Below are 54,495 nucleotides of genomic sequence, written 5' to 3'. Positions count from 1 at the left end.
CGAGGACCGCGCGGCGGCGCTCCAGTTCCGGGGGCGGCTGCGCGAGCGGGTGGCGGGGGCGGCGGCCGCGGCCGGGGTGGACCTGTGGCTGGCGCCCTCGGCGACCGGCGGCGCGCCGGAGGGCCTGCACGGCACCGGGGACGCGGTGATGTCGCTGCCGTGGAGCTACCTCGGCCTGCCCGCGCTGAGCCTGCCGGCCGGCCGGACCGCGGACGGGCTGCCGCTCGGCCTCCAGGTGGTCGGTGCGGCGGGCGGCGATGAGCGGCTGCTCCTCCAAGCCGCCCTGCTGGAGCGGGTGCTGACGGATCGTTAGGCGAGGGCCGGATCCGCCGGGTCGGCGGCCTCGGCGCGCAGCAGGCGCAGCAGGAGGCGGCCGGCCCGCTGGTACGGGGCGTCGTCCTCGTGCAGCACGGCCTGCGAGTTGGCCGTCTCCAGGATCGCGATCAGGGCGAAGGCGAGGTCCCCGGGGTCGGTGTCCGGCCGCAGGGCGCCGGCCGAACGGGCCCCGGTCAGGGCCTCGGTGATCAGGCCGTGCCACTCGTCGGCGCAGTCGGCCAGGGCGTCCCGGATGGCGCCGGGGCGGGCGTCGAACTCGGCGTTGACCTCGTAGAAGAAGCAGCCGCCGGGGAAGACCCGGGCCCGGGAGTAGGCGAGCCAGCTCTCGCAGAGGGCGCGGGCCCGGGCGAGGCCGGGCGGGGCGTCGGCGACCGGGGTGACGACGGCGTCGGCGAAGATCCGGCGGGCGGCGCGGACGGTGGCGAGCTGGAGCTCCTCCTTGGAGCCGAAGCCGGCGAAGACGCCGCTCTTGCTGAGCCCCAGGTCGGTGGCGAGGCGGCCGATGGAGAGCGCGTTCAGGCCCTCGACGGAGGCGATCTCGACGGCGCGGCGCAGTACCGCCCGGCGGGTCTCCTCGCCGCGCAGGACCCGTCCGTCGGTGGTCGATCCGGCCATCGTCCGCCCTCGTTTCGTTCTCTCGGTGGGTGTCACCCAGGGTAGTGCTTGGGCGGTGGCACGTTCCAAAAACTGCACGAACGATCGTGCTAATATCTCGCCCCGAGTCAGGACGCAGAGAGCAGGGAGACCCGATGGACCCGGCCCGGGCACTGATCCGCACCGCCCTCAACCCCGCCGCCCGCATCGCCCCCGGCCTGGCCGGGCGGGCGGCCTTCGAACTGTTCCAGCACCCGCTGCGGCGCAGCAGGGTCCGCCCCGCCGAGCAGGAGGTCCACCGCCGGGCCGTCCTCGAACCGCTGGCCGTGGGCGGCAAGACGGTGGTCGGCTACCGCTGGGGCGGCGGCGAGCGGCCCGTCCTGGTGCTGCACGGCTGGCGCTCCCGGGCCTCCCGCTTCGCCCCGTACGTCCCCCGGCTGCGGGCGCTCGGCCTCAGTGTCCTGTCCTTCGACGCGCCTGGCCACGGTGACTCCGGCGGAAACGCCACCAGCGTGCTGGAGTTCCACGAGCTCGCGCTCCAACTCCAGGACAGGTACGGGCCGTTCGAGGCGGTGATCGCGCACTCGCTGGGCGTCTGCGCCGCCTTCGGCGCACTGGCCGACGGCCTGCGGGCGGACCGGCTGGCGGCCGTCGCCGGAGTGTCCGAGGTCGGCTTCTTCCCGGCCGCCTTCTGCGCCGGGCTCGGCCTGAACCCCGCCGTCGAGCGCGCGCTGCGCGGCCGGATCGAGCGGGGCCTGTTCGCGGGGGACGCCGGGGCCTGGGAACGCTACGACGCCGCCCGGCAGGCCGCGGTGATCGGGCTGCCGGTCCTGGTGCTGCACGACGAGGGCGACGACGTCGTCCCGCTGCGCCAGGCGCACCGGCTCCAACGGGCTTACGGGGAAAGGCTCGACCTGGTGGTCACCCGGGGGCTCGGCCACCGCCGGATCATCGCGGAGCCGACCGTCGTCGACCAGGTGATCGGTTTCATCTCCGCCGGGCAGGAGGTCGCCGCCGGTTCCTAGGACCCGTCGGGCGTCCGGCGCTCGGGGCCGCGCGGCTCGTCGGGGAAGCGCGGCCCGCCGATCAGGTAGAACAGTGCGGCGGTCGGAAAGCCGAGCGCGGCGGCCAGCAACACGATGAACTGCCAGATCATCTTCCGCTCCTCGTCAGTCCCGGGCCGCCCGGAGGTGGTCCCCCACCGGACCGGCCCTGATCGGCCGAGTCGTTCGCTCGCTCTCCGACGGTATGGCCGGACCGCCCCCGCTGCCACCGGACACCCGCCCGGCGCCTCCTCCGGATTCCGTGCGGTGCGGACGCGTGAGGGCCCGGACCGTGTGGTCCGGGCCCTCGGGAGCGGTCGGGTCAGTGGGCGTCGGTGGGGATGGTGCCGAGGCGGCCGGCCTGGAAGTCCTCCATGGCCTGCTGGAGCTCGCGGTGGCTGTTCATGACGAACGGGCCGTACCAGGCGACGGGTTCGCGGATCGGCAGGCCGCCGAGGAGCACGACCTCGAAGTTGTTGTCGCGGGAGTCCTGCTTCTCGTCGGCGCGGATGGTGAGGGAGTCGCCGTCGCCGAAGACGACGGCCTGGCCCCGGTGGAAGGGGCGGTGGTCCTGGCCGGCCGAGCCGTTGCCGGCGAGGCCGTAGGCGAGGGCGTTGAAGTCGGAGCGCCAGGGGAGGGTGATCTGGGCGCCGGGGCTGATCGAGGCGTGGATCATGGTGATCGGGGTGTGGGTGACGCCGGGGCCCTGGTGGCCGTCCAGCTCACCGGCGATGACGCGCAGGAGCGCGCCGCCGTCCTCGGTGCTGAGGAGCTTGACACTGCCGCTGCGGATGTCCTGGTACTTCGGGGCGATCATCTTGTCCGAGGCGGGCAGGTTGACCCAGAGCTGGAGGCCGTGGAAGAGGCCGCCGGACCTCACCAGCGACTCCGGAGGGGTCTCGATGTGCAGCAGGCCGGAGCCGGCCGTCATCCACTGGGTGTCGCCGTCGGTGATGGTGCCGCCGCCGCCGTGCGAGTCCTGGTGGATGAACGTTCCGTCGATGATGTAGGTGACGGTCTCGAAGCCGCGGTGCGGGTGCCAGGGGGTGCCCTTGGGCTCGCCGGCCGCGTAGTCCACCTCACCCATCTGGTCCATCATGATGAACGGGTCGAGGTACTTGGTGTTGATCTTGGCGAAGGCGCGGCGGACGGGGAAGCCCTCGCCTTCGTAGCCCTCGGGGGCGGTGGCCACGGTGAGGACCGGCCGGGCGCTCGCGACGGCCGGGTCCGGCGTGGTGACGCGCGGGAGGGTCAGCGGGTTGTCGACGGTCACGGCGGGCATGTCGGCCTCCTTCGGGGGTTCTTTGGCCTACGTGCACGAGAGTAGTTCAATCCTCAACAACAAGCAAGTTGAAAGTTGAACTATGTAGTGACGGAGGAGCGCGGGGCTCCTCTCCCTCCCAGGATGGGGCGCTCTGGTGCCCCGCGCACCGCGGGGGCGGATGTTCCTGCGGCTGTCAGCCGTACATCCGGTGCATGGTGAAGTCGACCATCTGCTCCACCGCCTTGGCGTCGAACACCATCCGGTGCTCGCCCTCCATGTCCAGCGCGAAGCCGTAGCCGGTGGGCAGCAGGTCCAGCACCTCGGCGCCGGTGACGGTGAAGTGCTTGGAATCCTTGCCGGCGTAGCGGCGCAGCTCCTTGAGCGAGCTGAACATCGGGATCACCGGCGTCGGGGTGTTGTGCAGCGCGAGGAAGCCGGGGCGGTCGCCGCGGGGGCAGTGCACCTTCGAGGTGATGAAGATGGCCTGGAAGTCCTCGACCGCCATCGAGCCGGTGGTGAAGGCCCGGACCGCGTCCGCGAGCGAGGGCGGGGAGGGCTCGGGGTAGAGGGACTGCTGGGGCGCCTGTGCCTGCGCACCGTACGCGTCGGGTCCGGGCATGCCGTTCATGCCCGGCTGCGGACCCGCCTGCTGCTGGTAGGGGTCACCCGGGTATGCGTTCTGGTCATATCCGTACACACGGACAGGCTAGCGGGAGGGCACCCTCCCGCGCTGGCGCCGATCCTGACAAGGAGTGGTCGTCCTCGCTGTGGGACGTGACCACGTTCATACCGGATTCACCGCAGGGGGCTTGCCCAAGTTACCGCTGGGTAGCATCATGATGCCTACTGGTGGGTACGGGGCGCCCGAACGCGGCGGTCTCCCGGAAGCGACGAACCGGAGAAAACGGCCATGGGTCACTACAAGTCCAACCTGCGGGACGTGGAGTTCAACCTCTTCGAGGTGTTCGGTCGCGACCAGGTGTACGGCACCGGACCGTTCGCGGACATGGACGTCGAGACCGCGAAGAACATCCTGAGCGAGATCTCGCGCCTCGCCGAGAACGACCTCGCCGCGTCCTTCGCCGACACCGACCGCAACCCGCCGGTCTTCGACCCGGAGACCAACACCGCGCCGGTCCCGGCCGCCTTCAAGAAGAGCTACCAGACCTTCATGGACGCCGAGTGGTGGCGCCTGGGCATCCCGGAGTCGATCGGCGGCCAGGTCACCCCGAACTCGCTGATCTGGGCCTTCGCCGAGCAGATCCTGGGCTCCAACCCGGCCATCTGGATGTACTCCTCCGGCCCGGCCTTCGCCGGCGTCATCGCCGAGGAGGGCACCGAGGAGCAGCTGGAGGTCGCCAGGCGGATGACCGACCGCCTGTGGGGCTCCACCATGGTCCTCACCGAGCCCGACGCGGGCTCCGACGTGGGCGCCGGCCGCACCAAGGCGATCCAGCAGGAGGACGGCTCCTGGCACATCGAGGGCGTGAAGCGCTTCATCACCTCGGGCGAGCACGACATGTCCGAGAACATCATCCACATGGTGCTGGCCCGCCCCGAGGGCGGCAAGCCGGGCACCAAGGGCCTGGGCCTGTTCATCGTCCCGAAGTTCGACTTCGACTGGGAGACCGGCGAGCTCGGCGAGCGCAACGGCGTCTACGCCACCAACGTCGAGCACAAGATGGGCCTCAAGGCCTCGAACACCTGCGAGATGACCTTCGGCGCCAAGCACCCGGCCAAGGGCTGGCTGCTCGGCGAGAAGGTCGACGGCATCCGCCAGATGTTCAAGATCATCGAGTTCGCCCGCATGATGGTCGGCACGAAGGCCATCGCCACCCTCTCCACCGGCTACCTGAACGCCCTGGAGTACGCCAAGGAGCGCGTGCAGGGCGCCGACATCTCGCAGTTCCTGGACAAGACCGCCCCGCGCGTCACCATCACCCACCACCCGGACGTGCGCCGCTCGCTGCTGACCCAGAAGGCCTACGCCGAGGGCATGCGCGCGCTGGTCCTGTTCACCGCGTCGGTCCAGGACGACATGGCGGCCGCCAAGCTGCGCGGCGAGCACGACGAGGCCGCCGAGCGCCTCAACGACCTGCTCCTGCCGATCGTCAAGGGCTACGGCTCGGAGAAGTCCTACGAGCAGCTCGCCCAGTCCCTCCAGACCTTCGGTGGCTCCGGGTACCTGCAGGAGTACCCGATCGAGCAGTACATCCGGGACGCCAAGATCGACACCCTCTACGAGGGCACCACGGCGATCCAGGGCCAGGACTTCTTCTTCCGCAAGATCGTCAAGGACGGCGGCCAGGCGCTGACCGCGCTGTCCGAGCAGATCCAGAAGTTCCTCGGCGCGGCCGAGGGCGGCGAGGCCCTGGCCACCGAGCGCGAGCTGCTCACCAAGGCCCTCGGCGACCTGGACGCCATCGTCGGCAAGCTGATCGCCGACCTGACGGCCGTCGAGCAGGACGTCAAGAACATGTACAAGGTGGGCCTCAACACCACCCGCCTGCTGATGGTCTCCGGCGACGTCGTGGTCGGCTGGCTGCTGCTCCGTCAGGCCGCGGTCGCCCTGGCCAAGCTGGAGGCCGGCGCCTCGGAGAAGGACGTGCCGTTCTACCAGGGCAAGGTCGCGGCGGCCCGCTTCTTCGCCAAGAACGTCCTCCCGACCGTCGCCCCGCAGCGGGCGATCGCCGAGGGCATCGACAACGAGATCATGGAGCTGGCGGAGGAGGCCTTCTAAGCCTCGCCCACCCGTCACCCGCCGCCACCCTCCTCGGGGCACGCTGCGCGTGGCACCTCCTCCGACCGCCTGACGAAACCCTCACACCGAAGGGCCCGGCTGCCACCGGGCCCTTCGGTGTTTCCGTGCCCCGGTGTCCGGAACCGTCGTGCTCAGGCGCTCCGCAGTGCTCAGGCGCTCCGCAGTGCGGTGAGGGGGTCGGTGCGGGCGGCGCGCAGGGCCGGGTAGAGGCCGGCGAGCAGGCCGACGACCGTGCCGATCAGTGGGGCGGGCAGGGTGGTGGCGGGTTGGAGGACGGCGGTCCAGTCGCGGGCGGCGGCCACTCCGACGACCGTCACCACGCCGAGGCCGGTGCCGATCAGTCCGCCCAGGGTGCCGAGTGCCGTCGACTCGGCCAGGAACTGGGCCGCGATGTGGCCGGTGCGGGCGCCCAGTGAGCGGCGCAGGCCGATCTCCTGGGTCCGTTCCATCACGGCGACCAGCGTGGTGTTGGCGATCCCGACCGCGCCCACGAGCAGGCAGATCCCGGCCAGCGCCAGGAACAGCCCGGTCAGGTCGGAGGTCACCGTGTCCTGGAGGCTGTGCGGGTCCGGCGGTGGGACGACGGTGAACGCGTTCGGGGTGTCCGGCCGCAGGGCGAGCGGGAGTTGGTCGGCCACCACGGTCGCGGCGCCGACCCGGGTGGCGACCAGGCCCTGGACCCCGCGGTCCGCGTCCGGGGCCGGGTTGCCGTACCGCTCCAGTGCCGTACTGGCCGGGATCACCATGCCGAGCAGGGCGGCCGGCTGGCGGCGGACGTCCGAGTAGATCCCGATCACGGTGTACGGGACGTGGTCGATGAAGACGGCCGGCTGGGCGTCCAGCCGGCTCACCCCGAGGCGCTTGGCGGCGGCCTCGCTGAGCAGGACCACCGGCTGCGCGGTCCGTTGCACGAAGTCGTCCATGGTGACCCCGGCGGACAGGGTCGGTTCCATCGCGGCGACCGCGCCCGGGGTGGCCGCGAGCAGGGAGAGCCCGGTGCCCTCGCCGGGGCCGTCCGGGTGGCGGGAGATCACCGGGGAGCCGGGCACCGGCCACCAGACGCCGCCGGCCTGCACGCCGTCGATCGCGGACATCCGGCGGTCGGTGTCGGCGGGGAAGTCGCTCGACGGGTTGGTGCCGGGGGCGAGGCCGTCGGTGCTCGGGCGGTCGGTCACGGTGACGGTGGTGGCCTTGGTCAGGCTGAACCGCTCGCCGATCTGGCCGGTGGCGGTCGCGGTCAGGCCGAGCACGGCGACGAACGCGCCGATGCCCAGGACCGTGCCGAGCATGGTCAGCACCGAGCGGCCGGGGCGTTGGAGGATGCCGGAGAGCGCTTCGGAGAGCAGGTCGCGGAGGCTGAGGCGGGAGGGCGGCTCGGGGAGCACGCTACGGCGGCTCACCGGGCGTCCCCTGCCGGCTGGACGGCTTCGGCCTCGTTGAGCACGCCGTCGCGGATGGTCACCCGGCGTTCGGCGCGGGCGGCCACGGACGGGTCGTGGGTGATCACCACCAGGGTGAAGCCCTGCGCGTGCAGCGCGTCGAACTGCGCCAGTACCGCCTCGGCGTTGGCCGAGTCCAGGTTGCCGGTCGGTTCGTCGCACAGCAGCAGGCTGGGCCGGTTCACCAGCGCCCGGGCGATCGCCACCCGCTGGCGCTCGCCGCCGGACATGGTGCCCGGCAGCGCGTTTGTGCGGTGGCCGAGGCCGGCCAGGTGCAGTGCCTCCAGGGCGGCGGTGTGGCGGGCGCGGCGCGGGGAGCGGTTGTAGACCTGGGCGAGGACGACGTTCTCCTCGGCGGTGCGGTGCGGGAGCAGGTGGAAGGACTGGAAGACGAAGCCGATCCGGCGCCCGCGCAGGGTCGAGCGGTCCCGGTCGCGCAGGCTGCCGGTGTCGATGCCGTCCAGCTCGTAGCGGCCGGTGGTGGGGGTGTCGAGCAGGCCGAGCAGGTGCAGCAGGGTGGACTTGCCGGAGCCGGAGGGGCCGGTGACGGCCAGGTACTCGCCGCGGTGGACGGTCAGGTCGCAGGGGTGCAGCGCGACCACGGGCGGGCGGCCGGGGTGGGTGCGGCCGACGCCGGCCAGGGCGATGACGGGCGGTTCGGCGGCCTCGGCGGCGGGTGCGGTCACTTGCCGACCACCACCTGGTCGCCGACGCGCAGTTCGGCACCGTCCGCCGGGGTGACGGCCACCATGCCGTCCGCGGTGACACCGGTGGTCACCGGGACGGTGGTGCGGTTCCCGGCGGCGTCCACCCTGGTGACGGAGGTCCGGCCGGCCGCGTTGGTGGATATCGCGGCGACCGGGACGGCGGTGACGGGGGCGCCCGCCTTGTCCTTGAGGACGGTCAGACGGACGTTCTTGCCGCTCATCGCCGCGGGCAGCGGGGTGCTCGGGGTGATCGTGAGCGGGATGTAGCTCTGGCCGCCGGGCTGGTTGCCCGGTGCCCCGGCCGCCGGAGCGCCGGGCTGGCCGCCTGGGGCCCCGGCCCCGGAGCCGCCGGAGCCGCCGCCGGACGTACCGCCGAGGGTGATCACCTTGCCGGCCGGGGGAGCGGTGGTCGGGGCGCCGACCTCGGCGATGGTGCCGGGGATGGTGGTGTTGGTGTCCTCGGCGAGGATCTCGACGGCCATGCCCGCTTTGACGCCCGCCGCCTGGGTGGGCGTCAGCTGGCCGGTGACGGCCAGGCCGCCGCTGGTGAGCGACAACAGGGTGCCGGCGGCGGGCGAGCCGACCGCGCCGTTGACGGCGGTGACGGCGGCCGGGAGGGTCGGTACGAACAGGACGTGGGCGGCCGGGACCATCGGGCCGTTCACCGACCGGGCCCTGGCCAGGGCGGCCTGGTCGGCGGTCAACTGCTTCCTGGCGTTGGCGAGTTGCTGGTCGAGGTCGCCGGTCGGGGCGGGGGCCTGGCCCTGCGGCTGCGGCTGCGACTGTGGCTGCCCCTGGCCCTGGACCTGGCCCTGCGCCTGCCCCTGGGTCTGCGGCGGGGCCTGCTGGGGGGCCTGGGGCTGGTTCGCGGCGTTCTTCTTCTGCGCGGTGAGGTTCTCCACCGTCTGCCGGTCGGTGTCCACCGCCTTCTGCGCGGTGTCCACGGCCTGCTGGGTGGTGGCGCCGGTGGTCGGCGCCGGGTAGCCGAGCTTGCGGTAGAACGCCGTCACCGCCTCGGCCGTGCCCGCCCCGTACGAGCCCGTCTCGTCGTCGCCGGTGGAGTAGCCCAACCCGGCCAGTGCGGCCTGGAGTTCGGACACGTCGGGGCCGGTGTTGCCGGGCTTGAGGTCGCGGTAGGCGGGCACCGCGCCGGGCAGGGCGAACAGCGGTTGCCCGGACACCTCGGCGAGCAGTTGCCCGGCCGCGACGGTGTCCCCCGACTTCACCGCCAGCTTGGAGACGAACAGCTGGGTCACCTCGGTCGAGGCCGAGGCCGGGACCACGTCGTACTGCGTCGGCGGGTACACCATCGCGCGGGCGGCGAGGGAGCGGGTCAGCACCTGGCTGACCACCGGTGCGGTGAGCAGGCTGTTCGGCGGGGGCGCGGTCTGCGCGGCCCGCTCGGCCGGAGACTTCACCAGCGTCGCCGCCCCCACCCCGCCCACCGCCACCAGCGCGGCGGCCAGCGCCACCCCCAGCAGGACCCGACGCCGCCGCGCGGCCCGTGAACGGGCGGGCGGCGCGGCGTCCGGTTCGTCCGCCGTGCTCGTCATCGTGGTCGACAAGGCACCCTCCCCGAGGACTTCACTGGGGACAGTGTTCTCACCCGGTCGTCTGGTCGGCGTCAACAGCGTTGTTTCCTTCAGTGGTTGGTGGAGCTTGTGGCGCTCCCGGTGGAGCCGGCGACGCCCCCGGTGGAGCCTCCAGTGGCACCGGAGACGAGCCCGGCGGCCCGGCGGACGAGGTCGTCCAACCGCTGCCGCTGGTCCGCGAGCTGCGCGGCGTGGGCCTCGACGTACCGCTTCCCGTAGGCGGTCTGCACGGCGACGATCGTGCCGACGGTGTTGCCGGCGAGCTTGCACCGCAGGTCGGCGGTGGCGGTGGCGATCTCCTCGGGAGCGGGGCCGGCCGCCGCCCGGGCCTCCGCCGTCGCGGGGTTGTCGGCCGGCGGGTGCCATTTCGGGTCGGAGATCGCGGCGACCGGGTCCGGGTAGTCGTACCCCTCGTCCTTCATGCACCGCGACCAGGCGGCGTAGGCGGCCGTGATCCGGGGATCGTCCGCCGGCACCTTCGGGCCGCCGTCGGGCATCGCGCCCTCGCCGTAGGCGAGCCCGTCGGCGTCGTGGAAGGCGTCCAGGCCCTGCCGCGCGCAGCCGCCCGGTGGCACCGGCCTGCCGTCGAGGGAGGGGACGGCCTGGCGGGTGGCCGGGTCGATGCCGCTCAGGGCGATCTGCTCGGCGGCGGACGCGGGGGGCCGGGTGTCGGCCGGGGCGCTCTGGTTCGCGAACCGCACGTTCAGGTCGTAGCCGCGGGCGCCCGCCCGGTCGGTGTCGAAGTAGCCGTACAGCGTGCCCCGGGTCCGCCGGGCGCGCTCCGCCTCCTCCTCGCCGAGCACGGTGGTCGGACGGCCGGCGAAGCCGAAGCCGCGCATGCACTCGGCGGTGACCGCGTCCCGGGCCTGGACCAGCAGCCTGTTCTGGGCCGGCGTCACCAGGTAGGGGTCGGTCGGCAGGCCGACCTGGCCCGCCTCGGTGATCGTGGGCACCGCCCCGAGGGCGGGCGGTCCGGCCGGGGCCGAACCGTCCCGGGCGGTGCAGCCGCTCATCAGCGCGGCGACGAGCACCCCGGACGCGATGATCCGTAATCGGGCCATCGGGCGTCTCCTCTCCCCACCTTCGTACCGGACGGGCCCGGTGCTTCGCCCGCGCACCGCTCCGATCCTTGCCCACCGGCGGCCGGGAGAACAGGAGGTTCCGGAGGAACTTCCGGCTGGGTTCCGAAGGCTCTGCGAAGGCCGCTCCGAAGGCCACTCCGAAAGCCCTCCCGCCCTCGACGACCGGGCACGACCAGGACGGATTCCCGGGTGTACGACGTCCGTTGTGGCGCCGATCGACGGTTGTGTCCGGGTTGCTCAGCCATTGCGAGCTGTCTGATCGGGTGTCCGGGTACGGGCATATGCTCAAGGTGCGAAGCCGACTCCCCATCCGGCTTCGGCCCTCCCTCAACCCAGGAGCAGTATGTCGACCGCCGCCCGCCGGGCATTCTTCGACCGGACGCACACCGACGATCTGATCGCGTTCCTCGGCACCTCGCCGTCCCCGTACCACGCGGTCGCGAGCGCCGCCGAGCGCCTGGAGAAGGCCGGCTTCCGGCAGGTCGCCGAGACGGACGCCTGGGACGGGGCCGCCGGGGGCCGCTACCTGATCCGCGGCGGCGCGCTGATCGCCTGGTACCTGCCGGAGGGGGCCGGCCCGGAGACGCCGTTCCGCGTGGTGGGCACCCACACCGACTCGCCCAACCTGCGGGTCAAGCCGCTGCCGGACACCGGCTCGGCCGGCTGGCGGCAGGTCGCCGTGGAGATCTACGGCGGGGTCCCGCTGAACACCTGGCTCGACCGCGACCTCGGCCTGTCCGGCCGGCTCGCGCTCAAGGACGGCAGCGCGCGGCTGGTGCAGCTGGACGAGCCGCTGCTGCGCGTTCCGCAGCTCGCCATCCACCTGGACCGCCAGGTCAACGACGGCATGAAGCTCGACCGGCAGCGCCACCTCACCCCGATCTGGGGCCTCGGCCCGGTCGACGAGGGCGCGCTGATCGCCTACGTCGCCGAGCGGGCCGGCGTCTCCGCCGACCAGGTGGCCGGCTGGGACCTCATGACGCACGACGTCCAGCCCGCCTCCTACCTGGGCCGCGACCGCGAACTGCTGGCCGGTCCGCGCCTGGACAACCTGCTCTCGGTGCACGCGGCCACCGCCGCGCTCGCGGCCGTCGCCACCGCCGGGACGGAGCTTCCGTACGTCCCCGTGCTGGCCGCCTTCGACCACGAGGAGACCGGCAGCGAGTCCGACACCGGCGCGCAGAGCCCGCTGCTCGGCACCGTGCTCGACCGGACGATCCACGCGCGCGGCGGCACCACGGAGGACCGCGCCCGGGCGCTGGCCGGCACCGTCTGCCTCTCCTCGGACATGGGCCACGCCGTCCACCCGAACTACACCGAGCGGCACGAGCCGGGCCACCACCCGCTGCCGAACGGCGGGCCGATCCTCAAGGTCAACGTCAACAACCGCTACGCGACGGACGGCACCGGCCGGGCGGTGTTCGCGGCCGCCTGTGAGAAGGCGGGCGTGCCGTGGCAGACCTTCGTGTCCAACAACGCGATGCCCTGCGGTACGACGATCGGCCCGATCACGGCGGCGCGGCTGGGCATCAAGACGGTGGACTGCGGCATCGCGGCGCTGTCCATGCACTCGGCGCGCGAGCTGTGCGGGGCGGAGGACCCGTATCTGCTGGCGAGCGCGATCAAGGCGTTCCTGGAGGGCTGAGGCCCGACTGAGGACCGAGGCCTGACGGAGGCCTGACTGAGGTCCGACGAAGAGGCGGGGCCCGGCGTTTCGGCCGGGCGCCGCCTCTTCGTTCGTCCGGTTACTCCATCCCGGCCAGGACCAGCGGGAGGCGGCGGGCGCCGTCGGCGACCAGCTTCACCGGCACGCCCCAGTCCTGCTGGTGCACGTGGCAGGCCGGGAACTCGATCTCCGGGTCGTCGTCGCAGGAGGCCGCCATCGCCGAGACGTGCAGCACGCCCTCGGCGACCTCGTCGGAGAGCACCAGCTCGCGGGAGAGGTCGGTGTCCGCGCCCGCGCCGGAGACCAGCAGCTCCGGCGGGGTGGAGCTGACCAGCAGCCGGGTGGACGGGCCGTAGCGCTCGTCCAGTTTCTGGCCGCTGGGGGCGGAGAAGACCACGTCCAGCCGGAGCGTGCCCGGCGCGACCTCGGTGGCCGCGCGCTGGGTGCGGTGGGCCACCGACTCCACCCGCACCGCCTCCTCGGGCAGCCGCAGCCGGGTCAGCCGGTGCCGGGCCGACTCGACCACCACGATGTCGCCGTCCACCAGCACCGCCCCGGAGGGCTCGCGCAGGTCGGTCGCCAGCGTGCTGACCTCGCCGCTCGCCGGGTCGTAGCGGCGCAGCGCGTGGTTGTAGGTGTCGCTGACGGCCACCGAGCCGTCCGGCAGCACGGTGACGCCCAGCGGGTGCTGGAACAGCGCCTGGCCGGCGGCGCCGTCACGGTGGCCGAAGTCGAACAGCCCGGTGCCGACGGCGGTCTCGACCGCCTTGGTTTCACGTGAAACCGAACGGAGCGCCGAGGTCTCGGAGTCGGCGACCCAGAGCCGCTCGCCGTCCGCCGAGACCGCCAGCCCGGACGGCTGGGCGAACCAGGCCTCGGCGGCGGGGCCGTCCACCAGGCCCTCGTTGGTGGTGCCGGCCGCGACGCCGACCGTCCCGGTGGCCGGGTCGTACGACCACAGCTGGTGCACACCGGCCATCGCGATCCACACCCGGCCGTCGAACCAGGCGACGTCCCACGGCGAGGAGAGGTCCACCTCCAGGGCAGGACCCTCGCTGGGCGAACCCTGCCACCACTGGCGGCCGGTGCCGGCCAGGGTGGCGACCGCGCCGTCGGCCAGCCGGACACCGCGCAGCGCGTGGTTCACGGTGTCGGCGACGATCACGTCGTACTCGTGGCCCTCCGGCAGCAGCGCGAGGCCCTGCGGCTCGCTGAACCGGGGACTGGTGCCGTCCACCAGACCGCGCTGCCCGTCACCGATCCGGCGCACCACCGTCTCGCCGTCCTCGGCCAGCTCGACCAGCGAGTGGTGCCCGGAGTCGGCGACCAGGAAGTGGCCGTTCGGCAGCCGGACCGCCTTGCCGGGGAACTTCAGGGCCCCGGCGGTCGGCTCGGGCGCCACGTACGGGCCGTCGCCGCGCCGCAGCGTGCCCTTGGCCGCGTGCTCCGCCTCCAGCTCCTCGACCAGCCGGGCGATCGCGTGCGCGTGCCCCTCCCCGGCGTGCTGGGCGACCACGTACCCCTCCGGGTCGATCACCACCAGCGTCGGCCAGGCCCGGACCGCGTACTGCTTCCACGTCGCCAGCGCCGGGTCGTCCAGCACCGGGTGGTGCACCTCGTACCGGGCGACCGCGTCCACCACCGCCTGGTGGTCGGCCTCGTGCACGAACTTCGGCGAGTGCACCCCGACGATCACCACGGTGTCGCGGTGCTTCTCCTCCAGCTCCCGCAGCTCGTCCAGGACGTGCAGACAGTTGATGCAGCAGAAGGTCCAGAAGTCCAGGATCGTGATCTTGCCCCGGAAGTCGGCGAGCGTGAGCTCCTTGCCGCCGGTGTTCAGCCAACCGCCTGCCCCGACCAGCTCGGGGGCGCGTACACGTGCACGAGATGCCATGCCTTCATCCAACCGCATGGCGGGTGCGAGGAATTCCGAGCTCGCCCCCTGCGACCGGAGTCAGCACACGCGGAGGTCGGTGACGGACTGGGCGGCGACCTCGTAGCGGCACAGGCGGCCGTTGACCCACAGGGCGACGTCGAGCTGTTCGCCGGGCCTGCTCAGTTCGGCGAGGAGCCGGTCGGAGAAGGCGTCGAGCTCCTCGGGGGTGACGTGGTGGCCGGTGAACCGGGCCGTGTGCTGGATTGGCAGTTCGCCGGCGCGGTGGGCGATGTCCCACAGGATGGTGTGGGGGGCCTCGTCGCGGACGGGGATGAGGCGGGCGGTCCGGGCGGGGTCGGCCGGGACGGGGTGAAGGTTCGGAGTGAGATCGGCCGGGAGCACGGATGTGGTGGGGGCCTCGGCGGCCCACCAGACGTCCAGCTCGACGGCCGGGGGGAGCTCGGGGCCGAGGGCCGACCGGGTGTCGGTCCAGTAGCTGGTCAGGCTGTCGGCGTCGACGTGGAAGGCGCTCTCCACCAGGCCGGTGCGGCGCTGCCGGGCGATGATCTCCCGGCACTGGGCGCGGAGCACGGCGAAGGTGTCCTCGGGGTAGGGCGCGGACTTGGCGGGGGAGAGGTGCAGCCAGTGGTCGTAGACGTGCCCGCCGGGGGAGCGGGAGGGGTCGACGGCGTCGCGCGGGTCGGTGGAGACGGTGACCCACATCCGGCTGCGGCCGTCGGCCGAGACGACCTTCCCCCAGATGCCCGACCCGCCCCCGGACGCGATGCCGAACTGCTCGGCCAGCTGCTCGGCGGACGGCGCCCGGCCCTCGGGCCAGCGCAGGTACAGGCCGGCGTCCACGGACATGGGGGTGCTCCTCGGGAGTTCCGGACGGCGTCGGGGCTCGGATGCTACGGGTGCGGAAGATCGGCCTGCCAGCGGATTTCGCCGTCCTGGGTGTGCGGGGTGGGGTGCAGGCCGAGGGCGTGGGCGACGCGGGTGGAGGCGTGGTGGTCGGGGTGGATGTGGGCGACGGCGGTGGTGGTGCCGGTGGCGGCGAGGTGGGTGAGGAGGGTGCGGGCGGCTTCGGTGGCGAGGCCGCGGCCCTGCCAGGGGGTGCCGACCACCCAGGCGAGTTCGGTGGCTTCGGGGCGGACGGTGGCCTGGACGTAGCCGGTCAGGGTGCCGTCGGCGCGCAGTCGCAGGACCCAGTTGCCCCAGACCTCGGCGGGGTCGGGGGAGCCGGCGGCGAGCCGGGCGCAGCGGGCGCGCATCTCCTCGGGGGTGGCCGGGCGGCCGCCGGTGAAGGCGTGCAGGCCGGGATCGGCGAGGGCGGCGGCCAGTTCGTCGGCGTGCTCGGGGGCGAGCGGCGGCAGGTCGAGGCGCTCGCTGCGCAGCGGGGCGGTGAGGTCGGTGAGGTCGGGACGCATGGCGGTATTGAACGCCGTTGCGCGGCGGTGCTTCCCGTGGGGGCGGGCGGTCGGGTCGAATGGGGGCCGAGAGTGACGGAGCGGAAGAAGGAGTCTGTGGTGCGGTACCTGGTCAGGGAGAAGCTGTTCGCGGTCGGCGACGACTACTGGATCGAGGACGACCGGGGCCACAAGGCGTACCTGGTGGACGGCAAGGTGCTGCGGCTGCGGCACACCTTCGAGCTGAAGGACTCGCACGGGCGGGTGGTCGCGGTGGTGAAGGAGAAGATGCTCACCGTCCGCGACGCGATGAAGATCGAGAACGCCGACGGCGAGGTGATCGCGACCGTCCGGGAGAAGCTGTTCACCCCGTTCCGCGACAAGTACCTGGTGGAGCTGGCCTCCGGTGGCGAGCTGAAGATCCACGGGAACCTGATCGACAAGGACTACCGGGTCGAGAACCACCACGGCGACGAGCTCGCCCGGGTCTCCCGCAAGTGGTTCCGGATCCGTGACACCTACGGGGTGGAGATCGCCGACGGCGCGGACACCGGTCTGCTGCTGGCCATCGCGGCCTGCGTCGACCACCTGGTGGAGGAGGAGCACTGAGGTGACCGGCCCCCGGCCCACCCGTTGATGGTGTAACGGTCCCATAGGTAAGGGCGATTGACGGACCATCGGACTGTTGCGACGGTTCGCTGCGGCGCCGGGGGCCGGCCGGTAACGTACCGGCATGGATGACCTCGAAGAACGCGCCAATGTCGTCGCGTCCGGTTCACCGCGGGTCGGGGCGGGGGTGGGCGTCCGACGGCGCCGCGCCGACGACCTCGCCGACTGCGTCCGGGTGTTGGCCGACGTCCACGCCGCCGACGGCTACCCCGCCGACTGGCCCGAGCGCCCCGCCGCCTGGCTCACCCCGGAGGGCCTGCTGGCCGCCTGGGTCGCCGAGGCGGACGGCCGGCTCACCGGGCACGTCGGCCTCTCCCGCAGCGGCCCGGGCGGTGTCGCCCCCGGTCTGTGGAGCCTGCGCACCGGCGGGCGCCCGGAACTCACCGCCGTGATCGAGCGCCTCTACGTCGACCCGGGGGCGCGCGGCCGGAACACCGGCGCCCGCCTCCTGGAGCGAGCTGTGGCACACGCGCGGGCGCTCGGCCTGCACCCCGTGCTCGACGTGCTCGCCACCGACACCGCCGCCCTGGCCCTCTACCGCCGCCTCGGCTGGACCCCCCTCGGCCGCGGCGAACAGCGCTGGCCCTCCGGCCGCACGGTCCTCCTCCACTGCTTCGCCGCCCCGAGGGGCCGGGCGGAGGAGCCGTAGGGCGTCCGGCTCCAGGGCGCGGCCGGTGGGCCGGCAGGTGTCCGGTTTGCTGGGGCGGCAACAAAGCTTGCCGGTACCGGAAGGGTGGCCGCAGCCTGGCGGTGGAGGTGAGCGCGATGAACGAGACGATGACGACGGAGCTCCACGACGCGGTGGTGGTCGGCGGTGGAGCGGCGGGCCTGAACGCCGCCCTGGTGCTGGGCCGGGCCCGGCGGCGGGTCGCGGTGGTGGACGCGGGGGAGCCGCGCAACGCCCCGGCCGCCCACATGCAGGGCTTCCTGAGCCGCGACGGCATGCCCCCGGCGGCGCTGCTGGCGGTCGGGCGGGAGGAGGTCGCCCGGTACGGGGTGGACCTGATCGACGGGCGGGTCGAGCACATCGAGCCCGCCGCGTCCGAGGAGACGGGCTACGTGGTCCACCTGGCGGGCGGGCCGGTGCTGCACGCGCGCCGGGTGGTCGTCGCCACCGGGCTGCGCGACGGGCTGCCGGAGCTGCCGGGCCTGGCCGAGCGGTGGGGGCGGGACGTGCTGCACTGCCCGTACTGCCACGCCTGGGAGGTCCGCGACCGGCCGCTCGGCGTGCTCGGCACCGGCCCGGGGGCCGTGAACCAGGCGCTGCTGCTGCGCCAGTGGTCGGCGGACGTGGTGCTGCTCGCGCACACCCTGGAGCTGACCGGCGCCGAGCGGGAGCGGCTCGCCGCCCGGGGCGTACGGGTCGTGGAGGGCCGGATCGTCCGGCTGGTCTCCGACGACGGGCGGCTGCGCGGCGTCGAGCTCGTGAACGGGCAGGTGGTGCCGCGCGAGGCGGTGTTCGTCTTCCCGCAGCCGGTGCCCCGGGACGCGCTGCTGTTCGGCCTGGACTGCGCGCGGGACGACAACGGCTGGGTCACCACCGACCGGACCGGCCGGACCAGCGTGCCCGGCGTCTGGGCGGTCGGCAACGTCGCCGACCCGCGCGCCCAGGTCGTCACCGCCGCCGGGATGGGCGCGGCGGCCGCCTTCGCGCTCGACCACGACCTCGTGGCGGAGGAGATCGACCGGGCGGTGGCCGAGCACCGCGCGTCCGGTGCCGCCCTGCCCGCCTGAGCGGCGCGGCTTCCGTCAACGCACGACAACGCACGACAGGAGAGGTGACGTCATGTCCTCGCACCAGCACAACCAGCAGCACAACCACCAGCACCACCACCACGGCCAGGCGCCCGCCGCCGACCTCGACTGGGACGCCCTCGCGGTGCACCTGGAGCAGGAGGGCGAGCTGCGCGCCGGTGCGATCGCCGAGGCCGGGTGGTGGCTGCAGGACCTGGCCGGGGAGGGCTCCGTCCGGAGGGTGCTGGACGTCGGCAGCGGTCCCGGTGTGATCGCCGGACTTCTCGCCGAGGTCTTCTCGACGGCCGAGGTGGTCGCCGTGGACCAGTCGGCCGCCCTGCTGGAGCGCGCCCGGACCCGCTCGTGCGGTCGGCTGGACATCCAACAGGCCGATCTGCCCGCCGAGTTCGACAAGCTCGGCGAGGCCGACCTGATCTGGTCCGGCAACGCGATCCACCACCTCGGCGACCAGCAGGCCGCGCTCACCTCGCTCGCCGGGGTGCTGCGGCCCGGCGGCCTGCTCGCCGTCGCCGAGCGCGGCCTGCCGCTGCGCTACCTGCCCCGCGACTTCGGCCTCGGCCGGCCCGGCTTCCAGGCCCGGCTGGACGCCGCGCACGAGGACGGCTTCAGCGCCATGCGCGCCGAACTCCCGGACACCACCGAGGAGATCGAGGACTGGCCGGCCATGCTCACCCGGGCCGGTCTCACCCCGACCGGCACCCGGACCTTCCTGGTCGACCATCCCGCCCCGCTCTCCCGCCCGGCCCGCGAGCACCTCCACGTTCAGCTCACCCGGCTCCACGAGCAGCTCGCCGAGACGCTCGACGCGCAGGACCGGGCGACCCTGGAGGCGCTGCTGGCGGAGGACGCGCCCACCGGCATCCTCAACCGGCCGGACGCCTTCTACCTGTCGGCGATGACCGTCCACACCGCCCGCAAGGGCTGACCGCGCCGCCGCCCCGCCGCCCCGCCGCCGCCCCGCCGCCGCCCCGCCGTCGTGTCAGGAGGCGAGGAACTCCGCCACCGCACGGGTGAAGGCGGCGGGGTCGTCGAGCCAGGGGTAGTGGCCGGCGGCGGGCTGGACGGCGGTGCGGGCGCGGCGGAAGAGCGCGGCGGTGGCCCGGACCGCGGCGGGACACGGATCGGGATCGTACTCGCCTGCCAACAGGAGTGCGGGGAAGGGCAGTTCGGCGACGGCGGCGCGGACCGCGGCCGGATCGTAGCCGCCGCCGTGGTAGGCCGCGGCGGCCTCGGGGTGGCTCTGGCCGGCCCGGGTGGCCTCGTGGGCCCGGGCGGCGGCGTTCCAGTCGCCGTGGAAGAGCGGAGCCAGGTCGTCGGGGTCGGCGGCGCCGCCCGCGAAGGCGGTGCGGACGGCGGCGAGGGCGGTCGGGCACCACTCCTCGCCGGTGCCGCCCCGGGCGGCGACCGCCGCCCGGTAGTGCTCCTCGGTGGCGGTGCTGCCGAAGACCCGCAGGCTGGGTGTGATGAGGGCCAGCCGCCCGGTGCGGTCGGGGTGGCGCAGGGCGTACAGGGTCGCGAGCGAGCAGCCGGCGGAGTGGCCGAGGACGTCCGCCCGCTCCAGCCCGAGGTGGGCGCGGAAGGCCTCGACGTCCGCCACCTGCCGGTCGACCCGGTAGCTCGCCGGGTCGGCGGGGCGTTCGGAGCGGCCGGTCCCGCGCAGGTCGAGGACGTGCAGCGCACGGTGCGCGGAGAGGCCGCCGAGGTCGCCGAGGTAGGCGGAGTCGCGCATCGCGCCCCCGGCGAGGGCCAGCAGCGGCTCGCCGTCGCCGAGGATCCGGTAGGCGAGCCGGGTGCCGTCCGGGCCGGTGAAGGTCGTCATCGGGTGATCATGGCAACCGGCCGCTCGGCCCGGCAAGGAACGTGCCCGATCGCGGGCAGGCGGACGGGCACCGGTACGAACGGGCACGGCCACGCGAGGGCACCGGCGGGACGGACACCGCCGCGGGAGGCCCGGGGTACCGTCGGGGCATGACAGCGAACGCGCAGGGCTTCGTCGTGGTGACCACCACCCACGAGAGCGAGGAGCAGGCCCGGTCGCTGGCCTCCGCCGCGGTGCGGGAGCGGCTGGCGGCCTGCGCGCAGGTCTACCCCGTCCGGTCGGTGTACTGGTGGGAGGGCGAGGTGCAGGACGCCGAGGAGTGGCGGATCGACCTCAAGACCCGGGCCGAACTGGCCGACCGCCTCGCCGGGTTCGTCGCCGGGCGGCACTCGTACGAGACGCCCGAGGTGATCGCCGTACCGGTGGTGTCCGGCAGTCCCGACTACCTGGACTGGGTGGCCGAGGAGACCGCTCCCCGGTAGCCGCCCGGGCTCAGGACGTGATCTCCAGGAAGGCCAGCACCGCCAGCACCCGCCGGTGGTCCTCCTCGGAGGGCGGCAGGTCGAGCTTGAGGAAGATGTTGGCGGTGTGCTTCTTCACCGCCCGCTCGGTGATCACCATCCGCTCGGCGATCGCCGCGTTGGAGCGCCCCTCCGCCATCAGTTGCAGCACCTCGCGCTCCCGCGGGGTCAGCCGGTCCAGCGGCTTCTTCCGTTCGGTGTTGCTGACCAGCATGGCGATCACCTGCGGGTCGAGCGCGGTGCCGCCGGCCGCCACTCGGTGGACCGTCTCGACGAACTGGTCGGGGTCGAACACCCGGTCCTTCAGCAGGTAGCCGATCGAGCCGCTGCCGTCGGCGAGCAACTCCTTGGCGTAGAGCTGCTCGACGTACTGGGAGAGCACCAGCACCGGCAGCCCGGGTATCCGCCGCCGTGCCTCCAGTGCCGCCCGGAGGCCCTCGTCGGTGAACGTCGGGGGCAGCCGCACGTCGACCACGGCCACGTCCGGGCGTTCGGTGAGGAGGGCCTCCAGGAGGTCCGGCCCGGTGTCCACCGCGGCCACGACCTCGAAGTCGTAGGCCTGCAGCATCCGGACCAGACCGTCCCTCAGGAGGAAGAGGTCCTCGGCGAGTACAACTCGCACGGCAGCTCCATGGTCAGGGTCGTGGGGCCGCCTTGCGGGCTGCGGACGGCCAGGACTCCGTCGAAGGTAGCAAGCCGACGTTCGATGCCGCGCAGACCGGTGCCGCGCGACGGGTCGGCCCCGCCCGTCCCGTCGTCGGTGACCTGGGCCTTCAACAGGCCGTCCGTGTACCAGAGTTGGACGTCGACGTGGGCGGCCCGGGAGTGCTTGGCGGCGTTGGTGAGCGCCTCGGAGACGGCGAAGTAGAAGGCGGACTCGACCGGCGCCTCGGGGCGGCCCGGAAGGTCGGCGGAGACGGTCACGTCCAGCGGGCTGTCCATGCCCAACGCCCGTACGGCGTCGGCGAGTCCGCGGTCGGCCAGGACCGGCGGGTGGATGCCGCGGACGAGGTCGCGCAGCTCGTTGAGGGCGGTGGCGGAGGCCTGGCGGGTCTCGGCGAGCAGTTGCTTCGCGGCCTCCGGGTCCCGCTCGACCAGCCGCTCGGCGACGCCCAGGTTCATGCCCATGGCCACCAGCCGGGCCTGCGCGCCGTCGTGCAGGTCCCGTTCGATCCGGCGCAGTTCGGCGGCCTGGCTGGTCAGCGCGTCGCGCCGGGTCTCGGTGAGGTGGGCGACCTTGCGCTGGGCGGCCAGCGCCTCGGCGCGGGCGGTCGGGCCCAGCAGCGCCCTGGCGAGCGCGGTGTGGCCGCGCAGCGCGCCGGGGGCGATCGCCAGGCCGAGCGGGATGATCGGCAGCCCGAGCAGCGCGGCGACCCGGGCGCTGCCGGGGTCGGTCACATGGACCCACAGGTACCAGTTGTTGCCGCCGAGGCCGGCGATCGGCTCCCAGAGCCAGGGCGACAGCACGCCGAAGACGCCGTAGGCGAGCACGGCCAGCGGGAACAGCGCCACGGTGAAGCCGATCATCGGGTCGACGAGCAGCCAGAGCAGGTCCCGCCAGGTGGCCGGGTCGGCCAGCAGCGCCTGGCAGCGCAGCCAGGCGCCCCGGAAGCCCGGTTCGACCTCGGGCATCGGCAGGTAGGGGTCGCGGATCCCGGTGTCCGTCCAGCGCCCGGCCAGCGTGCGGCGCAGACCGGCCAGCCGGCGGACCGCCAGGGTCGTCGGCAGCATCAGCAGCACGCCCACGCCGAGGCCCAGCAGGCTGGCGGTGACGGAAGCCGCGGTGAGCAGCGCCAGTTGGGGCAGTACGAACGCGGCCAGTGCCGTGCTGTGCGCCATGGCCCGTACGCTGCGGCGCGGCGGGCCGAGCCGGTTCCACCCGGTGTCCCGCGCCCCGCTCTCCGCTCCGGTTCCGGTCGTGTCGGTCATGACCGTTCCTCCCCCTGTGTGACGGCCTCGCGGCCTGGGACCTACCCCTCGTCCTGCGGCTTCGACCCAAGACTGACGGAGGGCGGTCACCCCGATCACTGGGCCCTGGACCACTCTTGCGGGTACCTGGGTACACCATCCGATCGACGTCCGGAGGCCCTGCTCCGGCCCGCCGCCGACGGAACCGCGGGAAGCGGCGGTTCGGCCTCCGTGCCGGACACGGCCGAGGTCAGGCGGCTGTTCGACCGGGTCGTCCCCGGGCTGCTCGCCGAGCACCGGATCCCCGGGGGCGGTGGCCGTGGTGGTCGGCGGGCGCGCTGGACCTGCTCGGCTGACCGCGATCGGCGGACAGCGGAAACCGGCGTACGGGGGCGGCGACTTCCGCTCCCCGTACGCCGGTTGCCGTGCTCCAGCCGTCGGTATCAGCTCTCGGTGCCGGCCGTCGGTATCAGCCCTCGGTGCCGCCGAAGCGGGCCGTCCAGGCCGCCAGCTCCTCGTCCGTGATCTTGGCGAACAGCACCGGCGGCACCGTGAACGGCGTCCCGGCCGGGACCAGGTCCAGCGCGCGGGCCTCCGCCGCGTCGATCCAGGCGCGGGTGGCCGCCGGCGAGTCCTCGGGCAGGGCGAAGGCCCCGCGCATGGCGGCCGCCGCGGTCGGGATGAACGGCTCGGACACCACCGCGTACAGGTGGATCAGGTTCATCGCGGTCCGCAGGGTCAGCGCGGCCGCCTCCGGGTCGGTCTTCACCTGGCGCCAGGGCGCCTTCTCGTCCAGGTAGGCGTTGCCCGCGCTCCACAGCGCGCGCAGGGCCTGCGCCGCCTTGCGGAAGTTGAGCCCGTCCAGCTGGGCCTCGTACTCGGCGAGCAGGCCGGCGACCTGCTCGCCGAGCCGCTGCTCGGGCTCGCCCGCCGCGTGCCCGCCCGGGACGTCGTCGCCGAAGCGCTTGCGGCTGAAGGAGAGCACCCGGTTGACGAAGTTGCCGAGGGTGTCGGCGAGGTCCTTGTTGACCACCGAGGCGAAGAGGTCCCAGGTGAAGCTGGAGTCGTCCGACTCGGGCGCGTGCGCCATCAGGAAGTAGCGCCAGTAGTCGGCCGGCAGCAGCTCCAGCGCGACGTCGGTGAAGATGCCGCGCTTCTGGCTGGTGGAGAACTTCCCGCCGTAGTACGTCAGCCAGTTGAAGGCCTTGACGTAGTCGACCTTCTTCCACGGGCGGCGCGAGCCGAGGATGGTGGCCGGGAACATCACGGTGTGGAAGGGGACGTTGTCCTTGGCCATGAACTCGGTGTAGCGGACGGTCTCGTCGGCCTCGTACCACCAGGACTTCCAGTCCCGCAGGTGCCCGGCCGGGGCCGCGTCCGACCACTCCTTGGTGGCGCCGATGTACTCGATCGGGGCGTCGAACCAGACGTAGAACACCTTGCCCTCGGCGGCCAGTTCGGGCCACACGTCGGCCGGCACCGGGACGCCCCACTCCAGGTCACGGGTGATCGAGCGGTCCTGCAGGCCCTCGGTCAGCCACTTGCGGGCGATCGAGGAGGCCAGCACCGGCCAGTCGTCGCCGTGGGCGTCGATCCACTGCTCGACCTCCTCGGTCAGCTTCGACTGGAGCAGGAACAGGTGCCTGGTCTCCCGGACCTCCAGGTCGGAGCTGCCGCTGATCGCCGAGCGCGGCTCCAGCAGGTCGGTCGGGTCCAGAACCCGGGTGCAGTTCTCGCACTGGTCGCCGCGAGCCTTGTCGTAGCCGCAGTGCGGGCAGGTGCCGACGATGTAGCGGTCGGGCAGGAAGCGCGCGTCGGCGTTGGAGTACACCTGGCGGATCGCGCGCTCCTCGATGAAGCCGTTGCGCTGGAGCTCGCGGGCGATCTCCTGGGTGATCTCCCGGTTCTGCGGCGAGGAGCTGCGGCCGAAGTGGTCGAAGGACAGCCCGAAGCCGTCGTACACCGCCTTCTGCGCGTCGTGCGCCTGCGCGCAGAACTCCGCGACCGGCAGTCCGGCCTCCTGGGCGGCCAGTTCGGCGGGCGTGCCGTGCTCGTCGGTGGCGCAGATGTACAGCACCTCGTGGCCGCGCTGGCGCAGGTAGCGGGAGTACACGTCCGCCGGGAGCATCGACCCGACCATGTTGCCCAGGTGCTTGATCCCGTTGATGTACGGAAGGGCGCTGGTGATCAGGTGCCGAGCCATCCTCGGATGCTCCGATTTCTCCCGCACACGCACCCCACCCGGAGTGCTGTGCCAGGCGCAGGGGTCCACTGTGGGCTGCCAAGCCTACCGCCGTCGCGGGTGCCGACCGTCCGGCGTCTAGGCCGTCCGGTGGCAGGGCGCTCCGGCGTCCAGGCCGTCCGGTGGCAGGGCGCTCCGGTGGCAGGGCCGTCCGGTGGCAGGGCGCTCCGGCGGCTGGGCCGTCCGGTGTCAGGGCCGGCTGAAGTCGGCGTACCGGTCGAACTCCCCGTCCTTCACCCCGCGGACGAACGCCGCCCACTTGCGCGGCGTCGTCCGCACGACCACCTCGGGCAGGTCCGACTCGCGGATCTCCACCAGCTCGCCCGCCGATCTGACCTCGACGCAGTCGGTGCTCTCCCCGCTGGCCGACGCCTTGCGCCACCCGTTCATGCGAAATCTTTCAGTAAGGCCCGGATGAAGTCCCGGGACTCGTCCGTCCCGAGCGCGATGGCCGCGGTCTTCTCCTTGATCTGCCGGTAGGAGTCCAGTTCCGCTTCGGTGTGCACGAACTTGGGCCCGTGGGTGAGGTCGATCTGGAGGGTGTCGAGCTCCGGGACCGGCCCGCGGGCGAGGTAGAGGCTCTCCCCGGAGCCCGTGTAGGTGGGCACGCTGAACGGGATCACCCGGATCTCCAGCCCGGGCCGTTCGGAGTTCGTCAGCAGGCTCCGCAACTGCTCGCGCAGCACGTCCGGACCGCCGAACTGCATCCGCAGCGCGGACTCGTGGAGGATCGCGCTGTACGGCTTCGGAGTGTCGACGAAGATCTGCTGGCGCCGGATCCGGAACGCCATCCGGACCTCGGCCTCCGGCTTGGCCTGCGGGGGGAGCCGCTCGAACACCGCCGCCGCGTACGCCGGGGTCTGCAACAGGCCCGGGATGAAGGTGCTGTTCAGGATGGACAGCGACTCCGCGTGGTGCTCCATCTCCGCGATGTCGATGATCCCGCTCGGCATCTTCCCCCGGTAGCCGTCCCACCAGTACTTGCGCCGGTCCTGCGTCATCGCGAGCAGCGCGTCCAGGTACGGGCCCTCCTCGCAGCCGCAGACGCGGGCCCAGATCCGGAGCCGCTCGGCGCTGATGCCCGACTTCCCGTTCTCCATCTGGGAGATCTTGGGGAGGTCGGTGCCGATGGTCGCGGCCAGGCTCTTGGGCGTCACGCCCACACGCTCGCGCATCTTGCGCAGCTCGATCCCGAGGCGTTGCTGGCGAACGGTCGGCGACAAGCGGGGTGGCATGACTCTCTTCTCCGGATCGCGCGGCTTCGGTCGGGCTTCGGTCGATGCTTCCGGTGAAGTGTGCCGTGGAGACCCGGCCCGAGCTAGCGAAATGAGGGATACCCCACGATGGAGTGAACGTGCACTCGCTCGGTAGCAACTCTGGCACCCTGACCCTATGGTCGTCCGTGTCACTCGCTGACTTGTTTTTGGCTAAACAGTCGCCGCGTCGCGCTGAGCAGCGCCAAGTCTCCGGGTCGCCAGTCAGTGCCAACCGCATGGTCAGGGCGTTCGACATCACCCACCGGAGGCAGCCGTGTCCCTTCCCCCGCCTCTCCGCCCCACCCGTCTTCCCCTCCGCACCGCCCCGCGCCGGTGAATGCCCTTCTCGTCGCGGCGCTGTCCTCCCTCCTGCTCGCCGTCCTCTTCGTCGGCTGGCTGGTCTGGCTGGTCAGCGTCCAGACCGGCGAACCCCGGCCGGTGAACCCCGAGTTCGCCGCCCGCCGCTCCGCCCGCGGTGACCGCGGGCAGGGCTGGTGATCGCCTGACCGCCTGTCAGCCACGTGAAAGGCGTTCCGTCAGGCGGGACTTGGCGGCGGGCCATTCGTCGGCGAGCATCGAGAAGTAGGCGGTGTCCCGCCAGGCGCCGGTGGCGCGGAGCCTGTCGCGGCGGTGGGTGCCCTCGTACTGGGCGCCGAGGCGCAGGATCGCGTTGCGGGAGCGCTCGTTGAGGGCGTCGGTCTTCCAGAAGACGCGGCCCATGCCGAGGGTCTCGAAGGCGTGGACGAGCAGCAGGAGCTTCGACTCCGAGTTCACGGCCGTGCGCCAGACCGAGCGGGCGTACCAGGTGCCGCCGATCTCCAGGTACTCGTTCCGCGCGCTGAAGTCGTAGTAGCCGGTGATGCCGACGGCCCTGCCGCTCGCCAGGTCGATGACGGCGAACTTCACCGCGCTCCCCTTGGCCGTCTCCGCGATCCGGATGTCGAGGATCGCGCCGAGCTCCTCCTCCGTGGTGGGCGGGAGGAAGGGGATCCAGCGCCAGACCTCGGGGTCGGGGCCGACGGTGGCCCAGAGGTCGGTGAGGTGGCGGCGCTCCAACGGCTCCAGGCGGACGTGGGTGCCGGTGAGGGTGACGGGCGTGGGCAGCTTCGCGGTCATGATCAGAACGTAGCGCCACTCTGCACTAGGGGCAATAGATATCTGAACTAGTGCAAATACTGAGGCAAAGCGAAGGGCCCCGCGGGACGGTGCGTCCCGCGGGGCCCTCGAAGAGCGAGCTCAGGCTCAGATGAACGAGTTGATCTGGATCGTCTCGTCGCGGCCCGGGCCGACGCCGATGGCGGAGATCGGCGCGCCGGACATCTCCTCCAGCGCCTTCACGTACGCCTGGGCGTTCTTCGGCAGCTCGGCGAAGGACTTGGCCTTGCTGATGTCCTCGGTCCAGCCCGGCAGCGTCTCGTAGATCGGCTTGGCGTGGTGGAAGTCCGACTGGTTGTAGGGGAGCTCCTCGACCCGACGGCCGTCGATCTCGTACGCGACGCAGACCGGGATCTGCTCCCAGCCGGTCAGCACGTCGAGCTTGGTGAGGAAGAAGTCGGTGAGGCCGTTGACGCGGGTCGCGTAGCGCGCGATGACGGCGTCGAACCAGCCGCAGCGGCGGTCGCGGCCGGTGGTGACACCGCGCTCGCCGCCGATCCGGCGCAGCGCCTCGCCGTCCTCGTCGAGCAGCTCGGTCGGGAACGGGCCCGAGCCGACGCGGGTGGTGTAGGCCTTGAGGATGCCGATGACCCGGTCGATCTTGGTGGGGCCGATGCCGGCGCCGGTGCAGGCGCCGCCCGCGGTCGGGTTCGACGAGGTCACGAAGGGGTACGTGCCGTGGTCGACGTCCAGCAGGGTGCCCTGACCGCCCTCCAGCAGGACGACCTTGTTGGCCTTCAGCGCCTCGTCCAGGACGAGGGTGGTGTCGGCGAGGAAGGGCTTGATCTTCTCCGCGTAGCCCAGGTACTCCTCGACCACCAGCTCGGCCGGGATGGCGCGGCGGTTGTACAGCTTGACCAGGATCTGGTTCTTGTCGTGCAGCGCCGCCTCGATCTTCTGGCGCAGGATCGACTCGTCGAACAGGTCCTGGACCCGGATGCCGACGCGGTTGATCTTGTCCGCGTAGGTCGGGCCGATGCCGCGGCCGGTGGTGCCGATCCGGCGCTTGCCGAGGAAGCGCTCGGTGACCTTGTCCAGGGTGCGGTGGTAGGGGGTGATCAGGTGGGCGTTGCCCGAGACCAGCAGCTTGGAGGTGTCGATGCCGCGCTCGTTCAGGCCGTTGAGCTCGGAGAGCAGCACGCCCGGGTCGATGACGACGCCGTTGCCGATCACCGGCGTGACGTTCGGGCTGAGGATGCCGGAGGGGAGCAGGTGCAGGGCGTACTTCTGGTCGCCGATGACCACCGTGTGACCGGCGTTGTTGCCGCCCTGGTAGCGGACGACGTAGTCGACGGAGCCGCCGAGGAGGTCGGTGGCCTTCCCCTTGCCCTCGTCTCCCCACTGAGCGCCAACGAGCACGAGTGCCGGCACAGGCGTACACCCCTTCCGGTTGGGGCATCCTGCGTAGGCCGCAGTCTGCCCCGAGATAGACGAAGCCCCTGGCGCAATGGCGCAAGGGGCTCTTGCACCGAGAGATTACCTGAGGAAGGACCGGTCGTGTCGTCCCTGTCCACGCCTGCGAACGGCGGCCCCGAGCCGCTTCTGCTGCTCCTCGACCCGGTGGCCCGGCAGACCGACGGCGAGTCGGTGCGGATCGCGAAGGACGTGCTGTGCGGGGGTGCGGACGTCAAGGTGGCCTATCCGGAGAGCCCGTCCGAACTCGACCGGGTGCTTGCGCACAGAGGTCGGCGGCGACCGGTGGTGATCGGTTCCGACCTCGCCCTGCAGCGGGTGCTCCAGGCCCTGCACCGCCACCGTGAGCTGGGCTCGGATCCGGTGGGAATGGTTCCGGTTGGCCGGGTGGAGGAACTGGCGACGGCCCGCGCGCTCGGCGTGCCGGGGGAGCCGGTGCGGGCCGCGCGGGCGGTGCTGTCGGGCGCGCCGCGCAAGCTCGACCTGCTGGTGGACGACGGCGGGGGCGTGGCGCTGGCCGGGGTGCGGATCGCCGGCGGCGGTGCACGCCGTCCGGTGGGCCGAACGGGCGGCTGGCGTTCGCTATGGGCGAAACTGGCTGCGGCCGAGCAGGCGAACGCACTCACCTCCGAGATTGCCGAGCACAGCCCCCGGGTCCGGGTCGAGGCGGACGGCCGGCTGCTCGCGGACGTGCACCGGCCGGTCCGGCTGGTGCAGCTGACCCTGCCGGGCGCCGCCTCCGACGGCTCCGGCGTGCTGGAGGTGGTGGTCCGCGCGCCCGGCGCCCTGGTGCGGGCCCGGGCGGCGAGCGTCTCGGTGGTCGGGCGCGGATTCGGCTACGAGGTGGACGGCCGCCCGGTCGGGCCGGTCCGGGCCAGGACCTGGACGGTGCACCCGGGCGCGTGGGCACTGCTGCTGCCCGCCGCGTGACCGCCGGGTGAACCCCGGGTGAGCAGGCTCACGTTCGGCGGCGCCCGCACCACCACCGCTCCGTACACGGAGTTCCCCAACGGGCGCGAACCGCAAGGCCAACCGCCGTCCGCCGGAATTCCCCCACCCGAAATCCCCGCCCCGTAAGGGGTTTTGTCTACGCGCGTTACTCGTCGGCCGCCCCGCGAACGAGGGCTCCCGGGTTCCGGAAGCCCTGGTCAACTGCCCTAGACTCGAAGACGTGCCACGTGGTGACGGAAGACTCAACCACGATCTTCTTCCCGGTGAGAAAGGCCCCCAGGACGCTTGTGGCGTCTTCGGTGTCTGGGCTCCCGGCGAGGAGGTCGCCAAGCTCACGTTCTTCGGCCTTTACGCCCTGCAGCACCGCGGTCAGGAATCCGCGGGCATCGCAGTGAGCAACGGCTCCCAGATTCTCGTCTTCAAGGACATGGGACTCGTCTCCCAGGTCTTCGACGAGGCCTCCCTGGGGTCGTTGCACGGGCATATCGCCGTCGGACACGCCCGCTACTCGACCACCGGTTCCTCGGTCTGGGAGAACGCCCAGCCGACCTTCCGGGCGACCGTGCACGGTTCGCTGGCCCTCGGGCACAACGGAAACCTGGTGAACACCGCCGAACTGGCGGCCATGGTCGCCGAACTGCCCGGCGAGGAGCACGTCTCCCGCTCCGGCCGGACGGCGGCGACCAACGACACCGACCTGGTGACCGCCCTGCTGGCCGGCCACCCGGACCTCTCCATAGAGGAGACGGCCAAGGTCGTGCTGCCCAAGGTCAAGGGCGCCTTCTCGCTCGTCTTCATGGATGAGCACACCCTCTACGCCGCCCGCGACCCGCAGGGCATCCGCCCGCTGGTGCTCGGCCGGCTGGAGCGCGGCTGGGTGGTCGCCTCCGAGACGGCGGCGCTGGACATCTGCGGCGCCTCCTTCATCCGCGAGGTCGAGCCCGGCGAGCTCATCGCCATCGACGAGAACGGCATGCGCAGCAGCCGCTTCGCGGAGGCCAAGCCCAAGGGCTGCGTCTTCGAGTACGTCTACCTGGCCCGCCCGGACACCAGCATCGCCGGCCGCAACGTGCACCTCTCCCGCGTGGAGATGGGCCGCCGGCTGGCGAAGGAGGCCCCGGTCGAGGCCGACCTGGTGATAGCCACGCCCGAGTCCGGCACCCCCGCCGCGATCGGCTACGCCGAGGCCAGCGGCATCCCGTACGGCTCCGGCCTGGTGAAGAACGCCTACGTGGGCCGCACCTTCATCCAGCCCAGCCAGACGATCCGCCAGCTCGGCATCCGGCTCAAGCTCAACCCGCTGCGCGAGGTCATCGCCGGCAAGCGCCTGGTGGTCGTGGACGACTCGATCGTGCGCGGCAACACCCAGCGCGCCCTGGTGCGGATGCTGCGCGAGGCGGGCGCCGCCGAGGTGCACATCCGGATCTCCTCGCCGCCGGTGAAGTGGCCCTGCTTCTTCGGCATCGACTTCGCCACCCGGGCGGAGCTGATCGCCAACGGGATGTCCGTGGAGGAGATCGGCCGCACGCTCGGTGCCGACTCGCTCGCCTACATCTCGATCGACGGCATGATCGAGGCCACCGCGCAGCCCAAGGACCGGCTCTGCCGGGCCTGCTTCGACGGGGAGTACCCGATGGAGCTGCCGGACCCGGCGCTGCTCGGCAAGCTCCTGCTGGAGGCCGAGATCAAGGGCGGCCAGCAGAAGCCGGCCGTCCGCGGCAAGCCGACCAGCGGCAGCGACCTGGACGGCGTCCAGTCGCTGCTCGGCGGGGCGGGCGCGGCCGACGCGCTGCGCCGCCCGTAACGAGCCCACGGTGGGGTCCCGCGAACCGGGGCCCCACCGCCGTTCCACCCCGGCTGTTCAAGAACCACCCCCACCTGACCCGAAAGGGCCGCACGCAGTGACCAGCAACCAGAACGGCGCCACCTACGCCGCCGCCGGTGTCGACATCGAGGCGGGCGACCGCGCCGTCGAGCTCATGAAGCAGTGGGTGAAGAAGGCCAACCGCCCCGAGGTGGTCGGCGGTCTCGGCGGCTTCGCCGGCCTCTTCGACGTGTCCGCCCTCAAGGACTACGAGCGGCCGCTGCTGGCCTCGGCCACCGACGGCGTGGGGACCAAGGTGGCCATCGCCGCCGCCATGGACAAGCACGACACCATCGGCCACGACCTGGTCGGCATGGTCGTGGACGACATCGTGGTGTGCGGCGCCGAGCCGCTGTTCATGACCGACTACATCTGCGTCGGCAAGGTCGTCCCGGAGCGGGTCGCCGCGATCGTCAAGGGCATCGCCGAGGGCTGCGCGCTGGCCGGCTGCGCCCTGGTGGGCGGCGAGACCGCCGAGCACCCGGGCCTGCTCGGCCCGGACGAGTACGACGTCGCGGGCGCCGGCACCGGCGTGGTCGAGGCCGACGCGCTGCTGGGCGCCGAGCGGGTCAGGGCCGGCGACGTGGTGATCGCGATGGCCGCCTCCGGCCTGCACTCCAACGGCTACTCGCTGGTCCGCCACGTGCTGCTGAACCAGGCCGGCTGGAAGCTGGACCGCAAGGTCGAGGAGTTCGGCCGCACCCTCGGCGAGGAACTGCTGGAGCCGACCCGGATCTACTCGCTGGACTGCCTGGCGCTCATCCGAGCCACCGAGGTCCACGCCTTCTCGCACGTCACCGGCGGCGGCCTGGCGGCCAACCTGGCCCGGGTGATCCCGGACGGCCTGCACGCCCGTCTGGACCGCGGCACCTGGACCCCGCTGCCGGTCTTCCGGACCGTCGCCGAGGTCGGCCAGGTGGCCACCCTGGAGCTGGAGAAGACGCTCAACATGGGCGTCGGCATGGTCGCGGTCGTCCCGCCGCACTCGGTGGACGCGGTGCTGTCGATCCTGGAGGACCGCGGCGTCGAGGCCTGGCTGCTGGGCGACATCGTCGAGCGCACGGACGAGCACGAGGGCGGCGCGACCCTCTACAACGCCTACGAGGGCTTCACCGCGGGCTGACCGGCCCCGTGGACGGCAGAGGGCCCCTCCGGTGCGCCGGAGGGGCCCTCCCGTGCGTCAGGGCCCGTACGGGCGGAACACGGGAACGCCGAAGACCGGCCCGGCGCCCAGGGCGCCCGGACCGGTCTCGCGAAGCTGCTGGTTACGCGCGCCGGGAGGCCTGCGACGGCCCGGTGCCCGGCTCGGTGTCGTCCTCGTCGTCGAGGTCGGCGTAGCGGGCGGCGTACTCCGCGTACGGGTCGTCGTCCTCCTCCTCTTCGATCGGCTCCGGGTCGATCGAAGCGGTGGACGGCGATACGCCCAGCTCGTTGGACAGACGGTTAGCGTCGAACCCGCCGCTGTTGTACTTCAGCTCGCGGGCGACCTTCGTCTGCTTGGCCTTGGCCCGGCCGCGCCCCATGGGTCGACCCCCTCAACGATGGGGCTCACGGCCCCGAGTCTGACACGTGTTCATGATCAGGACCGGCCTGCCCGAATGGGAGGACCGTCCCTTGGAGCATTAACGGTACCTGTTTCCGCCGCTGGACGGTACGTCGTCGGTGTGACGTGGCGCGCACCGACTGCACCCGAGACCAGGTCTTCCCAGGTCAGGGGAGGTTTTGCGGCGTTTTGCGCGCTGTCCGGAGGTGTCTGAGGTCCGTCGTTCCGGGACTGATTATCCCCCCTAAGGGGGCCTCGGATCACCCGTTCGGGCGGAGAAGTGAGAATCCGGTTCCACATCGTGATGCGCGGGGGGCCGCACGAGGCGGCCCCCCGCGCATCCGGGGTCCGGGCGGAGCCGGATCAGCCGCGGCGGGCACCCGGCAGCAGGACCGAGCGCAGCGCGCTGATCTCGCGCATCCGCTTCTCGGCGAGGCGGTCGGCGGCGACCGCCGGCGGGACGCCGTCGGAGGCGGCCCGGGTGAAGATCTCCAGGGTGGTGTCGAAGATCCGGGTGGCCTTGTTCTTGGCCCGCTCGAAGTTGAAGCCGTCGATCTCGTCGGCGACCTGGATCACGCCGCCGGAGTTCACCAGGTAGTCGGGGGCGTAGAGGATGCCGCGGCCCGCGAGGTCCTTCTCGACGCCGGGGTGGGCCAGCTGGTTGTTGGCCGCGCCGCAGACGATCGAGGTGCCGAACTCGCCGAGCGCGGCGACCGTGTCGTCGGTCAGCGCGCCGCCGAGGGCGCAGGGGGCGTAGACGTCCAGCTTGGCCTGGAACAGGGCGGCGGTGTCGGCGACCACCTCCACCTCCGGGTGAGCGGCGCGCACCCGGTTGACGGCGGCCTCGAAGGGGTCGGTGATGACGACGGTGGCGCCGTCCGCGACCAGGTGGCCGACCAGGTAGTGGCCGACCTTGCCGACGCCCGCGACGCCGACCCGCTTGCCGCGCAGGGTCGGCTGGCCCCAGCGGGCCTGGGCGCTGGCCCGCATGCCCTGGAAGACGCCGAAGGCGGTCAGGATGGAGGAGTCGCCGGCGCCGCCGTGCTCGGGCGAGCGCCCGGTGACGAACTCGGTCTCGCGCGCGATGACGTCCATGTCCTGGACGTAGGTGCCCACGTCGCAGGCGGTGATGTAGCGGCCGCGCAGGGACTCGACGAAGCGGCCGTAGGCCCGGAGCATCGCCTCGTTCTTGTCCTTGTTGGGGTCGCCGATGATGACGGCCTTGCCGCCGCCGAGGTCCAGACCCGCCAGGGCGTTCTTGTAGGACATGCCGCGGGACAGGTTCAGCGCGTCCTCCAGGGCCGCCTCCTCGGAGGCGTACGGGAAGAAGCGGGTGCCGCCGAGGGCCGGGCCCAGTGCGGTGGAGTGGATGGCGATGATCGCCTTGAGGCCGGAGCTGCGGTCGTGGCAGAGGACGACCTGCTCGTGGCCGTCGCCGGGAGCGCCGTCCTGCTCGGTGCGGAAGATCCTGCTGAGCACGCCGGGTGCGGGGTGCGTGGCGGGTGTCTGTACGTCGGTCACTGTGGTGACTCCAGTAGTGAGGGAAGGCCCGCTGCTGTGGTGCGGGCGCCTAGGGCGAAGCGTAGTCGCGCAGGGGCCGCCGATCGGCCGGGTCGTCGGAGCTGGTGCCGGTTGTCCGAGGGGTGAGACGGGAAGTGGTACGGGGTGCGGGCGCGAACGGTTCGGGGGCGCGCCCTCCCGGGGCCGGTCGGCGCGTGCGACCATGCAGGACGTGACCGTCGTACGCACTTCCGTACAGCCGCCCTACGCCGCCCACCTGCGGGTCTACGAGCCGCTGGCCGCCTATCCGGAGCCCGAGCGGGCGTACTGGCAGGCCTACGCGGCGGAGCACGGGCCGGACGCGGAGGCGGCGGAGCAGCCGGTGGCCCCGGCGGTGCTGGAGGAGCAGCGGGAGGCGCTCGCGGAGCTGGCCGCCCGGACGCCCCGGCCGCTGCCGGAGCGGGAGAGCGGTCGGGCGTACCTGCGGGTGGTGGACGGCGTACTGTACGTCTGCCCGTGGGCCACCAGGCTGCGCAGCTGGCAGGCGCTGGAGGAGCTGCGGGAGGGGGCTCCGGTGGCGCTGCTGGACACCGCGGTGCCGCCGCTGGCCCGGGCGGCCGCCGAGGCGGACCGCGAGCGCTGGCGGGCGGAGCACCCGGACGCCCGGCCGTGGATCCTGACGAGCCGGTGGGAGGTTCCGGTGCGCTGGTTCCTGCCGTTCGGGGACGAGGACCGGTGCTTCGTGCCGGAGGGTGGGGTATCCAGGAGGACGGGGGAAGGAGGGGAGGGGGAGCGGGCGCGGCCGGCGGCGCTGTTCTACCTGGTGCCGATGGCGCAGGCGCGGCGGCGGGTGGCCCGGGCCTTCCGGGCGCTGCGCGAGGCGGCGCCGGACGGGGAGTTGGTGCAGGGGGCGGAGCAGGTCGGGCGGTGGCTGGAGGAGTTCCACCCGCGCTCGCTGGTGGAGTTGGACTACGGGGGGCTGGTGCATCTGCTGGGGCCGGAGCGGCTGTTGGCGGACCGTTCGGCGGGGGAGCTGGAGGAGGGGCTGCGCGCGCTGCGGGCGGGGGAGGCCGCCGAGGCGCTGCGCGCGTACGGGGAACTGACGGTGCGGTGGCGGCGGGTGCTGGCGCTGCGGAACGCGAACTGACGTCGGACCGCCCGTGTATGACTGTAAGAGTCCTTCGTCAGAACCTTCCATGACCAAGGTCCTGGTTCGGGTCAATACCTGCCGAACGTGACACTACTCACCGTTGACGCGAACTTACCCCTATGTGCAAAAATGGGACAACCAGCCCAACTTCACGTGAGCGTGCCCACTTTTGGGTGGTTCTGGAGTCGATGCGTGCTTTGCGGGGAAACGGAGGGTCTGGTCCGCCTGTAACCGGATGTCACTGTCGAGTGACTGTCCGCTATGGGATGGTCCATCGCCATCCGTCGGCCTTGAACCCGTGAGGGGTCAATTTTGGCGGTTTGGTCGAGAGGGCTGGACGGATGGTGTAGTTGTAGACACCAGGACAAGCCGTTCGTCCTATAACCGACTCGGCCCGTCTATGCCATTTCGGGCATCGCGGGCCAAGGTGCAGAATTTGAAGGATAGAACCGCCCTGGTTCGGTTCTCCCGAGGAGGCCGCTCATGACCGCTCGTACCCCTGATGCTGAGCCCCTGCTGACGCCGGCAGAGGTTGCCACCATGTTCCGCGTGGACCCGAAGACGGTCACCCGCTGGGCCAAGGCGGGCAAGCTGACGTCCATTCGCACGCTCGGCGGTCACCGCCGTTACCGTGAGGCGGAGGTGCGCGCACTGCTGGCGGGGATTCCCGCTCAGCGCACCGAGGCCTGATAGGTCAAAGGCTCTTTAAAGGGGCTGCCAACCGGACTCCGCCGGGTCCGGTTGGCAGTCCCTTTGTCGTGTTCGGTGCCGCGCGCCCGTCCCGGCCAACCTTTCGGAATGTTGAACTCCGGATAACGATTTGATGCGCATGGGGCGGGGGGGATTTACAGTGAATACCTGTGCAATTTTACATATTAAATTAGCGAGGCTCGGAAGGGGTCGTCCCGGGCCGGCTCTCCGGGGAGGGCGGGTGACGACTGTCACACGGTCTGTCACTTGTGGTCTAGACCTAGTTCGGGGTAGAGGCCGAACGGTCAAAAGCGAGAGGCCCGGAACCTGACGGTTCCGGGCCTCTCGCACTGCGGCGATCCCGACGGGACTTGAACCCGCGACCTCCACCTTGACAGGGTGGCGAGCTAACCAACTGCTCCACGGGACCAGATTTCTGATCTCGTTCACTCGCTTGCCGCGCTGCGAACAAGACAGATCGTAGCCCATGGTGGGCCCCCAGGTCGAACTGGCACCTGAAGGCCCACCCGCAGCTCACAGTGCTGCTCCGGCTCAGAGCGCCGCCCGGGCCGCCTCCATCGCCTTCATGATCCGCTTCTCCGAGACCGGGCTCGGCGTGCCCAGCCCCTGGGCGAAGAAACTGACCCGCAGCTCCTCGATCATCCAGCGGATCGCCCGCACCTCCTCGGAGGGCTGCCGTCCGGCCGGCACCGCCGCCAGCAGCTCCCCGTACGCCTGCTGCACCTGCTGCACCTTCAGCAGCTGCTGGGCGTCCCGCTGGGGGTGGTTGGGCAGCGCCTCCAGCCGGCGGTCCACCGCCAGCAGGTAGCGCTTGAGATCGGGCAGCCGCTGCCAGCCGGAGGCCGTCACGAAGCCCGGGTGCACCAGCGAGGCCAGGTGCAACCGGACGTCGTTCACCGCGTTCAGCAGCACCGGGCTGCTCACCGTCTTCAACCGGGTCGAGGCCTTGTGGAAGGCGATCAGCGCGGTGGCCGTCTTCAACGTGGTGTCCGCGGACAGGTCGTACAGGTCCGCGCGCACCTTGTCGTGCAGCTTGCCGAAGGCCGTCTCGTCCCAGGCCGGGCCGCCGGCCAGGGTCATCAGCCGGTCCGTCGCGGCGGACACGACGTCCTCGAACAGGGCGTTGATCGAGCCGTGCGGGCTGTGCGAGAGCGCCAGCTTCGCCTGGTTGCCCAGCCGGCCCTGGATCGACTTGGCCGGGGAGGTGGTGGTCAGCATCAGCAGCCGCCTCGTCCCCTCCCACATCGCCTGCGCCTGCGCCTGCGGGGTGTCGAACAGCTTGACGCCGACCGCCTGGCCCTCGTCCACCAACGCCGGGTAGGCGCGCAGCGAGTGGCCGCGCGAGCGCTGCTCGAAGGTCCGCTGGAGCACCGGCAGCGAACCCGGCCAGGCGGTCAGCCCGCTCTGCTCGATGCCCTGGCCGGAGGCGGCCGAGGAGAGCGTCTCCTTCAGCTTCGGCTTGAGCTTCAGCCGCAGCTCCTCCAGGTCCTTGGACTCGGCGAGCCTGCTTCGCCCGTCCACGACCCGGAAGGTCACCTTGAGGTGCTCCGGCACCCGCTCGTCGTCCCAGGCCTCCGGCGGCACCGTGACGGCCGTCAGTCGCTTCAGGGCGCGCTCCAGGGACGGCAGCAGTGGCTCCTGGCGGTCCCTCACCTCGCGCAGCGCCGCCTTGGCGAAGTCCGGCGCCGGGACGAAGTTGCGCCGGATCGCCTTCGGCAGCGACTTGATGTACGCGGTGACCAGCTCCTCCCGCAGACCGGGGATCTGCCAGTCGAAGCCCTCCGCGGTGACCTGGTTGAGCACCGGCAGCGGGATGTGGACCGTCACGCCGTCCGCGTCGCTGCCGGGCTCGAACTGGTAGGTCAGTTTGAAGCGCAGCTTGCCCTGCTGCCAGTGGTCCGGGTAGTCGGCCTCGGTGACGCCGCCCGCGGCGTCGTTGATCAGCATCGACTTCTCGAAGTTCAGCAGGTCCGGCTGCTCGTGCCGGGCCTTCTTCCACCAGGAGTCGAAGTGCCGGGTGGAGACGATCTCGTCGGGCAGCCGGGCGTCGTAGAAGTCGAACAGGGTCTGGTCGTCCACCAGGATGTCCCGGCGGCGGGCCCGGTTCTCCAGCTCCTCGACCTCGCCGAGCAGCTTGCGGTTCTCGGCGAAGAACCGGTGGTGGGTCTCCCAGTCGCCCTCGACCAGCGCGTTGCGGATGAACAGCTCGCGGCAGAGCTCCTGGTCGATCTTCCCGAAGTTGACCTTGCGCTGGGACACGATCGGCACCCCGTAGAGGGTCACCTTCTCGTACGCCAGCACCGCGCCGGCCTTCTTCTCCCAGTGCGGCTCGCTGTAGCTGCGCTTGAGCAGGTGGCCGGCCAGCGGCTCGACCCACTCGGGCTCGATCTTCGCGTTGATGCGCGCCCAGAGCCGGGAGGTCTCCACCAGCTCGGCCGACATCACCCAGCGCGGCGGCTTCTTGAACAGGCCGGAGCCCGGGAAGACCGCGAAGCGGGCGCCGCGGGCGCCGCCGTACTCGCGCTTCTCCACGTCGAACAGGCCGATGTGGGAGAGCAGCCCGGCCAGCAGCGACTGGTGGATCCGGTCGGCGTCCGGCTCGGCGTCGGGATGCGGCTCCTCGATCGTCACGCCCAACTGCTTGGCGACGGTGCGCAGCTGGACGTAGATGTCCTGCCACTCCCGTATCCGCAGGTAGTTGAGGAACTCGGCCTTGCACATCCGGCGGAAGGCCGAGGAGGAGAGCTCCTTCTGCTGCTCCCGGACGTAGCGCCACATCGCCAGGTAGGAGAGGAAGTCGGAGGTCTCCGAGTTGAAGCGGCGGTGCCGCTCGTCGGCGGCCTGGCGCTTCTCGGCGGGGCGCTCGCGCGGGTCCTGGATGGACAGCGCGGCGGCGATCACCATGACGTCGCGCACGCAGCCGTTCCGGTCCGCCTCCAGCACCATGCGGGCCATCCGGGGGTCCACCGGGAGCTGGGCGAGCTTGCGGCCGAGCTGGGTGAGGCGCTTGCGCGGGTCCTTCTCGTCCGGGTCGAGCGCGCCCAGCTCCTGCAGCAGGTGGACGCCGTCCTTGATGTTGCGCGAGTCCGGCGGGTCCAGGAACGGGAAGGCGGAGATGTCGCCGAGGCCGGCCGCGGTCATCTGCAGGATGACCGAGGCCAGGTTGGTGCGCAGGATCTCGGCGTCGGTGAACTCGGGGCGGGAGAGGAAGTCCTCCTCCGAGTACAGCCGGATGCAGATGCCGTCCGAGGTGCGGCCGCAGCGGCCCTTGCGCTGGTTGGCGCTGGCCTGACTGATCGCCTCGATCGGCAGCCGCTGGACCTTGGTGCGGTGGCTGTAGCGGGAGATCCGGGCGGTGCCCGGGTCGATCACGTACTTGATGCCGGGGACGGTGAGCGAGGTCTCGGCCACGTTGGTGGCCAGCACGATCCGGCGCAGGCTGGAGCGCTGGAACACCTTGTGCTGCTCGGCCGAGCTGAGCCGGGCGTACAGCGGCAGGACCTCGGTGTTGCGCAGCTTGAGCCTGGTGAGGGCGTCGGCGGTGTCGCGGATCTCGCGCTCGCCGGAGAGGAACACCAGGATGTCGCCCGGGCCCTCGGCCTGGAGCTCCTTCGCGGCGTCGCAGATCGCCTGGACCTGGTCCCGGTCGCGGTCGGCGGCGTCGTCCTCGTCCCCGTCGGCCGCGTCCTCGGCGATCGGCTGGTACCGGACCTCGACCGGGTAGGTGCGGCCGGAGACCTCCACGATCGGGGCGTCGCCGAAGTGGCGGGCGAAGCGCTCCGGGTCGATGGTCGCGGAGGTGATCACGACCTTGAGATCGGGGCGGCGGGGGAGCAGCTGCTTGAGGTAGCCGAGCAGGAAGTCGATGTTGAGGCTGCGCTCGTGCGCCTCGTCGATGATCAGGGTGTCGTACTGGTGCAGATCGCGGTCGGTCTGGATCTCCGCGAGCAGGATGCCGTCCGTCATCAGCTTGACCAGGGTGTCCCGGCCGACCTGGTCGGTGAACCGGACCTTCCAGCCGACCGCCTCGCCGAGCGGGCTGTTCATCTCCTCCGCGACGCGCTCGGCCACCGTACGGGCGGCGATCCGGCGCGGCTGGGTGTGGCCGACCAGGCCGCGCACGCCCCGGCCGAGCTCCAGACAGATCTTCGGGATCTGGGTGGTCTTGCCGGAGCCGGTCTCGCCCGCGACGATCACCACCTGGTGGTCCCGGATCGCCGCCAGGATCTCGTCCTTCTTCTGGCTGACCGGCAGCTCTTCGGGATAGCTGATCGTCGGGACGGCGCCGCGGCGCTGCTCGACCAGCAGCTCGGCGCGGTCGATCTCGGCGGCGATCTCGGTGGCGATCTTCTGCCGGGCCTCGGGTTTGCGGACCTTGCGGGCCCCCTCCAGCCGGCGCCCGATCCGCACCTGGTCGCGCAGGGTCAGCTCGGGCAGGCGGGCGGCCAGCTCACCGATTCCGGGGCCCTCGGCGGGCGCGGGGGCGGACTGGACTGCGGGAGAACTCACTGCGGGCATCCCTCTAGGTTCGCAAGGAGGTACGGCGGAGCGCACCTCGGTTTTCGAGCCCCTCCAGTGTCACAGCCGCCGACGCGGAATCGCGAACGACGGGCAACGGTCCGCGGGCGATCCGGACTCTGGGGGGTTGAGGAGGTGCTCATGGGAGCCCAGAAGACCGCACGGGACGAGGAGTTCCGGGCGTTCGCCGGCAGCGCGTGGTCGCGGTTGCTCAGGACGGCCTATCTGCTCGCGGGGGAGCGGTACGGCGCCGAGGACCTCGTCCAGCAGTCGCTGGAACGGGCCTACGTCGCCTGGGGCAGGGTGCGCGCGGCGGACGACCCGCACGCGTACGTCCGCCGGATCCTCATTAACGAGCACGCCCGGCGGTTCCGGCGCAGACTCACCGAGCACCTGGTCCACGACGTCCCCGACCGGCCCGCACCGGCCGGGGACGACCCGGACGACCGGGCCGTGCTGCTGACCGCGCTCGGCGCCCTGCCGCCGCGCCAGCGCCAGGCCGTCGTGCTGCGGTACTGGGAGGACCTCTCCGAGGCCCAGACCGCGGTGGCGATGGGCTGCTCGGTCGGGACGGTGAAGAGCCAGGCCGCCAAGGGACTGGCCAAGCTCCGCGCGGCCTCCTCACTCAACGGAATGACCAGCGCCGGAGGCGGAAGATGAGCAGGGACTTCGAGGGCGGGACGACCGGTGACGAGGCGGCGGCCGCGAGCGGGCTGAGCGACCTCGCCGGGAGCGTCGAGATCGGGGCGGTGCCGTACGACAGCCTGGTCGCCGGGGGGCGACGCAGACTGCGGCGCCGGAGGCTGCTGACCGCCGGGGCGGCGGTGGCGCTGGTCGCGGCGGTGGCCGGCGGGGGGACGGCGCTCGCCGGGTACGGGCGGGACGGCGGCACCACCACGGTGGCCGCCGCCTCCGCGGGGACGGCCGCGCCGAGCACCACGCCGACCGCCGGCCCGACACCCGTGGCGACCCCGACCGCGACGCCGACCCCGACCGCCCCCGTCCGGGACCCGTTCACCCCGATCCGGGTCAAGCTCGGCGAGGGCACCGCGAACGGTCACACCTGGCAGGCCTGGGCCGCCCTGTGGCCGGCCGCCCCCACCAAGGAGGACGCCCACCGGCAGGCGCAGCTGATGTGGGAGGACCGGCACGCCGCCATCCCGCAGCTGCCGAGGTCGACCGACGCCGAGGTCGACCGCGGCTGGCGGCCGGACAAGGACGAGGTGAACCTCTACCTCACCCTGGACGGCAAGCGGCAGGTCGACGACAGCACGCACCAGACCGACGTCCCGGGGACGCCGGGCGACGAGGACGCCCCCGGCGCCGTCACGTCCGTCGCCGGAACGATGCTCGGCCTCAAGGGCGCGGAGATGGGCGACTCGCCGGTGGTGATCCAGGGCGTCACGCCCAAGGTCGCCAAGGTCGTGGTCACCTGGAGGAGCGGCGGCACCACCGAGGCGGTGCCGGCCACGGTGGGGGGCTCCCGCACCCGCTGGGTCGCCATCGCCAAGAAGCCGGGCTCCGAGGCCAAGTCCTTCGTCTACTACGGCGCGGACGGCGAGGTCCTCGGCACCGACTCCGGCTGGTTCCGCTCCTCCTGACCCCCGGAGCGCACCCCCGAAGCCCTGAACCCCCGAGCGGCGGCGGCCCCGTCGGCTGCCGGTCGGGGGAGGGGGAACGGCGAAGCCCCCGTAGCGAATCCGCTACGGGGGCTTCCCCTATGGTGGCCAGGGCCGGGGTCGAACCGGCGACCTTCCGCTTTTCAGGCGGACGCTCGTACCAACTGAGCTACCTGGCCGTACTGCACCGTCTCTTACGAGACGAGCGATCCCGACGGGACTTGAACCCGCGACCTCCACCTTGACAGGGTGGCGAGCTAACCAACTGCTCCACGGGACCTAGTAGTGGCGAACCACTCAGGTCTTGCGGCACTGCACAAACTTTACAACGGTACTGCGTGCCCCCAACGGGATTCGAACCCGTGCTACCGCCTTGAAAGGGCGGCGTCCTGGGCCACTAGACGATGAGGGCTTGTGGCCTCCCGTTGCTGTTTCCAGCGCTTGGGGACGACGAGAAGCATATGGGATGAGGGGCGGATCGCCAAAACGGGTTCCGGCCGGGTGGGGGTACGGGCCCGCGGGGAGGGGTCAGGACCAGCCCAGTTCGTCGAGCTCGTGGTCGTCGAAGCCGAAGTGGTGGGCGACCTCGTGGATGACGGTGGTGCGGACCTCCTCGACCACCTGCTCGCGGGTCTCGCAGTGGCGCAGGGTGGGGCCGAGGTAGATCAGGATGCGGTCGGGCAGGACGCCCGCGTACCACTCGCCGCGTTCGGTGAGCGGGGTGCCCTCGTAGAGGCCGAGGAGCTCCGGGTCGCCGGGGTCCGGTTCGTCCTCGACGAAGATCGCGACGTTGTCCATCATGGCCGCGAGCTGCGGGGGAATCAGGTCCAGGGCATCACTGACCAGCGTTTCGAACTCTTCCCGGGTCATCTCCACCGGATCATTGTCGGCTCTGGGGTGACGGCGTGCCAGGCAGCGGGCGGCGGTGTTCGCGGCGGTGTTTGATGGGGCTATGGCGACCTCGGAGGACGCGCGGGCGGCTCGGGCGACGGCGCCCGGCCGGCCGCCGGTGCTGCGCGGGCAGGGGCCGGTCGTCGCGGTGGTCGCGGTGGGCGGTGCGGTCGGGGCGGTGGCGCGGTACGCGGCCGGGCTGGTCCAGCCGACCGGGGCGACGGCCTTCCCGTGGACGACGCTGCTGGTCAACGTGGTCGGCTGCGCGGTGATCGGGGTGTTCCTGGTGGCGATCACCGAGGGGCGTCCGGCGCATCCGCTGCTGCGGCCCTTCTTCGGTACCGGGGTGCTGGGCGGGTTCACCACCTTCTCCACGTACGCGGTGGACATCCGGCGGCTGCTGGTGGCGGACCGGCTCGGGCCCGGGCTGGCGTACCTGGGGCTGACCCCGCTGGGCGCGCTCGGTGCGGTCTGGGTGGCGGCGGTGCTGACCCGGCGGGTGGTCGGCCGGGCCGGTCGCGGCCGCGGGGGCGGTGCCCGGTGAGCCGGCTGAGCGGGCCGGCGCTGCGGCTGACCGTCCTGGTGGGCGAGAGCGACACCTGGCACCACCGGCCGCTGTACAGCGAGATCGTGCACCGGGCGCGGGCCGCCGGGTTGGCCGGGGCGAGCGTGTTCCGGGGGATCGAGGGGTTCGGCGCCTCGTCGCTGGTGCACACGGCGCGGCTGCTGTCGCTCAGCGAGGACCTGCCGGTGGCGGTGGTGGTCGTGGACGAGGAGGAGCGGGTGCGGGCCTTCCTGCCGCAGCTGGAGGAGCTGGTGGCGGAGGGGCTGGTGCTGCTGGACCGGTGCGAGGTCGTCCGGTACGCGGGCCGGGCGGCCGGCGGGGGAGCGGGCGGGGCGTGAACTGGCTGCTGGTGGTGGCGGGCGCGGTGGTCGGGGCGCCGCTGCGGTACCTGACCGACCGGGCGGTGCAGTCCCGGCACGACTCGGTGTTCCCGTGGGGCACCTTCACGGTGAACGTGTCCGGCTCCCTGGTGCTCGGCCTGGTGACCGGGGCGGTGGCGGCCGGGGCCGCCACCTCGCAGGTCCAACTGCTGCTCGGGACGGGCTTCTGCGGGGCGCTGACCACCTACTCGACCTTCTCGTACGAGACGCTGCGGCTGGCCGCGTCCGGCGCCGGGCGGTACGCGCTGGCGAACGTGCTCGGCAGCGTGGCGGCCGGGCTGGTCGCGGCGTACGCGGGGGCGGGGCTGGCCTCGGCGCTCTGGGGCTGAGGGGGGCCGCCCGGGCCGTCGGTGCGGCGGCGTTCCGGTGCGAACTGTCCTGCCGCCCGTGTCCCGCCGGGGCGCCCGCGCGTTGGGCACCGAAAGCGGCCGCGCGTCAGTGGGCGGCCCGGGTGGGGCGGTAGAGAGGGAGCTCGGTGGCTTCGGTACGGGCGGTGCGTTCGGCGCGGGCGGTACGGGCAACGGCGGTGCTGGCGGTGGCCGGGCTGGGGCTGACCGGGTGCATGTCGGTCGGGCCGGCGGCGGAGGAGAAGCACGGCGGGGCGGTGCCGGTCGGCCAGGCCGGTCCGGTGGGCAGGCCCGGCCCGACGGGCGGCCCCTCGGCCACACCGGGCACCGGGCACCCGGGGGGCGCGTCGGGGCGCCCGGAGCGGCCGGGGGGCCTCCAGGCGGAGAACGCGCCGACCGGGGTCACGGCCACGACGACGGGCGAGGTCTCGACCGGCGCGCCGACGGGCGTGGTCGCGGTGCCGGCCGGGGGCGTCCCCGAGAGCGCGACGGGCGGCAGCGGCGCGACGGGCGGCGGGAACGCCAGCCCCGCGCCCCACCCGGGAGGTGGTGCGGCCGGCGGTGGCGCGACGGCGGGCTCCGGCGGCACCAGCGGCACCGGTGAGGGCCGTTCCGGCGGCGCGGTCGGGAGCCCGTCGGCCACCCCGAGCGGCCGCCCGTCCACCAGCCCGGAGCCCGAGCACAGCCCGCCCGCCACGACCGTCCCACCGGCCCCGGAGCCCTCCTCCGGTAGCTCCGGTTCCTCGGCCCCGAGCCCGCGCGCGGGCGGACATTAGGGGGTTGGCCTGGGCGTTTGCCTCCGATCCCGAGGCTCGTCTATGGTGGTAGATCGTTCGTTTGATTCATTTGACTGGCGCCCTATTCCCATCTGGCGCCCTTGGCGCGTTCCGGCGATCCGTGGCTGACCGCATAGAGGCGGTTGTGAAACAGAACCCCGGACTTTGGCGCGTGCCACTTCCGGAAGGTTTTGCATGTCTCTCGTTGACGACGCCCGCTTCGCCATGCCCGCGAACGAGGCCGCCGCCGATGTCACCGATTCCACCGACACCACCGAACTGACCGCCGAGGTCGAGGAGATGGCCGAGCAGAGCGCCGTCGAGACCGTCGAGGAGACGGTCGAGGACGCCGAGCCCACCATCACCTTCGGCGACCTGGGCCTGCACGACGACGTCGTGCGCGCCCTCGCCAAGCGCGGCGTCACCACCCCGTTCCCGATCCAGGCCGCGACCATCCCGGACGCCCTGGCCGGCAAGGACGTGCTCGGCCGCGGCCGTACCGGCTCCGGCAAGACCCTCAGCTTCGGCCTGCCGCTGCTGACCCGCCTGGCCGACGGTGAGCGCACCAAGCCCAAGCACCCGCGCGGCCTGATCCTGGTCCCGACCCGTGAGCTGGCCATGCAGGTCGCCGACGCCCTGGAGCCCTTCGGCTCGGTGCTCGGCCTCAAGCTCAAGGTCGTCTGCGGCGGCACCTCGATGTCGAACCAGATCTACGCGCTGGAGCGCGGCGTCGACATCCTGGTCGCCACCCCCGGCCGTCTGCGGGACCTGCTGAACCGCGGCTCGGCCAAGCTGGCCGACGTCCGGACCGTCGTCCTCGACGAGGCCGACCAGATGGCCGACATGGGCTTCCTGCCCGAGGTCACCGAGATCCTCGACCAGGTGCCGGCCGGAGGCCAGCGCCTGCTGTTCTCCGCCACCCTGGAGAACGAGATCGACACCCTGGTCAAGCGCTACCTGAAGAGCCCGGTCACCCACGAGGTCGACCCGTCGGCCGGCGCGGTCACCACCATGACCCACCACATCCTCGTGGTGAAGCCCAAGGACAAGGCGCCGATCACCAACGCGATCGCCGCCCGCAAGGGCCGCACGATCATCTTCGTCCGCACCCAGATGGGCGCCGACCGCGTTGCCGAGCAGCTCATCGAGGCCGGCGTGAAGGCCGACGCGCTGCACGGCGGCATGACCCAGGGCGCCCGTACCCGCGTCCTCGGCGACTTCAAGGACGGCTACGTCAACGTCGTCGTCGCCACCGACGTCGCCGCCCGCGGCATCCACGTCGACGGCATCGACCTGGTCCTCAACGTGGACCCGGCCGGCGACCACAAGGACTACCTGCACCGCTCCGGCCGCACCGCGCGGGCCGGCCGCTCCGGCGCCGTCGTCACCCTGGTGCTGCCGCACCAGCGCCGCGGCGTCTTCCGCCTGATGGAGGACGCGGGCGTCGACGCCAGCCGCCACATCCTGGACCACGCCTTCGACGCGGAGGTCGCCCGGATCACCGGCGCCCGCTCGCTCACCGAGGTGCAGGCGGAGAGCGCCGCCAACATCGCCGGTGCCGCCGAGCGCGAGCTCGCCGACATGACCCGCCAGCTGGAGCGCGCGCAGCGCCGCGCCACCGAGCTGCGCGAGGAGGCGGACCGCCTGGGTGCCCGTGCGGCGCGCGAGCGGGCCGAGCTGGGCATCGAGGACGAGGCCCCGGCCGCCGAGGAGGCCGCCGAGGGCGCCGCCGCCGAGGCTCCGGCCGTCGTCGAGGCCGCTGCCGCCGCGCCGCAGTCCGAGGAGCGCGCTCCGTCGTACCGCGAGGCCCGTAGCGAGCGTCCGGCCTTCAGCCGGGACCGTGACCGCGACGACCGCCGCTCCGGTGGCTTCAACCGCGACCGCGGTGACCGTGGCGACCGCGGCGGCTTCGGCGGCCGCGACCGTGACGACCGTCGCTCGGGCGGTTTCGACCGTGACGACCGTCGCTCCGGTGGCTTCAACCGTGACCGTGACGACCGCCGTTCCGGTGGCTTCGGCGGCCGTGACCGTGACGACCGCCGTTCCGGTGGTTTCGAGCGTGACGACCGTCGCTCCGGTGGCTTCAACCGTGACCGTGACGACCGCCGTTCCGGTGGCTTCGGCGGCCGTGACCGTGACGACCGCCGCTCGGGCGGTTTCGAGCGTGACGACCGTCGCTCCGGTGGCTTCAACCGTGACCGTGACGACCGCGGCGGCCGCTCCTTCGGTGACCGTCCGGCCCGCTCCTTCGGCGACCGCCCGTCCTTCGGCCGGGACCGCGACGAGCGCGGCGGCGGCAGCAGCAGCCGTCCGTTCTCGCGCCGCGACGACCACCGCTCCGGCGGCCGTCCGCAGTCCGACCGCGGTGGCTTCAACCGTGACCGCGGTGGCTTCGACCGCGACCGTGGCGGCTTCAACCGCGACGACCGCAAGCCGCGCTGGAAGAACTGACCCGGTACGACCGGTGATCGACCGCCGGTCGCGCTGAGAAGGTCGCACTGAAAGAACGCCGAAGGGCCCGCTCCGTCACCCGGAGCGGGCCCTTCGCGTTCCCCCGGCACCTCCCGGGCCTCGTTGTTCTGGGGGTGAGAATAACCTGTGGCGCGCGAGGGCGGAGCTCCCGTAGCGTCGCGGACATGAGCAGCAGACTGCACGACGTGGCACGAGTGAACGAGGAGATCGCCGCGCGGGGGAGCTACCGGACGGCCGGGGGCGAACTCGTCCAGGTGGGGGAGCAGTTGACGGCGGCGAAGGCCGGCACGGTGTCGTACGCGCCGGAGGCGCTGGACGCGCTGCTGGCCGAGGACGGACGGGGCCCGGGGCCGCTGGCCGGGCCGGCGGAGGTGACGGCCGAGGGGAGCGTCGAGGCCGCCCGGCGGCTGGTCGGGGCCGGGGCCGGGCCGGTCGGGGTGCTGAACTTCGCCTCCGCGCGCAACCCCGGCGGCGGCTACCTGCGCGGCGCCCGCGCCCAGGAGGAGGACCTGTGCCGCAGTGCGCTGCTGTACGACTGCCTGCTGGAGGCACCCGACTACTACGAGGCGCACCGGGCCTCGACCGACCTGCGGTACAGCCACCGGGTGATCGTCTCGCCGGCCGTCCCGGTGATCCGCGGCGGGCGGGGCGACCTGCTGGCCCGGCCGTACCCGGTCACCTTCCTGACCTCGCCCGCCCCCAACGCCGGTCAGCTGGAACGGCGTTCGCCCGGTACGGACGTCCGGGGCGTGCTCGCCGAGCGGGCCCTGCGGGTGCTCGCGGCGGCGGCCCGGCACGAGGTCCGGGCGCTGGTGCTCGGCGCCTGGGGCTGCGGGGTGTTCCGCAACGACCCGGCGGAGGTCGCCGAGGCCTTCGAGGGCGCGCTGGCCCGGTACGGGGCCGCGTTCGACCGGGTGGTGTTCGCGGTCTGGGACCGCTCGCCGGTCTCGGCGAACCGGGCCGCCTTCGAGGCGCGGTTCGGTACGGCGGCCCGGTGAGCACCGGGCCCCGGGCCGAGGGCTGAGCCGAGCGCCGAGCCGGTCAGCGCTTGCAGGCCTTGCAGGCGGACAGCGCCGTCGCGGCCGTCGAGGCCGCCGCGACCACACCGGTGACGGCGAACACGGACGGCCAGGCGCCGATCCGCTTCGCCAGCGGGTGCGAGCCGCCGAAGGCCGCCACGTACAGGCCGGTCAGCGCCGCCGCCGCGGCCGTGCCCGAGCTGCGGCGCCACTGCGCGGCCGCCCCGGCACCGGCCACCGCCAGCACCGCGCCGCCCAGTTCGCGTCGGCCGGTCCAGCGGGCCACACCGTAACCGCCGACCAGACCGCTCGCCGCGGTCAGCGCGGCGGGCGCGGCGGCCGAGAGCACGTTCGGGACCTTCGCCATCGTCGACTCCACTCGTTGGTCGTAGGGCTGCGTCGGCTTCCGACCATAACCCGGCGAACGGGCCGCCCGGCCGGGCCCCCTGGTACGGGGCCACCGGGCGGTCCGCAGTGGGAGGATTCGAACATGACTGACAGCGTTACTGAGAGCGGGATCGAGAGCGTGACCGACCGCGCGGCCGACGCCGCGGTCACCGACGGCCGCTACCGGATCCGCAACGTCGGCAGCGGCCTGCTGCTGGAGGTGGCCGACGGCTCCCGGCGCAGCGGCGCCCGCGTCCGGCTGGGCGCGGAGGACGGCTCCGAGGCCCAGCTCTGGCAGCTCGCGCCCGTGCACCCGGGCGGGGCGCTCTTCCACATCGAGAACGCCGCCAGCGGCAAGCGCCTCGACGTCACCGGCGCCTCCCCGGAGGACGGCGTCCCGATCCAGCAGTGGTCCGCCAACGCCTTCGGCGCGCAGGAGTGGCTGCTGGAGGCCCACGTCGACGCACCGGGCACGTACACCGTCACCAGCTTCATCAGCGGCAAGCCCCTCACCGCCGCGGACACCCCCGGCGCCCCCGTCCACCAGTGGGAGGACGTCGACGCCCCCACCCAGTGGTGGCGCTTCGAACGCCAGGGGTAGCGGTCGGGGCGAACTCCCGCCTGCGGGGCGACGCCGGGTCAGACCGAGAGGTTGGCGTGGAGGGCGGCGAGTTCGGCCTCGGTGACGCCGTGGGAGCGGAGGTAGTCGGGGACGGTGCCGTGGTGGGTGCGGATCCAGCCGAGGGAGGAGGCGATGAGTTCGGCGCTGACCGGGCGGGAGACCCGCTCGGTGCCGGTCTCGTCGATGTACGGGGCGGGGCCCTTGTCCAGGCCGAGGCCGACGTTGGAGAGCAGGTAGTCGGCGGTGATGTCGGCGTCGGAGGCGCCCAGCAGGGACTGCAGGACGGCGATGGTGAGGCCGGTGCGGTCCTTGCCGACGGCGCAGTGGACGACCACCGGCAGCGCCTGAGGGGTGGCCAGATGGCGGACCACCGCGGCGAGCGAGCGGCCGGCCGTCTCGGGCATGAAGAGGTAGAGGTCGGCCTGGTCCTCGGGCCAGGGGAGGTCGACGTCCTCGCGGTTGGCGGGCAGGGTCGGCACGCTGAGGGTCTCGTGGTCGAGGCCGTGCCGCTGGTCCGGCCAGATCTCCTGCTCGAACGGGCTGCGCAGGTCGACCACCGTCCGCAGGCCGAGGGCCTTGAGCTTCCGGGCGCCCTCCTCGGTGAGCGTGTGGAGGGATCCGGAGCGGTACAGCACGCCCCGGCGGAGGGAGCCGATCCCGCCCGCGTCACGGAAGTTGCGCACACCGGGGATGTCGATGAAGGCGTCGGTCATGGCCTCCACCGTACGGGCGCGGGCGGATCGGCGGAAGGAAACCGGAGGGGGCTGTTCGCTGAAGGGCACGCCCCGGCAGGCGCCGTCACCGCCCGCCGGAGACCTCCAGGAACGCACCGGTGGTGTACGAGGCGGCCGGGGAGAGCAGGAACAGGATCGCCTCGGCGACCTCCTCCGGCCGCCCTCCGCGCCGCATCGGCAGGTTGGGGGCGACCCGGTCGACCCGCCCGGGCTCGCCGCCGAGCGCGTGGATGTCGGTGTGGATGAGGCCCGGGCGCACGGTGTTGACCCGGATGCCCTCGGCCGCGACCTCCAGGGCCAGTCCGCGGGTCATCGAGTCCACCGCGCCCTTGGCGGCCGCGTAGTCGACGTACTCGTTGGGCGAGCCGATCCGGGAGGCGGCCGAGCCGACGTTGACGATCGCGCCGCCGCGCCCGCCGTACCGGGTGGACATCCGGCGCACGGCCTGGGCCGCGCACAGGAACGGGCCGGTGATGTTGGCGGCCCAGATCCGGTTCAGCCGGTCCTCGTCGATGTCCTCCAGCCGGCACTGCCTCTCCAGCGTGCCCGCGTTGTTCACCAGCCCGGTGAGCGCCCCGAGTTCGGTGTCCACCGTGGCGAACAGCCGCTCCACCTCGGCGGTGCGGCTGACGTCGGCGCGGACGGCGAGGGCGGTGCCGCCCTCGGCCCGGATGGCGTCCACGACGGAGGCGGCGGAGGCCTCGTCCGTACGGTAGTTGACGCAGACCCGGTAGCCGCGGCGGCCGGCCAGCAGGGCGGTGGCGGCGCCGATGCCGCGGCCGGCGCCGGTGACGATCAGGACCTCTTCGGGGGTGGTGGTCGACATGTTCCGCACGTTACACGGGGGTTCCGCCGGCCTGGGCGGCCGCCGCGGCCCGTAGCGCCGCGATCTTCGGGGCGCGGCTCTTCGGGGAGTCGAGGCTGAAGCCGCGGGCGTCGCCGAGCTCGTCCCGGACGAACGCCTCGGTGCGGGCCACCGCCTCGCGCAGCGCGTCGTCGAGCGGGACGAAGGACAGGTGGACGATCTCGGCCCGCTCGGGGTCGTACTCCCAGAGGCCCACGATCCGGCCGCGGTCGAGCACGAGGTGGGTCTGCGGGTCGGTCTCGGAGCCGAAGGCGCGCCCGGCCCGGCCGGCGGGCAGCGGGCGGGCGGCGTCGGCGGGGTCGAGCAGCCGGGGCAGGTCGCGGTGCAGCAGGTGGATGCCGTCGATGCCGGCCAGCAGGGTGTAGTGCGGCTCGGCGGGAACCACGAACCCGGCGAACTCCTCGGCGAGTTCGGGCGGCAGCAGGAGCTCCGACCCGGGGGCGACCGGGACCGGCCCGGCCTCGGCGACGGCCTGCCGGGCGGTGGCGGCGCTGAAGCCGGAGAACCAGCGGAAGTGCTTGAGGGTGGCCGGGCCGGCCCAGGAGAAGTAGCGGCGGGCGAGGTCGACGGCGTCCCCGAGGACCGGCTGGTCCCAGCCGACGTAGCCGTAACGCTGCTGGTCCAGGCGGCCGTTGACCGGCACCCGGCGGATCCGGCCGCGCGACTGCATCAGCCCGAGGGCGAGCGGCAGGGTCGTCGCCAGGCCGCGCTTGCGGCCCGCCTCGCCGAGCGGCCGGACGGCGTCGCCGACCGCCTCGCGGATCGTGGTCGGGTCCAGCGGCCCGCCGCCGGCCAGGGCCCGTTCGACGGCCAGGCACAGCTGTTCCACCTCGTCCCGGCCGACCCCCAGGTGCTTCTGCGCCGCGGCCAGTTCGCCCGTCGGGGCGGCCGCGCCGACCGCCAGCCCGAGCGCGAAGTCGTCGGCGGGCAGCACGTAGGTGCAGCCGCGCGCGGACGGCAGCTCGTGCACCCGCAGGGCGGCCAGCTCGGCGTCCACCTCCGCCCGCCCCAGCCCGGCCCGGGCGAACAGACCCAGGTACGGCGCCGCGCCGCCCACCGAGCGGGCCCAGCCGGTGGCGGCCAGCACCTCGGCGGCGGAGGCCCCGGTGTGCGGGCGGTCCAGCCACTGCCGGTGCGACCACCAGGCCCGCAAGGTGCCGGCGCCGACGGCTTCCAGGTGGGGATCGTGCTCCATGGGGCCAGTATCGGCGGCCGGGCCGGTCCGGACCGGAATTCGCTGGCCCGGCGCGGCCCGTTCCGGAGAGGATGCGGTACCCGGCCGTCCGTTCGAGAGGAGCCCGCCCTGCCCGCCACCCCCGGCACCGTCCTGCTGTCCGGCATCGTCGGCTCCACCGCGTACGGCTTCGCCCACGCGGGCTCGGACGTCGACCGGCTCGGGCTGTTCGCCGTCCCCACCGAGGAGTTGCACGGCCTGGACCGCCCGGCCGAGTCGCACGTCACCACCGCGCCGGACGTCACCCTGCACGAGGCCGCCAAGTGGTGCCGCCTGGCGCTGTCCTGCAATCCGACCGCCTCCGAACTCGTCTGGCTGCCGGAGGACCTGTACGAGAGCGTCACCCCGCTCGGGCGCGAGCTGATCGGGATCCGCTCGACCTTCCTCAGCGGGCCGGCCGTCCGCAAGGCCTATCTGGGCTACGCGGAGCAGCAGTTCCGCAAGCTGCTGGCCCGCGACACCACCGATCCCGCCACCCGCCGCCGGGCCGCCAAACACGCCCGGCACCTGGTCCGGCTGGTCGAACAGGCCGTCCGGCTGCACGAGACGGGCCAGAACGTGATCCGGCTTCCCGATCCGGAGCACATCCGTGACCTGGGCGAACGCATCGCGGACCACCCGGCCACCGCCGAATCGCTGCTGGCCGGCGCCGCCGAGCGCCTCGCCCGCCCCGGCGTCCTGCCCGCCGCCCCCGACCGGCGCCCGGCCGAGGACTGGCTCCGCCGGGTCCGCGCCGCCCACTACGGCCCGCTCCGGGAACGGCCCCCCGCCACCGGCGCGCCCGGTGAATCCACTGGCGGAGCCCTGGCCCCCACCGGGTAGGATCGCCGTGGCCCTCCCCAACCGGGACCATCGGGATCGAGTGGGGACCAAGGGCCGCGGGCCGCTAGCTCAATTGGCAGAGCTGCGGACTTTTAATCCGTAGGTTCAGGGTTCGAGCCCCTGGCGGCCCACCGCCGAGGCCCGGGTCGGATGGTTCCGATCCGGGCCTCGTGGACGTCTCAAGCCACGTGAAGTCCTCCGTGCCCCGGCCTCCGACTGGGAACCACCGTCGCTTCGTTCCCAAATCGGTCCCATCGCTGGCACTTTGACGGCGAACCGTTTCGGCTTGATCGGTTCGTGTGTTTCGCTGGCCGCTACAGACCTGTCGAACGCGGGCCGAACGGTCCGGGACCCGGGGGACGCACCATGGCCGAGCGCACCGAGCAGCCGGAGGGCACCGAGCCGTCGGAGAGCACCGAGCCGTCGCAGGGCACCGGGCGGCAGCCCGGCGGCCGGGCCGCCGCCCGCAAGGCCGCGAGCGGTGGCGGACCCTCCCCGGTGCTGATCGCGGGCCGGGTGGTGGCCTGCACGGTGGGCTTCGCGGTGTTCGCCGCGAGCGGGGTGGTCTGGTACGAGTACAAGGCGCTCACCGACGGGATGACCACGTCCAGCGTCATCGCGGAGACCAGGAAGGACGCCCCCAAGCACCTGGACAACTCGGTCAACCTGTTGCTGATCGGCCTGGACAGCCGCAAGAACATGGACGGTTCGGACATCGATCCGCAGTTCATCCAGGACGAGCTGCACGCCGGCTACAGCTCGGAGATCGGCGGCTACAACACCAACTCGCTGATCCTGCTGCACATACCCGCGAACGGCGGCAAGGTGCAGTCGGTCTCCATCCCCCGCGACGACTACGTGATGATGTACAACGGCGACGGCTCCCAGCAGGGCATGGGCAAGATCAAGGAGGCCTACGGCAACGCCAAGGACAAGGCCGAGCCGGCTTTGCGGGCCAAGGGCCTCAAGGGCGCCGACCTGGAGAAGGCCGGCCGCGACGCGGGCCGGGCCGCCACCA

Annotated in this window: 52 protein-coding genes, 5 tRNA genes and 1 pseudogene (1 of these 58 cut by a window edge); 26 read left to right on the top strand and 32 right to left on the bottom strand. The window is 72.7% G+C overall.

What is annotated here, in order from left to right; translation table 11 throughout:
• On the top strand, window positions 1–313 hold the 3' portion of the coding sequence (locus RZ50_RS07495; RefSeq protein WP_196947892.1) for an amidase. It extends 1,013 nt beyond the left edge of the window; 313 of the gene's 1,326 nt are visible here — the last part of the coding sequence; its start codon lies off the left edge, out of view; the stop codon is at window positions 311–313.
• Here RZ50_RS07495 and RZ50_RS07490 read toward each other — a convergent pair.
• Window positions 310–951, bottom strand: a complete 642-nt coding sequence (locus RZ50_RS07490) for a TetR/AcrR family transcriptional regulator (RefSeq protein ID WP_196947891.1) — start codon at window positions 949–951, stop codon at window positions 310–312. The two genes, RZ50_RS07495 and RZ50_RS07490, sit on opposite strands and share 4 nt — an antisense overlap.
• 134 nt (window positions 952–1,085) lie before the next feature.
• Here RZ50_RS07490 and RZ50_RS07485 point away from each other — a divergent pair, with 134 nt between their 5' ends.
• Entirely contained in the window at window positions 1,086–1,955 is an 870-nt protein-coding gene (locus tag RZ50_RS07485; protein WP_196947890.1) for an alpha/beta hydrolase, read from the top strand.
• On the opposite strand, the gene RZ50_RS29675 is transcribed toward RZ50_RS07485, so the two are convergent.
• The 3 genes from RZ50_RS29675 to RZ50_RS07475 form a co-directional block, all read right to left on the bottom strand.
• Complete coding sequence (locus RZ50_RS29675; protein WP_256463665.1) at window positions 1,952–2,086, bottom strand: hypothetical protein; 135 nt, start codon at window positions 2,084–2,086, stop codon at window positions 1,952–1,954. The genes RZ50_RS07485 and RZ50_RS29675 overlap by 4 nt on opposite strands.
• 209 nt (window positions 2,087–2,295) lie before the next feature.
• The gene (locus RZ50_RS07480) at window positions 2,296–3,255 is read right to left on the bottom strand and encodes a pirin family protein (protein WP_196947889.1); all 960 of its coding nucleotides are present in this window, start codon (window positions 3,253–3,255) and stop codon (window positions 2,296–2,298) included.
• A gap of 175 nt (window positions 3,256–3,430) precedes the next feature.
• On the bottom strand, window positions 3,431–3,934 hold the full coding sequence (locus RZ50_RS07475) for an SseB family protein (protein ID WP_374199881.1): 504 nt from the start codon (window positions 3,932–3,934) through the stop codon (window positions 3,431–3,433).
• A gap of 213 nt (window positions 3,935–4,147) precedes the next feature.
• On the opposite strand from RZ50_RS07475, the gene RZ50_RS07470 reads away from it, so the two are divergent.
• Complete coding sequence (locus RZ50_RS07470; RefSeq protein ID WP_196947888.1) at window positions 4,148–5,977, top strand: acyl-CoA dehydrogenase; 1,830 nt, start codon at window positions 4,148–4,150, stop codon at window positions 5,975–5,977.
• A gap of 170 nt (window positions 5,978–6,147) precedes the next feature.
• On the opposite strand, the gene RZ50_RS07465 is transcribed toward RZ50_RS07470, so the two are convergent.
• The 4 genes from RZ50_RS07465 to RZ50_RS07450 all read right to left on the bottom strand — a co-directional run bounded on the left by RZ50_RS07465 (window position 6,148) and on the right by RZ50_RS07450 (window position 10,797).
• Entirely contained in the window at window positions 6,148–7,398 is a 1,251-nt protein-coding gene (locus tag RZ50_RS07465) for an ABC transporter permease (protein ID WP_308271516.1), read from the bottom strand.
• Window positions 7,395–8,123, bottom strand: coding sequence for an ABC transporter ATP-binding protein (locus RZ50_RS07460; RefSeq protein WP_196947887.1), 729 nt, complete (start codon window positions 8,121–8,123; stop codon window positions 7,395–7,397). Before RZ50_RS07460 ends, RZ50_RS07465 begins: the two co-directional genes overlap by 4 nt.
• Window positions 8,120–9,709, bottom strand: a complete 1,590-nt coding sequence (locus RZ50_RS07455) for a peptidoglycan-binding protein (protein WP_196947886.1) — start codon at window positions 9,707–9,709, stop codon at window positions 8,120–8,122. The genes RZ50_RS07460 and RZ50_RS07455 overlap by 4 nt, the downstream gene beginning before the upstream one ends.
• Before the next feature lie 77 nt (window positions 9,710–9,786).
• A complete protein-coding gene (locus RZ50_RS07450; RefSeq protein ID WP_196947885.1) occupies window positions 9,787–10,797 on the bottom strand; it encodes a hypothetical protein in 1,011 nt (336 codons plus the stop codon).
• 364 nt (window positions 10,798–11,161) lie between these two features.
• Between RZ50_RS07450 and RZ50_RS07445 the strand changes: the two genes are divergently transcribed.
• Window positions 11,162–12,463 carry a M18 family aminopeptidase gene (locus RZ50_RS07445; protein ID WP_196947884.1) on the top strand — a complete coding sequence of 434 codons (1,302 nt, stop codon included), beginning with the start codon at window positions 11,162–11,164 and terminating at the stop codon, window positions 12,461–12,463.
• A 100-nt stretch (window positions 12,464–12,563) separates the two neighbouring features.
• Here the strand turns inward: RZ50_RS07445 and RZ50_RS07440 are convergent, their stop codons facing one another.
• Genes RZ50_RS07440 through RZ50_RS07430 form a run of 3 tightly spaced genes read right to left on the bottom strand, consistent with a single transcriptional unit; the run spans window position 12,564 to window position 15,790 of the window.
• Complete coding sequence (locus RZ50_RS07440; RefSeq protein ID WP_196947883.1) at window positions 12,564–14,378, bottom strand: NHL domain-containing thioredoxin family protein; 1,815 nt, start codon at window positions 14,376–14,378, stop codon at window positions 12,564–12,566.
• Window positions 14,379–14,438: 60 nt separating this feature from the next.
• Window positions 14,439–15,227 carry a hypothetical protein gene (locus RZ50_RS07435; RefSeq protein ID WP_196947882.1) on the bottom strand — a complete coding sequence of 263 codons (789 nt, stop codon included), beginning with the start codon at window positions 15,225–15,227 and terminating at the stop codon, window positions 14,439–14,441.
• Window positions 15,228–15,271: 44 nt separating this feature from the next.
• Window positions 15,272–15,790 carry a GNAT family N-acetyltransferase gene (locus RZ50_RS07430; RefSeq protein WP_196947881.1) on the bottom strand — a complete coding sequence of 173 codons (519 nt, stop codon included), beginning with the start codon at window positions 15,788–15,790 and terminating at the stop codon, window positions 15,272–15,274.
• Between the two features lie 99 nt (window positions 15,791–15,889).
• Here RZ50_RS07430 and RZ50_RS07425 point away from each other — a divergent pair, with 99 nt between their 5' ends.
• The 4 genes from RZ50_RS07425 to RZ50_RS07410 all read left to right on the top strand — a co-directional run bounded on the left by RZ50_RS07425 (window position 15,890) and on the right by RZ50_RS07410 (window position 19,118).
• Window positions 15,890–16,378, top strand: a complete 489-nt coding sequence (locus RZ50_RS07425) for an LURP-one-related/scramblase family protein (protein WP_196947880.1) — start codon at window positions 15,890–15,892, stop codon at window positions 16,376–16,378.
• 124 nt (window positions 16,379–16,502) lie between these two features.
• Entirely contained in the window at window positions 16,503–17,087 is a 585-nt protein-coding gene (locus tag RZ50_RS07420) for a GNAT family N-acetyltransferase (RefSeq protein ID WP_196947879.1), read from the top strand.
• A gap of 116 nt (window positions 17,088–17,203) precedes the next feature.
• A complete protein-coding gene (locus RZ50_RS07415; RefSeq protein ID WP_196947878.1) occupies window positions 17,204–18,172 on the top strand; it encodes an NAD(P)/FAD-dependent oxidoreductase in 969 nt (322 codons plus the stop codon).
• Window positions 18,173–18,224: 52 nt separating this feature from the next.
• A complete protein-coding gene (locus RZ50_RS07410) occupies window positions 18,225–19,118 on the top strand; it encodes a trans-aconitate 2-methyltransferase (RefSeq protein WP_196947877.1) in 894 nt (297 codons plus the stop codon).
• A gap of 54 nt (window positions 19,119–19,172) precedes the next feature.
• Here the strand turns inward: RZ50_RS07410 and RZ50_RS07405 are convergent, their stop codons facing one another.
• A complete protein-coding gene (locus RZ50_RS07405; protein ID WP_196947876.1) occupies window positions 19,173–20,012 on the bottom strand; it encodes an alpha/beta fold hydrolase in 840 nt (279 codons plus the stop codon).
• A gap of 149 nt (window positions 20,013–20,161) precedes the next feature.
• Here RZ50_RS07405 and cutA point away from each other — a divergent pair, with 149 nt between their 5' ends.
• Window positions 20,162–20,494: a divalent-cation tolerance protein CutA gene (gene cutA / locus RZ50_RS07400; RefSeq protein WP_196947875.1), complete on the top strand. Its 333-nt coding sequence runs from the start codon at window positions 20,162–20,164 to the stop codon at window positions 20,492–20,494.
• Window positions 20,495–20,504: 10 nt separating this feature from the next.
• Here cutA and RZ50_RS07395 read toward each other — a convergent pair whose 3' ends face one another.
• The 5 genes from RZ50_RS07395 to RZ50_RS07375 form a co-directional block, all read right to left on the bottom strand.
• Window positions 20,505–21,155, bottom strand: coding sequence for a response regulator transcription factor (locus RZ50_RS07395; RefSeq protein WP_196947874.1), 651 nt, complete (start codon window positions 21,153–21,155; stop codon window positions 20,505–20,507).
• Complete coding sequence (locus tag RZ50_RS07390) at window positions 21,119–22,462, bottom strand: sensor histidine kinase (protein ID WP_196947873.1); 1,344 nt, start codon at window positions 22,460–22,462, stop codon at window positions 21,119–21,121. Before RZ50_RS07390 ends, RZ50_RS07395 begins: the two co-directional genes overlap by 37 nt.
• A gap of 448 nt (window positions 22,463–22,910) precedes the next feature.
• The gene (metG, locus tag RZ50_RS07385; RefSeq protein ID WP_196947872.1) at window positions 22,911–24,644 is read right to left on the bottom strand and encodes a methionine--tRNA ligase; all 1,734 of its coding nucleotides are present in this window, start codon (window positions 24,642–24,644) and stop codon (window positions 22,911–22,913) included.
• Window positions 24,645–24,872: 228 nt separating this feature from the next.
• Window positions 24,873–25,073 (bottom strand): DUF397 domain-containing protein, encoded by a 201-nt coding sequence (locus RZ50_RS07380; RefSeq protein ID WP_196947871.1) that lies wholly within the window; start codon window positions 25,071–25,073, stop codon window positions 24,873–24,875.
• Window positions 25,070–25,918, bottom strand: a complete 849-nt coding sequence (locus RZ50_RS07375) for a helix-turn-helix transcriptional regulator (RefSeq protein ID WP_196947870.1) — start codon at window positions 25,916–25,918, stop codon at window positions 25,070–25,072. Before RZ50_RS07375 ends, RZ50_RS07380 begins: the two co-directional genes overlap by 4 nt.
• A 354-nt stretch (window positions 25,919–26,272) precedes the next feature.
• Here RZ50_RS07375 and RZ50_RS07370 point away from each other — a divergent pair, with 354 nt between their 5' ends.
• Window positions 26,273–26,437 (top strand): hypothetical protein, encoded by a 165-nt coding sequence (locus RZ50_RS07370; RefSeq protein ID WP_196947869.1) that lies wholly within the window; start codon window positions 26,273–26,275, stop codon window positions 26,435–26,437.
• Window positions 26,438–26,452: 15 nt separating this feature from the next.
• Here RZ50_RS07370 and RZ50_RS07365 read toward each other — a convergent pair whose 3' ends face one another.
• Window positions 26,453–27,055, bottom strand: a complete 603-nt coding sequence (locus RZ50_RS07365; RefSeq protein ID WP_196947868.1) for a GNAT family N-acetyltransferase — start codon at window positions 27,053–27,055, stop codon at window positions 26,453–26,455.
• Window positions 27,056–27,181: 126 nt separating this feature from the next.
• The gene (locus tag RZ50_RS07360) at window positions 27,182–28,465 is read right to left on the bottom strand and encodes an adenylosuccinate synthase (RefSeq protein WP_196947867.1); all 1,284 of its coding nucleotides are present in this window, start codon (window positions 28,463–28,465) and stop codon (window positions 27,182–27,184) included.
• Window positions 28,466–28,591: 126 nt separating this feature from the next.
• On the opposite strand from RZ50_RS07360, the gene RZ50_RS07355 reads away from it, so the two are divergent.
• The 3 genes from RZ50_RS07355 to purM all read left to right on the top strand — a co-directional run bounded on the left by RZ50_RS07355 (window position 28,592) and on the right by purM (window position 32,445).
• Window positions 28,592–29,437, top strand: coding sequence for a diacylglycerol kinase (locus RZ50_RS07355; protein WP_196947866.1), 846 nt, complete (start codon window positions 28,592–28,594; stop codon window positions 29,435–29,437).
• A 241-nt stretch (window positions 29,438–29,678) separates the two neighbouring features.
• Window positions 29,679–31,262 carry an amidophosphoribosyltransferase gene (gene purF, locus RZ50_RS07350; protein WP_196947865.1) on the top strand — a complete coding sequence of 528 codons (1,584 nt, stop codon included), beginning with the start codon at window positions 29,679–29,681 and terminating at the stop codon, window positions 31,260–31,262.
• A 97-nt stretch (window positions 31,263–31,359) separates the two neighbouring features.
• The gene (purM, locus tag RZ50_RS07345) at window positions 31,360–32,445 is read left to right on the top strand and encodes a phosphoribosylformylglycinamidine cyclo-ligase (RefSeq protein WP_196947864.1); all 1,086 of its coding nucleotides are present in this window, start codon (window positions 31,360–31,362) and stop codon (window positions 32,443–32,445) included.
• Between the two features lie 142 nt (window positions 32,446–32,587).
• On the opposite strand, the gene RZ50_RS07340 is transcribed toward purM, so the two are convergent.
• The gene (locus tag RZ50_RS07340) at window positions 32,588–32,845 is read right to left on the bottom strand and encodes a DUF3073 domain-containing protein (RefSeq protein ID WP_196947863.1); all 258 of its coding nucleotides are present in this window, start codon (window positions 32,843–32,845) and stop codon (window positions 32,588–32,590) included.
• A gap of 383 nt (window positions 32,846–33,228) precedes the next feature.
• Window positions 33,229–34,386 carry a Glu/Leu/Phe/Val dehydrogenase gene (locus RZ50_RS07335; RefSeq protein ID WP_196947862.1) on the bottom strand — a complete coding sequence of 386 codons (1,158 nt, stop codon included), beginning with the start codon at window positions 34,384–34,386 and terminating at the stop codon, window positions 33,229–33,231.
• A gap of 202 nt (window positions 34,387–34,588) precedes the next feature.
• Here RZ50_RS07335 and RZ50_RS07330 point away from each other — a divergent pair, with 202 nt between their 5' ends.
• Together RZ50_RS07330 and bldC are read left to right on the top strand one after the other, a co-directional pair.
• On the top strand, window positions 34,589–35,512 hold the full coding sequence (locus tag RZ50_RS07330; protein ID WP_196947861.1) for a hypothetical protein: 924 nt from the start codon (window positions 34,589–34,591) through the stop codon (window positions 35,510–35,512).
• Window positions 35,513–35,998: 486 nt separating this feature from the next.
• Window positions 35,999–36,205, top strand: coding sequence for a developmental transcriptional regulator BldC (gene bldC / locus RZ50_RS07325; protein ID WP_014137253.1), 207 nt, complete (start codon window positions 35,999–36,001; stop codon window positions 36,203–36,205).
• Between the two features lie 356 nt (window positions 36,206–36,561).
• Here the strand turns inward: bldC and RZ50_RS07320 are convergent.
• Window positions 36,562–36,635: transfer RNA gene (locus RZ50_RS07320), tRNA-Asp, on the bottom strand.
• Between the two features lie 122 nt (window positions 36,636–36,757).
• Window positions 36,758–40,744, bottom strand: a complete 3,987-nt coding sequence (gene hrpA / locus RZ50_RS07315; protein ID WP_196947860.1) for an ATP-dependent RNA helicase HrpA — start codon at window positions 40,742–40,744, stop codon at window positions 36,758–36,760.
• 141 nt (window positions 40,745–40,885) lie between these two features.
• On the opposite strand from hrpA, the gene RZ50_RS07310 reads away from it, so the two are divergent.
• Window positions 40,886–41,404 carry a SigE family RNA polymerase sigma factor gene (locus RZ50_RS07310; protein ID WP_196947859.1) on the top strand — a complete coding sequence of 173 codons (519 nt, stop codon included), beginning with the start codon at window positions 40,886–40,888 and terminating at the stop codon, window positions 41,402–41,404.
• The gene (locus RZ50_RS07305; protein WP_196947858.1) at window positions 41,401–42,345 is read left to right on the top strand and encodes a hypothetical protein; all 945 of its coding nucleotides are present in this window, start codon (window positions 41,401–41,403) and stop codon (window positions 42,343–42,345) included. Before RZ50_RS07310 ends, RZ50_RS07305 begins: the two co-directional genes overlap by 4 nt.
• Window positions 42,346–42,465: 120 nt before the next feature.
• On the opposite strand, the gene RZ50_RS07300 is transcribed toward RZ50_RS07305, so the two are convergent.
• From RZ50_RS07300 to RZ50_RS07285, 4 genes are all read right to left on the bottom strand, one after another.
• Window positions 42,466–42,542 (bottom strand) — tRNA-Phe (locus RZ50_RS07300).
• A 27-nt stretch (window positions 42,543–42,569) separates the two neighbouring features.
• Window positions 42,570–42,643 (bottom strand) — tRNA-Asp (locus RZ50_RS07295).
• Window positions 42,644–42,702: 59 nt separating this feature from the next.
• Window positions 42,703–42,775, bottom strand: a tRNA-Glu gene (locus RZ50_RS07290).
• Window positions 42,776–42,891: 116 nt separating this feature from the next.
• The gene (locus RZ50_RS07285) at window positions 42,892–43,233 is read right to left on the bottom strand and encodes a metallopeptidase family protein (protein ID WP_196947857.1); all 342 of its coding nucleotides are present in this window, start codon (window positions 43,231–43,233) and stop codon (window positions 42,892–42,894) included.
• Between the two features lie 82 nt (window positions 43,234–43,315).
• Between RZ50_RS07285 and crcB (RZ50_RS07280) the strand changes: the two genes are divergently transcribed.
• Genes crcB (RZ50_RS07280) through crcB (RZ50_RS07270) form a run of 3 tightly spaced genes read left to right on the top strand, consistent with a single transcriptional unit; the run spans window position 43,316 to window position 44,528 of the window.
• Window positions 43,316–43,798 (top strand): fluoride efflux transporter CrcB, encoded by a 483-nt coding sequence (gene crcB, locus RZ50_RS07280; RefSeq protein ID WP_196947856.1) that lies wholly within the window; start codon window positions 43,316–43,318, stop codon window positions 43,796–43,798.
• Window positions 43,795–44,157: a DUF190 domain-containing protein gene (locus RZ50_RS07275; RefSeq protein WP_196947855.1), complete on the top strand. Its 363-nt coding sequence runs from the start codon at window positions 43,795–43,797 to the stop codon at window positions 44,155–44,157. Before crcB (RZ50_RS07280) ends, RZ50_RS07275 begins: the two co-directional genes overlap by 4 nt.
• Window positions 44,154–44,528 (top strand): fluoride efflux transporter CrcB, encoded by a 375-nt coding sequence (gene crcB, locus RZ50_RS07270; protein ID WP_196947854.1) that lies wholly within the window; start codon window positions 44,154–44,156, stop codon window positions 44,526–44,528. The genes RZ50_RS07275 and crcB (RZ50_RS07270) overlap by 4 nt, the downstream gene beginning before the upstream one ends.
• A 106-nt stretch (window positions 44,529–44,634) precedes the next feature.
• Here crcB (RZ50_RS07270) and RZ50_RS07265 read toward each other — a convergent pair whose 3' ends face one another.
• The gene (locus tag RZ50_RS07265; protein WP_217680297.1) at window positions 44,635–45,243 is read right to left on the bottom strand and encodes a hypothetical protein; all 609 of its coding nucleotides are present in this window, start codon (window positions 45,241–45,243) and stop codon (window positions 44,635–44,637) included.
• Between the two features lie 274 nt (window positions 45,244–45,517).
• Here RZ50_RS07265 and RZ50_RS07260 point away from each other — a divergent pair, with 274 nt between their 5' ends.
• Together RZ50_RS07260 and RZ50_RS07255 are read left to right on the top strand one after the other, a co-directional pair.
• The gene (locus tag RZ50_RS07260) at window positions 45,518–47,773 is read left to right on the top strand and encodes a DEAD/DEAH box helicase (protein WP_217680296.1); all 2,256 of its coding nucleotides are present in this window, start codon (window positions 45,518–45,520) and stop codon (window positions 47,771–47,773) included.
• A gap of 185 nt (window positions 47,774–47,958) precedes the next feature.
• Window positions 47,959–48,792, top strand: coding sequence for a TIGR02452 family protein (locus RZ50_RS07255; RefSeq protein WP_196949177.1), 834 nt, complete (start codon window positions 47,959–47,961; stop codon window positions 48,790–48,792).
• Window positions 48,793–48,835: 43 nt separating this feature from the next.
• On the opposite strand, the gene RZ50_RS07250 is transcribed toward RZ50_RS07255, so the two are convergent.
• Window positions 48,836–49,180 carry a hypothetical protein gene (locus tag RZ50_RS07250; RefSeq protein ID WP_196949178.1) on the bottom strand — a complete coding sequence of 115 codons (345 nt, stop codon included), beginning with the start codon at window positions 49,178–49,180 and terminating at the stop codon, window positions 48,836–48,838.
• A gap of 123 nt (window positions 49,181–49,303) precedes the next feature.
• On the opposite strand from RZ50_RS07250, the gene RZ50_RS07245 reads away from it, so the two are divergent.
• Window positions 49,304–49,801, top strand: a complete 498-nt coding sequence (locus RZ50_RS07245) for an RICIN domain-containing protein (RefSeq protein WP_196949179.1) — start codon at window positions 49,304–49,306, stop codon at window positions 49,799–49,801.
• A gap of 38 nt (window positions 49,802–49,839) precedes the next feature.
• On the opposite strand, the gene RZ50_RS07240 is transcribed toward RZ50_RS07245, so the two are convergent.
• The 3 genes from RZ50_RS07240 to RZ50_RS07230 all read right to left on the bottom strand — a co-directional run bounded on the left by RZ50_RS07240 (window position 49,840) and on the right by RZ50_RS07230 (window position 52,616).
• Complete coding sequence (locus RZ50_RS07240; RefSeq protein WP_196949180.1) at window positions 49,840–50,535, bottom strand: tyrosine-protein phosphatase; 696 nt, start codon at window positions 50,533–50,535, stop codon at window positions 49,840–49,842.
• 85 nt (window positions 50,536–50,620) lie between these two features.
• Window positions 50,621–51,382 (bottom strand): SDR family oxidoreductase, encoded by a 762-nt coding sequence (locus tag RZ50_RS07235; protein ID WP_196949181.1) that lies wholly within the window; start codon window positions 51,380–51,382, stop codon window positions 50,621–50,623.
• 10 nt (window positions 51,383–51,392) lie between these two features.
• Window positions 51,393–52,616, bottom strand: coding sequence for a DNA glycosylase AlkZ-like family protein (locus tag RZ50_RS07230; protein ID WP_196949182.1), 1,224 nt, complete (start codon window positions 52,614–52,616; stop codon window positions 51,393–51,395).
• A 108-nt stretch (window positions 52,617–52,724) separates the two neighbouring features.
• On the opposite strand from RZ50_RS07230, the gene RZ50_RS07225 reads away from it, so the two are divergent.
• The 3 genes and pseudogenes from RZ50_RS07225 to RZ50_RS07215 form a co-directional block, all read left to right on the top strand.
• Window positions 52,725–53,477 carry a DNA polymerase beta superfamily protein gene (locus RZ50_RS07225; RefSeq protein ID WP_196949184.1) on the top strand — a complete coding sequence of 251 codons (753 nt, stop codon included), beginning with the start codon at window positions 52,725–52,727 and terminating at the stop codon, window positions 53,475–53,477.
• A 58-nt stretch (window positions 53,478–53,535) separates the two neighbouring features.
• Window positions 53,536–53,608: transfer RNA gene (locus RZ50_RS07220), tRNA-Lys, on the top strand.
• Window positions 53,609–53,843: 235 nt separating this feature from the next.
• Window positions 53,844–54,495, top strand: a pseudogene (locus RZ50_RS07215) (LCP family protein); the annotation flags it as partial.

This window comes from Kitasatospora sp. SUK 42 (genome assembly GCF_015776785.2).
Taxonomy (GTDB): Bacteria; Actinomycetota; Actinomycetes; order Streptomycetales; family Streptomycetaceae; genus Kitasatospora.
Note: the sequence above shows the minus strand (reverse complement) of the source record. Positions and strands in the feature narration are given on the sequence as shown.

Excerpts from the sequence above, each read along its gene's own strand:
- RZ50_RS07235 (WP_196949181.1), bottom strand. The coding sequence starts at position 51,382 with ATGTCGACCACCACCCCCGAAGAGGTCCTGATCGTCACCGGCGCCGGC.
- RZ50_RS07310 (WP_196947859.1), top strand. The coding sequence starts at position 40,886 with ATGGGAGCCCAGAAGACCGCACGGGACGAGGAGTTCCGGGCGTTCGCC.
- crcB (WP_196947856.1), top strand. The coding sequence starts at position 43,316 with ATGGCGACCTCGGAGGACGCGCGGGCGGCTCGGGCGACGGCGCCCGGC.
- cutA (WP_196947875.1), top strand. The coding sequence starts at position 20,162 with ATGACAGCGAACGCGCAGGGCTTCGTCGTGGTGACCACCACCCACGAG.
- RZ50_RS07485 (WP_196947890.1), top strand. The coding sequence starts at position 1,086 with ATGGACCCGGCCCGGGCACTGATCCGCACCGCCCTCAACCCCGCCGCC.
- RZ50_RS07240 (WP_196949180.1), bottom strand. The coding sequence starts at position 50,535 with ATGACCGACGCCTTCATCGACATCCCCGGTGTGCGCAACTTCCGTGAC.
- bldC (WP_014137253.1), top strand. The coding sequence starts at position 35,999 with ATGACCGCTCGTACCCCTGATGCTGAGCCCCTGCTGACGCCGGCAGAG.
- RZ50_RS07390 (WP_196947873.1), bottom strand. The coding sequence starts at position 22,462 with ATGACCGACACGACCGGAACCGGAGCGGAGAGCGGGGCGCGGGACACC.
- RZ50_RS07245 (WP_196949179.1), top strand. The coding sequence starts at position 49,304 with ATGACTGACAGCGTTACTGAGAGCGGGATCGAGAGCGTGACCGACCGC.
- RZ50_RS07440 (WP_196947883.1), bottom strand. The coding sequence starts at position 14,378 with ATGGCATCTCGTGCACGTGTACGCGCCCCCGAGCTGGTCGGGGCAGGC.
- RZ50_RS07435 (WP_196947882.1), bottom strand. The coding sequence starts at position 15,227 with ATGTCCGTGGACGCCGGCCTGTACCTGCGCTGGCCCGAGGGCCGGGCG.
- RZ50_RS07490 (WP_196947891.1), bottom strand. The coding sequence starts at position 951 with ATGGCCGGATCGACCACCGACGGACGGGTCCTGCGCGGCGAGGAGACC.
- RZ50_RS07375 (WP_196947870.1), bottom strand. The coding sequence starts at position 25,918 with ATGCCACCCCGCTTGTCGCCGACCGTTCGCCAGCAACGCCTCGGGATC.
- RZ50_RS07365 (WP_196947868.1), bottom strand. The coding sequence starts at position 27,055 with ATGACCGCGAAGCTGCCCACGCCCGTCACCCTCACCGGCACCCACGTC.
- RZ50_RS07255 (WP_196949177.1), top strand. The coding sequence starts at position 47,959 with ATGAGCAGCAGACTGCACGACGTGGCACGAGTGAACGAGGAGATCGCC.
- metG (WP_196947872.1), bottom strand. The coding sequence starts at position 24,644 with ATGGCTCGGCACCTGATCACCAGCGCCCTTCCGTACATCAACGGGATC.
- RZ50_RS07415 (WP_196947878.1), top strand. The coding sequence starts at position 17,204 with ATGAACGAGACGATGACGACGGAGCTCCACGACGCGGTGGTGGTCGGC.
- RZ50_RS07260 (WP_217680296.1), top strand. The coding sequence starts at position 45,518 with ATGTCTCTCGTTGACGACGCCCGCTTCGCCATGCCCGCGAACGAGGCC.
- RZ50_RS07285 (WP_196947857.1), bottom strand. The coding sequence starts at position 43,233 with ATGACCCGGGAAGAGTTCGAAACGCTGGTCAGTGATGCCCTGGACCTG.
- RZ50_RS07445 (WP_196947884.1), top strand. The coding sequence starts at position 11,162 with ATGTCGACCGCCGCCCGCCGGGCATTCTTCGACCGGACGCACACCGAC.
- RZ50_RS07480 (WP_196947889.1), bottom strand. The coding sequence starts at position 3,255 with ATGCCCGCCGTGACCGTCGACAACCCGCTGACCCTCCCGCGCGTCACC.
- RZ50_RS07305 (WP_196947858.1), top strand. The coding sequence starts at position 41,401 with ATGAGCAGGGACTTCGAGGGCGGGACGACCGGTGACGAGGCGGCGGCC.
- RZ50_RS07405 (WP_196947876.1), bottom strand. The coding sequence starts at position 20,012 with ATGACGACCTTCACCGGCCCGGACGGCACCCGGCTCGCCTACCGGATC.
- RZ50_RS07380 (WP_196947871.1), bottom strand. The coding sequence starts at position 25,073 with ATGAACGGGTGGCGCAAGGCGTCGGCCAGCGGGGAGAGCACCGACTGC.
- RZ50_RS07230 (WP_196949182.1), bottom strand. The coding sequence starts at position 52,616 with ATGGAGCACGATCCCCACCTGGAAGCCGTCGGCGCCGGCACCTTGCGG.
- RZ50_RS07340 (WP_196947863.1), bottom strand. The coding sequence starts at position 32,845 with ATGGGGCGCGGCCGGGCCAAGGCCAAGCAGACGAAGGTCGCCCGCGAG.
- RZ50_RS07450 (WP_196947885.1), bottom strand. The coding sequence starts at position 10,797 with ATGGCCCGATTACGGATCATCGCGTCCGGGGTGCTCGTCGCCGCGCTG.
- RZ50_RS29675 (WP_256463665.1), bottom strand. The coding sequence starts at position 2,086 with ATGATCTGGCAGTTCATCGTGTTGCTGGCCGCCGCGCTCGGCTTTCCG.
- RZ50_RS07420 (WP_196947879.1), top strand. The coding sequence starts at position 16,503 with ATGGATGACCTCGAAGAACGCGCCAATGTCGTCGCGTCCGGTTCACCG.
- RZ50_RS07430 (WP_196947881.1), bottom strand. The coding sequence starts at position 15,790 with ATGCGTCCCGACCTCACCGACCTCACCGCCCCGCTGCGCAGCGAGCGC.
- hrpA (WP_196947860.1), bottom strand. The coding sequence starts at position 40,744 with ATGCCCGCAGTGAGTTCTCCCGCAGTCCAGTCCGCCCCCGCGCCCGCC.
- RZ50_RS07470 (WP_196947888.1), top strand. The coding sequence starts at position 4,148 with ATGGGTCACTACAAGTCCAACCTGCGGGACGTGGAGTTCAACCTCTTC.
- RZ50_RS07410 (WP_196947877.1), top strand. The coding sequence starts at position 18,225 with ATGTCCTCGCACCAGCACAACCAGCAGCACAACCACCAGCACCACCAC.
- RZ50_RS07250 (WP_196949178.1), bottom strand. The coding sequence starts at position 49,180 with ATGGCGAAGGTCCCGAACGTGCTCTCGGCCGCCGCGCCCGCCGCGCTG.
- RZ50_RS07330 (WP_196947861.1), top strand. The coding sequence starts at position 34,589 with ATGCAGGACGTGACCGTCGTACGCACTTCCGTACAGCCGCCCTACGCC.